The organism is Photobacterium piscicola, from assembly GCF_900166965.1.
GTDB lineage: Bacteria > Pseudomonadota > Gammaproteobacteria > Enterobacterales > Vibrionaceae > Photobacterium > Photobacterium piscicola.
In genome coordinates this window covers 288,358-346,028 of record NZ_FUZI01000003.1, presented here as the reverse complement: position 1 = coordinate 346,028, position 57,671 = coordinate 288,358, and the positions used below count along the sequence as shown (strand labels likewise).

58 protein-coding genes and 1 pseudogene (1 of these 59 running past the window's edge) are annotated in these 57,671 nt (G+C 37.5%); 32 read left to right on the top strand and 27 right to left on the bottom strand.

What is annotated here, in order from left to right; genetic code table 11:
- Positions 1-2: 2 nt before the first annotated feature.
- The gene (locus CZ809_RS10535; RefSeq protein ID WP_080157592.1) at positions 3-1,472 is read right to left on the bottom strand and encodes a C69 family dipeptidase; all 1,470 of its coding nucleotides are present in this window, start codon (positions 1,470-1,472) and stop codon (positions 3-5) included.
- Between the two features lie 392 nt (positions 1,473-1,864).
- Here CZ809_RS10535 and CZ809_RS10530 point away from each other — a divergent pair, with 392 nt between their 5' ends.
- Positions 1,865-3,439, top strand: coding sequence for a BCCT family transporter (locus CZ809_RS10530; RefSeq protein ID WP_080157591.1), 1,575 nt, complete (start codon positions 1,865-1,867; stop codon positions 3,437-3,439).
- A 155-nt stretch (positions 3,440-3,594) separates the two neighbouring features.
- On the opposite strand, the gene CZ809_RS10525 is transcribed toward CZ809_RS10530, so the two are convergent.
- On the bottom strand, positions 3,595-5,055 hold the full coding sequence (locus CZ809_RS10525; RefSeq protein ID WP_080157590.1) for an SDR family oxidoreductase: 1,461 nt from the start codon (positions 5,053-5,055) through the stop codon (positions 3,595-3,597).
- Between the two features lie 551 nt (positions 5,056-5,606).
- Between CZ809_RS10525 and CZ809_RS10520 the strand changes: the two genes are divergently transcribed.
- The 6 genes from CZ809_RS10520 to CZ809_RS10495 all read left to right on the top strand — a co-directional run bounded on the left by CZ809_RS10520 (position 5,607) and on the right by CZ809_RS10495 (position 13,401).
- Positions 5,607-6,278, top strand: coding sequence for an ABC transporter ATP-binding protein (locus tag CZ809_RS10520; RefSeq protein WP_080157589.1), 672 nt, complete (start codon positions 5,607-5,609; stop codon positions 6,276-6,278).
- Positions 6,259-8,718 carry an ABC transporter permease gene (locus CZ809_RS10515; RefSeq protein WP_080157588.1) on the top strand — a complete coding sequence of 820 codons (2,460 nt, stop codon included), beginning with the start codon at positions 6,259-6,261 and terminating at the stop codon, positions 8,716-8,718. Before CZ809_RS10520 ends, CZ809_RS10515 begins: the two co-directional genes overlap by 20 nt.
- Positions 8,718-9,827: a lipocalin-like domain-containing protein gene (locus CZ809_RS10510; RefSeq protein ID WP_080157587.1), complete on the top strand. Its 1,110-nt coding sequence runs from the start codon at positions 8,718-8,720 to the stop codon at positions 9,825-9,827. The genes CZ809_RS10515 and CZ809_RS10510 overlap by 1 nt, the downstream gene beginning before the upstream one ends.
- Before the next feature lie 13 nt (positions 9,828-9,840).
- A complete protein-coding gene (locus tag CZ809_RS10505) occupies positions 9,841-10,530 on the top strand; it encodes a potassium channel family protein (RefSeq protein WP_080157586.1) in 690 nt (229 codons plus the stop codon).
- A 160-nt stretch (positions 10,531-10,690) separates the two neighbouring features.
- On the top strand, positions 10,691-11,863 hold the full coding sequence (locus tag CZ809_RS10500) for a YcjF family protein (RefSeq protein ID WP_080157585.1): 1,173 nt from the start codon (positions 10,691-10,693) through the stop codon (positions 11,861-11,863).
- Positions 11,860-13,401 (top strand): GTPase family protein, encoded by a 1,542-nt coding sequence (locus CZ809_RS10495; protein ID WP_080157584.1) that lies wholly within the window; start codon positions 11,860-11,862, stop codon positions 13,399-13,401. The genes CZ809_RS10500 and CZ809_RS10495 overlap by 4 nt, the downstream gene beginning before the upstream one ends.
- Positions 13,402-13,523: 122 nt before the next feature.
- On the opposite strand, the gene CZ809_RS10490 is transcribed toward CZ809_RS10495, so the two are convergent.
- The 4 genes from CZ809_RS10490 to CZ809_RS10475 all read right to left on the bottom strand — a co-directional run bounded on the left by CZ809_RS10490 (position 13,524) and on the right by CZ809_RS10475 (position 17,898).
- Positions 13,524-15,182 (bottom strand): chitinase, encoded by a 1,659-nt coding sequence (locus CZ809_RS10490; RefSeq protein WP_080157583.1) that lies wholly within the window; start codon positions 15,180-15,182, stop codon positions 13,524-13,526.
- 272 nt (positions 15,183-15,454) lie between these two features.
- Entirely contained in the window at positions 15,455-16,477 is a 1,023-nt protein-coding gene (locus CZ809_RS10485) for an acyltransferase (RefSeq protein WP_080157582.1), read from the bottom strand.
- A 202-nt stretch (positions 16,478-16,679) separates the two neighbouring features.
- Positions 16,680-17,372, bottom strand: coding sequence for a DUF3334 family protein (locus CZ809_RS10480; protein WP_080157581.1), 693 nt, complete (start codon positions 17,370-17,372; stop codon positions 16,680-16,682).
- A gap of 169 nt (positions 17,373-17,541) precedes the next feature.
- The gene (locus CZ809_RS10475) at positions 17,542-17,898 is read right to left on the bottom strand and encodes a glutaredoxin family protein (RefSeq protein WP_080157580.1); all 357 of its coding nucleotides are present in this window, start codon (positions 17,896-17,898) and stop codon (positions 17,542-17,544) included.
- A gap of 309 nt (positions 17,899-18,207) precedes the next feature.
- On the opposite strand from CZ809_RS10475, the gene CZ809_RS10470 reads away from it, so the two are divergent.
- The 6 genes from CZ809_RS10470 (at position 18,208) to CZ809_RS10445 (ending at position 25,068) form a co-directional block, all read left to right on the top strand.
- Positions 18,208-19,188, top strand: a complete 981-nt coding sequence (locus CZ809_RS10470) for a response regulator (RefSeq protein ID WP_080157579.1) — start codon at positions 18,208-18,210, stop codon at positions 19,186-19,188.
- Positions 19,185-20,210: a GGDEF domain-containing protein gene (locus CZ809_RS10465; RefSeq protein ID WP_080157578.1), complete on the top strand. Its 1,026-nt coding sequence runs from the start codon at positions 19,185-19,187 to the stop codon at positions 20,208-20,210. The genes CZ809_RS10470 and CZ809_RS10465 overlap by 4 nt, the downstream gene beginning before the upstream one ends.
- A 100-nt stretch (positions 20,211-20,310) precedes the next feature.
- The gene (locus tag CZ809_RS10460) at positions 20,311-21,039 is read left to right on the top strand and encodes a tRNA-uridine aminocarboxypropyltransferase (protein ID WP_080157577.1); all 729 of its coding nucleotides are present in this window, start codon (positions 20,311-20,313) and stop codon (positions 21,037-21,039) included.
- A 162-nt stretch (positions 21,040-21,201) separates the two neighbouring features.
- The gene (gene nagK, locus CZ809_RS10455; RefSeq protein ID WP_080157576.1) at positions 21,202-22,110 is read left to right on the top strand and encodes an N-acetylglucosamine kinase; all 909 of its coding nucleotides are present in this window, start codon (positions 21,202-21,204) and stop codon (positions 22,108-22,110) included.
- Positions 22,111-22,250: 140 nt separating this feature from the next.
- Entirely contained in the window at positions 22,251-23,531 is a 1,281-nt protein-coding gene (locus tag CZ809_RS10450; RefSeq protein WP_080157575.1) for a DEAD/DEAH box helicase, read from the top strand.
- Positions 23,532-23,742: 211 nt separating this feature from the next.
- The gene (locus CZ809_RS10445) at positions 23,743-25,068 is read left to right on the top strand and encodes a GGDEF domain-containing protein (RefSeq protein ID WP_080157574.1); all 1,326 of its coding nucleotides are present in this window, start codon (positions 23,743-23,745) and stop codon (positions 25,066-25,068) included.
- A gap of 90 nt (positions 25,069-25,158) precedes the next feature.
- On the opposite strand, the gene CZ809_RS10440 is transcribed toward CZ809_RS10445, so the two are convergent.
- Positions 25,159-26,577 carry a basic amino acid/polyamine antiporter gene (locus CZ809_RS10440; RefSeq protein ID WP_080157573.1) on the bottom strand — a complete coding sequence of 473 codons (1,419 nt, stop codon included), beginning with the start codon at positions 26,575-26,577 and terminating at the stop codon, positions 25,159-25,161.
- A gap of 200 nt (positions 26,578-26,777) precedes the next feature.
- Positions 26,778-27,248: a cell division inhibitor SulA gene (locus CZ809_RS10435; protein WP_235865899.1), complete on the bottom strand. Its 471-nt coding sequence runs from the start codon at positions 27,246-27,248 to the stop codon at positions 26,778-26,780.
- A gap of 411 nt (positions 27,249-27,659) precedes the next feature.
- Between CZ809_RS10435 and CZ809_RS10430 the strand changes: the two are divergent.
- Positions 27,660-27,806, top strand: a pseudogene (locus tag CZ809_RS10430) (alpha/beta hydrolase); the annotation flags it as partial.
- Between the two features lie 161 nt (positions 27,807-27,967).
- Positions 27,968-28,318, top strand: a complete 351-nt coding sequence (locus CZ809_RS10425; RefSeq protein ID WP_080157572.1) for a hypothetical protein — start codon at positions 27,968-27,970, stop codon at positions 28,316-28,318.
- A 142-nt stretch (positions 28,319-28,460) separates the two neighbouring features.
- Here the strand turns inward: CZ809_RS10425 and CZ809_RS10420 are convergent, their stop codons facing one another.
- The 3 genes from CZ809_RS10420 to CZ809_RS10410 form a co-directional block, all read right to left on the bottom strand.
- A complete protein-coding gene (locus CZ809_RS10420) occupies positions 28,461-29,033 on the bottom strand; it encodes a DUF2913 family protein (protein WP_080157571.1) in 573 nt (190 codons plus the stop codon).
- A 217-nt stretch (positions 29,034-29,250) separates the two neighbouring features.
- Complete coding sequence (locus tag CZ809_RS10415) at positions 29,251-30,495, bottom strand: cysteine desulfurase-like protein (RefSeq protein WP_080157570.1); 1,245 nt, start codon at positions 30,493-30,495, stop codon at positions 29,251-29,253.
- Positions 30,485-31,135, bottom strand: a complete 651-nt coding sequence (locus tag CZ809_RS10410; RefSeq protein WP_080157568.1) for a 2OG-Fe dioxygenase family protein — start codon at positions 31,133-31,135, stop codon at positions 30,485-30,487. The genes CZ809_RS10415 and CZ809_RS10410 overlap by 11 nt, the downstream gene beginning before the upstream one ends.
- A gap of 484 nt (positions 31,136-31,619) precedes the next feature.
- Here CZ809_RS10410 and CZ809_RS10405 point away from each other — a divergent pair, with 484 nt between their 5' ends.
- Complete coding sequence (locus tag CZ809_RS10405; protein WP_080157566.1) at positions 31,620-32,999, top strand: lytic polysaccharide monooxygenase; 1,380 nt, start codon at positions 31,620-31,622, stop codon at positions 32,997-32,999.
- A 59-nt stretch (positions 33,000-33,058) separates the two neighbouring features.
- Here the strand turns inward: CZ809_RS10405 and CZ809_RS10400 are convergent, their stop codons facing one another.
- Both CZ809_RS10400 and CZ809_RS10395 read right to left on the bottom strand, forming a co-directional pair.
- On the bottom strand, positions 33,059-33,547 hold the full coding sequence (locus CZ809_RS10400) for a hypothetical protein (RefSeq protein WP_080157564.1): 489 nt from the start codon (positions 33,545-33,547) through the stop codon (positions 33,059-33,061).
- 10 nt (positions 33,548-33,557) lie between these two features.
- The gene (locus CZ809_RS10395) at positions 33,558-34,697 is read right to left on the bottom strand and encodes a cytochrome-c peroxidase (RefSeq protein WP_080157563.1); all 1,140 of its coding nucleotides are present in this window, start codon (positions 34,695-34,697) and stop codon (positions 33,558-33,560) included.
- 215 nt (positions 34,698-34,912) lie between these two features.
- On the opposite strand from CZ809_RS10395, the gene CZ809_RS10390 reads away from it, so the two are divergent.
- The gene (locus CZ809_RS10390; RefSeq protein WP_080157561.1) at positions 34,913-35,509 is read left to right on the top strand and encodes a sugar O-acetyltransferase; all 597 of its coding nucleotides are present in this window, start codon (positions 34,913-34,915) and stop codon (positions 35,507-35,509) included.
- A gap of 59 nt (positions 35,510-35,568) precedes the next feature.
- Here CZ809_RS10390 and CZ809_RS10385 read toward each other — a convergent pair whose 3' ends face one another.
- A complete protein-coding gene (locus CZ809_RS10385; RefSeq protein ID WP_080157559.1) occupies positions 35,569-35,796 on the bottom strand; it encodes a hypothetical protein in 228 nt (75 codons plus the stop codon).
- A 557-nt stretch (positions 35,797-36,353) separates the two neighbouring features.
- Here CZ809_RS10385 and CZ809_RS10380 point away from each other — a divergent pair.
- Entirely contained in the window at positions 36,354-36,875 is a 522-nt protein-coding gene (locus CZ809_RS10380; protein ID WP_080157558.1) for a hypothetical protein, read from the top strand.
- A gap of 112 nt (positions 36,876-36,987) precedes the next feature.
- On the top strand, positions 36,988-37,362 hold the full coding sequence (locus CZ809_RS10375) for a hypothetical protein (RefSeq protein WP_080157556.1): 375 nt from the start codon (positions 36,988-36,990) through the stop codon (positions 37,360-37,362).
- A gap of 50 nt (positions 37,363-37,412) precedes the next feature.
- Here the strand turns inward: CZ809_RS10375 and CZ809_RS10370 are convergent, their stop codons facing one another.
- Positions 37,413-38,774: a phosphatidylserine decarboxylase family protein gene (locus CZ809_RS10370; protein WP_080157555.1), complete on the bottom strand. Its 1,362-nt coding sequence runs from the start codon at positions 38,772-38,774 to the stop codon at positions 37,413-37,415.
- A gap of 487 nt (positions 38,775-39,261) precedes the next feature.
- On the opposite strand from CZ809_RS10370, the gene hpf reads away from it, so the two are divergent.
- Positions 39,262-39,651 (top strand): ribosome hibernation-promoting factor, HPF/YfiA family, encoded by a 390-nt coding sequence (gene hpf, locus CZ809_RS10365; RefSeq protein ID WP_045040496.1) that lies wholly within the window; start codon positions 39,262-39,264, stop codon positions 39,649-39,651.
- Between the two features lie 99 nt (positions 39,652-39,750).
- Here the strand turns inward: hpf and CZ809_RS10360 are convergent, their stop codons facing one another.
- Positions 39,751-40,524 (bottom strand): class I SAM-dependent DNA methyltransferase, encoded by a 774-nt coding sequence (locus CZ809_RS10360; RefSeq protein WP_080157553.1) that lies wholly within the window; start codon positions 40,522-40,524, stop codon positions 39,751-39,753.
- A 347-nt stretch (positions 40,525-40,871) separates the two neighbouring features.
- Between CZ809_RS10360 and CZ809_RS10355 the strand changes: the two genes are divergently transcribed.
- Positions 40,872-41,561, top strand: a complete 690-nt coding sequence (locus tag CZ809_RS10355; RefSeq protein WP_080157551.1) for a pseudouridine synthase — start codon at positions 40,872-40,874, stop codon at positions 41,559-41,561.
- Positions 41,562-41,640: 79 nt separating this feature from the next.
- Positions 41,641-42,009 carry a spore gernimation protein gene (locus CZ809_RS10350; RefSeq protein ID WP_080157549.1) on the top strand — a complete coding sequence of 123 codons (369 nt, stop codon included), beginning with the start codon at positions 41,641-41,643 and terminating at the stop codon, positions 42,007-42,009.
- A gap of 147 nt (positions 42,010-42,156) precedes the next feature.
- Here the strand turns inward: CZ809_RS10350 and CZ809_RS10345 are convergent, their stop codons facing one another.
- Positions 42,157-42,564, bottom strand: a complete 408-nt coding sequence (locus tag CZ809_RS10345; RefSeq protein WP_080157547.1) for a nitrous oxide-stimulated promoter family protein — start codon at positions 42,562-42,564, stop codon at positions 42,157-42,159.
- 238 nt (positions 42,565-42,802) lie between these two features.
- On the opposite strand from CZ809_RS10345, the gene CZ809_RS10340 reads away from it, so the two are divergent.
- Positions 42,803-43,096: a hypothetical protein gene (locus CZ809_RS10340; protein WP_005367981.1), complete on the top strand. Its 294-nt coding sequence runs from the start codon at positions 42,803-42,805 to the stop codon at positions 43,094-43,096.
- 82 nt (positions 43,097-43,178) lie between these two features.
- On the opposite strand, the gene CZ809_RS21315 is transcribed toward CZ809_RS10340, so the two are convergent.
- Entirely contained in the window at positions 43,179-43,472 is a 294-nt protein-coding gene (locus CZ809_RS21315) for a hypothetical protein (RefSeq protein ID WP_080157545.1), read from the bottom strand.
- A gap of 103 nt (positions 43,473-43,575) precedes the next feature.
- Between CZ809_RS21315 and CZ809_RS10330 the strand changes: the two genes are divergently transcribed.
- On the top strand, positions 43,576-44,214 hold the full coding sequence (locus CZ809_RS10330) for a thiopurine S-methyltransferase (RefSeq protein WP_080157543.1): 639 nt from the start codon (positions 43,576-43,578) through the stop codon (positions 44,212-44,214).
- A gap of 77 nt (positions 44,215-44,291) precedes the next feature.
- Here the strand turns inward: CZ809_RS10330 and purT are convergent, their stop codons facing one another.
- From purT to sbcB, 7 genes are all read right to left on the bottom strand, one after another.
- Positions 44,292-45,467 (bottom strand): formate-dependent phosphoribosylglycinamide formyltransferase, encoded by a 1,176-nt coding sequence (gene purT, locus CZ809_RS10325; RefSeq protein WP_080157541.1) that lies wholly within the window; start codon positions 45,465-45,467, stop codon positions 44,292-44,294.
- 162 nt (positions 45,468-45,629) lie between these two features.
- On the bottom strand, positions 45,630-46,505 hold the full coding sequence (locus CZ809_RS10320) for a DMT family transporter (RefSeq protein ID WP_080157539.1): 876 nt from the start codon (positions 46,503-46,505) through the stop codon (positions 45,630-45,632).
- Positions 46,506-46,637: 132 nt separating this feature from the next.
- Positions 46,638-47,525, bottom strand: coding sequence for a cytidine deaminase (cdd, locus tag CZ809_RS10315; RefSeq protein ID WP_080157537.1), 888 nt, complete (start codon positions 47,523-47,525; stop codon positions 46,638-46,640).
- A gap of 215 nt (positions 47,526-47,740) precedes the next feature.
- On the bottom strand, positions 47,741-48,427 hold the full coding sequence (locus CZ809_RS10310) for a CidB/LrgB family autolysis modulator (RefSeq protein ID WP_080157535.1): 687 nt from the start codon (positions 48,425-48,427) through the stop codon (positions 47,741-47,743).
- A complete protein-coding gene (locus CZ809_RS10305) occupies positions 48,424-48,768 on the bottom strand; it encodes a CidA/LrgA family protein (RefSeq protein ID WP_080157533.1) in 345 nt (114 codons plus the stop codon). The genes CZ809_RS10310 and CZ809_RS10305 overlap by 4 nt, the downstream gene beginning before the upstream one ends.
- Before the next feature lie 118 nt (positions 48,769-48,886).
- Positions 48,887-49,411 carry a hypothetical protein gene (locus CZ809_RS10300; RefSeq protein WP_080157531.1) on the bottom strand — a complete coding sequence of 175 codons (525 nt, stop codon included), beginning with the start codon at positions 49,409-49,411 and terminating at the stop codon, positions 48,887-48,889.
- Between the two features lie 165 nt (positions 49,412-49,576).
- Positions 49,577-50,998 (bottom strand): exodeoxyribonuclease I, encoded by a 1,422-nt coding sequence (sbcB, locus tag CZ809_RS10295; protein ID WP_080157529.1) that lies wholly within the window; start codon positions 50,996-50,998, stop codon positions 49,577-49,579.
- A 335-nt stretch (positions 50,999-51,333) separates the two neighbouring features.
- On the opposite strand from sbcB, the gene CZ809_RS10290 reads away from it, so the two are divergent.
- The 4 genes from CZ809_RS10290 to CZ809_RS10275 all read left to right on the top strand — a co-directional run bounded on the left by CZ809_RS10290 (position 51,334) and on the right by CZ809_RS10275 (position 54,261).
- Positions 51,334-51,891 carry a site-specific integrase gene (locus CZ809_RS10290; RefSeq protein WP_235865897.1) on the top strand — a complete coding sequence of 186 codons (558 nt, stop codon included), beginning with the start codon at positions 51,334-51,336 and terminating at the stop codon, positions 51,889-51,891.
- A 213-nt stretch (positions 51,892-52,104) separates the two neighbouring features.
- On the top strand, positions 52,105-52,533 hold the full coding sequence (locus CZ809_RS10285; RefSeq protein ID WP_080157527.1) for a hypothetical protein: 429 nt from the start codon (positions 52,105-52,107) through the stop codon (positions 52,531-52,533).
- 100 nt (positions 52,534-52,633) lie between these two features.
- On the top strand, positions 52,634-53,269 hold the full coding sequence (locus CZ809_RS10280) for a uracil-DNA glycosylase family protein (protein WP_080157525.1): 636 nt from the start codon (positions 52,634-52,636) through the stop codon (positions 53,267-53,269).
- Between the two features lie 203 nt (positions 53,270-53,472).
- Entirely contained in the window at positions 53,473-54,261 is a 789-nt protein-coding gene (locus CZ809_RS10275) for a hypothetical protein (RefSeq protein ID WP_080157524.1), read from the top strand.
- A gap of 69 nt (positions 54,262-54,330) precedes the next feature.
- On the opposite strand, the gene CZ809_RS10270 is transcribed toward CZ809_RS10275, so the two are convergent.
- Both CZ809_RS10270 and CZ809_RS21180 read right to left on the bottom strand, forming a co-directional pair.
- Entirely contained in the window at positions 54,331-54,672 is a 342-nt protein-coding gene (locus tag CZ809_RS10270; RefSeq protein WP_080157521.1) for a helix-turn-helix transcriptional regulator, read from the bottom strand.
- 10 nt (positions 54,673-54,682) lie between these two features.
- On the bottom strand, positions 54,683-54,850 hold the full coding sequence (locus CZ809_RS21180; protein WP_159447948.1) for a hypothetical protein: 168 nt from the start codon (positions 54,848-54,850) through the stop codon (positions 54,683-54,685).
- 15 nt (positions 54,851-54,865) lie between these two features.
- On the opposite strand from CZ809_RS21180, the gene CZ809_RS10265 reads away from it, so the two are divergent.
- From CZ809_RS10265 to CZ809_RS10250, 4 genes are all read left to right on the top strand, one after another.
- Positions 54,866-55,231, top strand: coding sequence for an ATP-binding protein (locus tag CZ809_RS10265; RefSeq protein ID WP_268877590.1), 366 nt, complete (start codon positions 54,866-54,868; stop codon positions 55,229-55,231).
- Positions 55,228-55,821: a hypothetical protein gene (locus CZ809_RS10260; protein ID WP_080157520.1), complete on the top strand. Its 594-nt coding sequence runs from the start codon at positions 55,228-55,230 to the stop codon at positions 55,819-55,821. Before CZ809_RS10265 ends, CZ809_RS10260 begins: the two co-directional genes overlap by 4 nt.
- Positions 55,822-55,969: 148 nt before the next feature.
- Positions 55,970-57,502, top strand: a complete 1,533-nt coding sequence (locus CZ809_RS10255) for an AAA family ATPase (protein ID WP_159447947.1) — start codon at positions 55,970-55,972, stop codon at positions 57,500-57,502.
- A protein-coding gene (locus tag CZ809_RS10250) for an HNH endonuclease family protein (protein ID WP_144396186.1) crosses the window boundary here: on the top strand, positions 57,495-57,671 show its 5' portion. 486 nt of this gene lie beyond the right edge of the window; 177 of the gene's 663 nt are visible here — the first part of the coding sequence; its start codon is at positions 57,495-57,497; the stop codon falls past the right edge of the window. The genes CZ809_RS10255 and CZ809_RS10250 overlap by 8 nt, the downstream gene beginning before the upstream one ends.

Here is a 57,671-nt window from a genome sequence, read left to right as displayed (position 1 = left end):
AATTAAGCCCCCTTGAATGGGTAAATGGCATTGGTATCTGATGTCATCTTGGTAATAATTCTATTTTGAAGATTATTGGCTGTTGCCATTGCTTGATTAGTGACGGTTAATTCAAAATTATTTAACAGTGTTTGTGCTTTTTGAGGCTCAGTTTTATAGATTGCTAAATAATCTTTTTGTGTTTGTGCCATGAGTGCAGTTTGTTTCTTTTCAAATTCGGCATAGGCTTTTTTCACCATTGGTGCAAACTGATTATAGTCTGTCATTGCAAGGGTCTGTACCTTACGTAATTGCCAATAAGCTGACATATTATCAGCGATGGTGCCAACGCCTGTTTTGTAAATAGCCGGAATTTTTGCACCTTGATAAAATGCGATATAAGGGGTGAGATCGGTCATGCCCCAGCCAATGTAAGCCACTTCGCCGATCGCCTGAGGTAATGCTGGGTTAATTTGAAGAATATGGGATTGATAGGTTCTAAATACTGAGATAGGACGATAAGTTTCTTTAGGATTAACGTTAGCATAGGGATCATGTGAGGTACCTTGATAATGATTTCGTAGTCCTTGTTTAACATCCTCGACCGATAATTTATGTGCAGGCTCAGCAAAGACAGGAAAAGCCTGTGGATCGGCTAAGGTTGTTTTAATGCCGTTACTGTACATATGTTGTAAGGCGTGTACGCGTGGATAATTATAAAGACGATCGTTGTTGTTATCGATGGAATAGGCGCGATGAAAATTAAACTTACCCTCTTGTTTAGGCTTATATACACCTTGAGCAATCGCAAAACTGATCAACGTTGGGCTAGAAAGGTATTTATCGGTGTTGTCAGGATCAAAATGTTGTAATCGCCCTTGATTAGCAGAAACAAAATAATTGTTATTATCGAGTTTGGTTGCCATCCATTGGTGACCGCTGCCTGTTTCTAAATACCAGATCCCCGTTTTATCAACAAAAGCCACCCCAAAACCTTCTGCAGCACCTTGTTTTTCAATAATCTCACCTAAGAGTTGTACGCCTTCTTTGGCTGATTTTGCTCGCGGTAAAATAACATTAACAATCGAATCTTCATTGATACCGGCTTTTTCATTGTAAGGATCAACGGCAAGGACAGTGGGGTTGTTATAAATAGTTTCCGTGGCTGACATTCCAATTCCAAGCTCATTAAAGCCCGCAGAACCAAAAGAAGTGTCATGCGTTTTTGCTTTAGAAAAACTGCTATAAGCAAGACTGGTTGCAGGTAAAGGGTAAGTAAACGCATTGCTACTAGAGCGAAATTCACCCGTTTTATTCGTTTGATGAGGATGATTAAACCAGTGTGGATTGACTAATGGGCTATGGTCTGCGTTTCTCGCAATAATATAACTGCCATCAGTTGTGGCTTGATTACCGATAAGAATTGTTGTGCAAGCTAAAATTGACGGGGAAACTGTTGCCGCGACCACAGCGTAAAGTAATGTGTATTTCATAAGATACCTCTCCATTGCCGTTAAAAAAGTGCTTATTACTATAGGGCATAGAAATAGGGGTATTTGCGTGAAATATCACACTCATTACATCGTTTAAAAGCATTAATTGATAACTAAGTTTGCATCTATTAATTTGAAATTTGTTTGTTCAGTAACTATTTTATTGTTCTTATGCAAGTAAAGCTTAATGAGTTTTTTTGATGGTTTCGATTATTTTTATTTCTTAACGGGCAGGTTTATGTAACAAGTTATAAGTTTCTGTTTTCAAATTACAATCCTATTAAATGACGGCTTAAATCCTTTTTCCTTTGAAAATCATAGGGAAAATTTAACTAGCGTTACGGTTTGGATGCTGATAGTGTGTCTTCCCTCACACACAGCGTGAGACATTTATGCGACGCAATACAAGTCAAATTAGCAACAACGTAGCTCCAAATATTGTTATGGGACTAAAAGGTTTAGACAATAAACTCGTTCCTGCTCTAACGATTGGGTTTATCACCTTATTCGTTCTTTCTGCTTTAATTGATATGCCTGCTTTTACCTCAATGATTCAAACATCATTCAGTTCTGCTGCAAATAACTTCGGTTCAAGTTGGCAGTGGTTGATGTTGGTGAACTTTTTTCTAGCATTAATTGTAGCGATTAGTCCATTAGGTAAAAAAGTGATGGGCAGTGTTGCTAAACCAACCATTGGCACTTTCCGTTGGTTAGCAATGATCATGTGTACGCTACTTGCTGGTGGCGGCGTTTTTTGGTCTGCCGCAGAACCTATTTATCACTTCATGACCCCGTCTCCATCATTTCCTGGTGTAGAAGCGGGTACGCTTGCCGCAGTAACACCAGCACTAGATCAAGCCTTCTTACACTGGGGTTTTCTTGCTTGGGCTGTACTCGGTACACTTTCAACGATTGTTTTAATGTATGCTCACCATGAACATGGCATTAAACTTCGCCCACGCGCTTTATTATTTCCGCTTTTTGGTCATCGTTTAGAAAATCATTGGGTAGGCAGTGTTATTGACGCATGTTCAATTATAGCTGTGGCTGCAGGTACTATTGGACCTATAGGCTTTTTAGCCTCTCAATTAGGTTATAGCCTTGAGTTATTAACGGGCTTAGAAAACAATACCCAATCACAGCTGATTATTTTAGCTGTTGTTGTCGCTATTTATTCTGCTTCAGCGGCTTCTGGAATGGACAAAGGTTTACAGTGGTTATCACGCCTTAATGTTATCGGTGCATTTGTACTGTTAGCGGCAATGCTAATCTTAGGGCCAACAACTTTCTTATTGAAAGAGTTTGGTTCTGCGTTTGGTAGCTACTTACAAAACATGGGTTCAATGAGTTTGACGACCGTAAAGCCTGAATGGAATTTATGGTGGACATGGTTCTTCTGGGGGTGGTTCATTGGTTTTGCACCAATGATGGCGATCTTTATTGCCCGTATTTCTGAAGGCCGTAGTATTCGCAGTTTAATCTTATGTGTTGCTGTTGGTGCACCGATTGCGACTAACTTTTGGTTCGCTGTGCTTGGTGGTACAGGTATTTCATTAGAACTGAATAACCCAGGTATGATTTCAGGGCCATTGAATGATGGTGGTCTACCTTCAGTATTGTTAGCAACACTGTCTAATTTACCTCTGAGTTATATTCTATTACCTGCGTTTTTAGTGCTAACTACAACCTTTGTCGTCACAACAGGTGACTCAATGGCATACTCGATTGCGATGGTCGTTTCGGGTGATAATGAACCTAGTAGTAAGCACCGTTTGTTCTGGGCGATTACCATGGGTGTCGTGGCTGCAGTATTGTTATTAGCCGGGGATGGTGGTTTAAATGCACTACAATCCTTTATTGTTATTACCGCGGTACCTGTTTCATTGCTGATTGGATTAACACTATTAAGTGGTCCTGTTGCGGCATGGAAGATGACATGTGCATCTAAAGTAGCCAAGGCGGCTTAATGTGTGTGATGTGATTTTTACATTCAGTTAGTAATACAAAAAACCGAAAGTGTCATACTTTCGGTTTTTTTTATGTCTCTATTTTAATGACTATCTAATCATCACCACATTGATACTAGCGATAAGTAATGTGGTTGATAATTAGATAAGCCGTATTATTTTGTTTCGATATTGCCTTGTTGTATTTTTGCTTTACAGCGTTTCACTAAGGCATGGGTCATGCCTCGAAAAATAAACAAATGAGCTGGCATCATTGCAAACCAATAAAGTAGCCCCATAAAGCCTTTTGGGTGCCACCACGCACGAATGTCGATAGTGCGATGATCACCACAATCTTCAATGGTAAACTCTAATCGACCTAAGCCAGGGGCTTTCATACCAAATAATAACGATAGGAAATGATTTTTTTCAAGACTGATCACTTTCCACGAATCAATTTGATCGCCCAATTGTAATTGTTGAGGATCACGCCGATAACGCTTGAGGGCATCACCACCAATCATGGCATCCATCCATTCTCGTACTCGCCATAATCCATTGGCATAAAAGTAACCTTCTTCACCGCCAACCAGCTGTACTTGGCGCCATAAGTCTTCACAACTGGCATCTGTTTTAAGCGTGTAACCTGCTTGTTTCGGATAGTAGCCATAACCTGTTTGCCAGCGTAGTAGGGCATCAGGATCAAATCCCCAGATTTCGCTTTTAACGACTTCAGTATTCATTATCAGTGTTTCTTGAATGGCTTCTTCATAACTGATCAAATGTTGAGGTATTCGACGTTGAAGTTCACTGCCGTCAGCGGGAAGATCGCAACTTAGTCCTCCAATAAGTGCGCGGGCAATATTAGTTGGAACCGACGTTATAAAACGAAGCCAATAGGTCGCCATTTGAGGGCTTAACCATTTTAATGGAATAACTCGGATTGTTTTGCCATGAACTTTGCTTAAGCGAACCATTTGATCTTTGTAGGTCATTTGTTCGGGCCCCGCGACATCTAAGATTAGATTTTTGTCTTGAGGGCAATCAATAAGCTGAGTGAGATAATAGAGTAAGTTGCGTAGGGCAATAGGAGAGTTACGTGAAGTGACCCAACGCGGAGTTAACATTATGGGTAGGTGATAAACAAAGTCTTGCATGACTTCAAATGCGGCTGATCCTGGTCCGATAATAATACCCGCCCGTAATTCAGTAACACATTTTCCACTATCACGAAGAATATTACCGGTTTCTTTGCGTGCCATTAAATGTTTCGATTGGCTGGTAGGTGATTGTAAGGCGCCAAGATAGATAAGATGCTTAACGTTACTGAGGGCAAGATACTGACTAAAATGTTTAGCACAATCGAGTTCAAATTCAATAAAATCATGACCATGATTCATACCATGAACCAGAAAATAAACGGTATCGATATCTGCAAATAGATCCGTTAAGTCTTGGTCAATATCTAAATCTAATTCAACCAATGTTAGATTATCAATATTTCCCCAGCCACGTTTCTCTAAGAGCTTGAGGTTCCGTCCTGTTGCTGTTACGTGATGGCCTAACTTTAATAGTTGCGGCACAAGATGACTGCCAATATAACCTGAAGCGCCAACGACAAGAATATTTCTGCTCATTAAATAACCACTCTGAATTCCGTGTTGCGATATAGATAGGCAAAAAATTCTGTTATTAAATTTTTTAATATCGCCTTTAAAGATAATGGCTTTTTATTGATTAAAAGCAATAATAAACTGCAAAAGATGATAGTTTTTACAGGTTAATATGATTATTATCACCACAATTATTATGGGTTTTTATGCATATGGTTGTGATAATTCATTTAATAACAAAACCGAGATATATAATTTAGCTAAATCAGATGGATAATTAAACAATCCGTATGGTTGTTAGTTAATTTATATGTGTTTTTATATAATAGTTATTAAATTCAAATTAGAAATATAAAAATTGTATTTAATGACGGCTTTTTAACCCTAATGGTAGTCGATTGTTGTTAAAGAAGAATATTCAAATAAGAAAGCGTGATAAATGGTAATACTTATATAGCTAAGCTGTTCTGTGAGGAATAAAATAGGTAGTATTGAATAACTATTTATTTTAATTATTCGATTATTAAAATAAATAGTGGTTAATTTGTAATGCAAGCAAACGTTGGTGATTGAACATGTTACGACTATCTAAACTCTGCAAAGGGTATCTAGACGGTACCGAGTTTCATTCTGTGCTTCAGGGCGCTAATTTGGCTTTACATTCTGGAGAGCAATTAGCACTGATGGGAGAAAGCGGCTCAGGGAAAAGTACATTACTGAATTTAATTGCTGGGCTTGATAAACCTGAATCAGGTGAGATATGGCTTGGTGATACGGCAATACATGCAATTTCTGAACGTGAGCGAACAGCCTTTCGTCGTGAAAATATTGGCCTTGTTTTTCAACAATATAATTTATTACCAACCTTAACTGTGGCTGATAATATTCGTTTTTGTCGACAGCTAAAAGGATTACCTGACGACGATAAGTTATGGTTAAAGCTAATTTCCGCATTGGATTTAATGTCATTATTATCACGTTATCCTGAAGAGATTTCAGGGGGACAACAACAACGTGCGGCTATTGCACGTGCAATTTATATGGAACCGATATTGTTATTAGCAGATGAACCAACAGGGAGTTTAGATGAACGAAATGCAGATGCTGTTATTCGGTTACTTATTACATTAACAAAACACCTTAATTGCACTTTATTAGTTGTTACCCATAGTGAGAAAGTTGCAGCACATATGCAAGGCTGTATTCGCTTACAGGGAGGTCAGTTACATGTTACGCCCCGTAGCTAGTGCACTTTGGGGACACTATCGTCGCCACCCATTACAAATTGTTTTAGTGTGGCTTGGATTAACACTGGGTATTGCATTATTAGTCGGTGTAATGGGAGTTAATCAACAAGCAAAAGAAAGCTATCGTAAAGGCGAACAACTTTTTTCTAATCCTTTTCCATATCGTATACGCCATGCTCAAATAGGCATGAATGTACCGCAAGGTTTTTACATTCAAATGCGTCGAGCCGGGCTTAAGACATGTGCGCCATTAGTTGAACATCGCATCATTACAGAAAAACAACGTGACTTTCAGCTACTCGGTATTGACCCTGTGGCGATTTTTGGCGCGTTACAAAATAGCGCCATTGATGAAAGTAAAATTCAATTATTGCAACTAATGCGTCCTCCATATCCGATTATGTTAGGTGAAAATTTAGCTAATTATATTGGTATCAAAAATGGAGATATGTTGACACTTAATTCTGGGCGTCAAATAGGTCCGATGAAAGTGATCAATGACAGCCGTATGAATGATTCACGTATGATTGCTGACATTGCTTTGTTACGCGAATTACAACCTAGTTCTGGATTTAGCGCGATTGTTTGCGGTGAAATGAGCAGTAAGCAGTTAATGAAACTGACGCATATTTTACCACCAGGATTAACACTTGAACGTCAACAAAACGCCAAGCTAGAACCCTTAACCAATGCCTTTCATTTGAATTTGTTTGCGATGGGAATGCTGGCGTTTGTGGTGGGATTGTTCATTTTTTATCAAGCAATGTCGCTCTCGTTAGCACAACGACAGCCGTTAGTTGGTATTTTACGTCAATTAGGGGTTAATGGTACGCAACTCGCTGGAGCGCTTATTGGTGAACTGTGTTTGTGGGTGTTCGTTGGGCTAGTTGGTGGTAATCTTATTGGGCTATTATTAGCTCAACAATTACTGCCATCTGTTGCGGCATCATTGAATGATTTATATAACGCCAATGTTGGTTTACAAGTGCACTGGAATTGGCAATGGGGTGCTGCAAGTTTAGCAATTGCGATTTTTGGCTGTGCATTTGCCTGTACATGGCCGGTTGTGCGTTTAATTAAATCGCCACCCGCACGACTAGCGACACATTTATCTTTAGTTCGATTTAGTGGACGAGAATTTGCGTGGCAAGCCTTATTTTCTTGCATCTTTATTATTGGTGCGGTGATTGTTTATAAGCTTGCTCATGGACAGTTAACAGGTTTTGTTTTAATCGCCTTTATTCTTATAGCCTCTGGCTTGATGATGCCTTATTTACTGTGGTTGCTGTTCCATTTTCTCGGTAATATCAGCAGTAAAGCGCGCATGCGATGGTTTTTCTTTGATGCGGCTGCCAGTTTAAGTTATCGCGGTATAGCAGCAATGGCGTTTATGTTGGCGTTAGCTTCTAACATCGGTATGGAGACTATGGTTGGCAGTTTTCGTAATACAACGGAAAACTGGCTTGAACAGCGTTTAGCTGCGGATATTTATATTCGCCCATCAATGAACATGGCACCACGAATATCAAAATGGCTTCAACAACAACCCGAAGTGGATCAAGTGTGGTGGAGCAGACAAAAAGCCACTCGCTCAAATAATGGCACGATTCAAGTTATGAGTATTGGCCAAACATCCGGTGAGCAAAAAGCGCTGTCGGTAAAAGTGGGCCTTAATAATTATTGGCAGCAACTGCATCATGATCGTGCAGTAATGGTCAGTGAGTCTATGGCGCTGAAACACCATTGGCAGCCTGGAGATATTATTAATCTTCCCGCTCCCATGAATCAGAAATGGCGAGTGGTGGGTATTTATTATGATTATGGTAACCCTTACGGACAAGTATTAATCTCTCAGCAAAAATGGCAACGTTTTTGGCCGCATTCAGGGCAAGTCGGATTAGCTATTCATTTGAAAAAGGGTGCAAAATCCGAATTATTATTAGCAAAGTTAGGTGAGCGATTCCGCTTACAACCAGAACGTATACGCAATAATGCCGCGTTAATGAAACAAGCAATGACCGTATTTGATCGTACGTTTGTCGTGACATCAACGTTAGGTAATCTAACGTTATTCATTGCTATTTGTGGTTTGTTCTTTTCCACTATTGCTGGTGAAATTTCACGACAACGACAATATTCATTATTACGTTGTATGGGAATGACAAGCATTGAATTGTCGTTATTGGGCGGCGGTCAATTGTTAGTTATAGGGCTTATGACCGCACTGATAGCATTGCCTTTAGGTTTACTTTTAGCACAGCTTTTGATTGATGTTGTGTTGAAATATTCCTTTGGTTGGACGATGCAAGTCCAATATTTCCCTTATGATTATTTTATGACATTAGGCACGGCTTTATTAGCACTGCTTGTTGCTGGAGCATGGCCAGTATGGCGTTTAGTTCATCGATCTGCGATTTTATCTTTGCGAGAGTCATTTTAATGAAAGTTTCAACTCAGCAATCTCGTTGGCATGTGTTTTCTTTATCTATAATGTTAATGGGAATGATGTTGTTAAGTGGTTGTGATGAACAACCAACGAGAAGTAATTCAGTAAAGATATTAACGCAGTCTAAAGATTTTGTGTTTGAGCCAGTGATAAAAGGAGAGCCGATAACGTTTCCTCAAGATCATGGCGAACACCCTGAATATCTCGCTGAGTGGTGGTATTTAACCGCTAATCTTAAAACAGAAACAGGAAAAGAAATTGCGGTGCAGTGGACGTTATTTCGCATGGCGACCAATGATGAAGATTTGAGTGGTTGGAAGACCCCACAAATGTATATGGCACATGCTGTTATAAATACGAAAGAGAAAACTTGGGCAACAGAAAGGTTTGCGCGTGGTGGCATTGGTCAAGCAGGGGTTGATCTTAAACCGTTTCGTGCGTGGTTAGATAATTGGTCATGGCGTGCTGCGACCAGTGATCCATTTCCTGGACGACTGAAGTTTTCAGATGATGACATGTCTGCACGATTAAATATCAAGCAAAAAGGTGCCATTATTTTACAGGGCGATAAAGGATATAGCCAAAAACATCCATTATTGGGTATCGCTTCTTATTATTATAGTGTTCCCTTCTTAGACCTTGATGGGACGATCACACTGGACGGTAAACCATATAAAGTGAGTGGCCGTGGTTGGTTTGATCGTGAATGGAGCAGTAGTATGCTTAGTGCCAAACAACAAGGTTGGGATTGGTTTGCGATCCACCTTGACGATGGCAGTGCTCTGATGGTGTCGCAATTGCGTGAAGAAGGCCAAAGACCCTATTTTATTGGCTCGCGATCGTGGCCTGATGGTCGAGTGGTAGAGCTAGATAATAATCAAATTCGAATGAAACCGATGCATTTTTACAAGGTGAGTGGTATTTCATTTCCACTTAACTGGTTAATTGAAGTGCCATCACAAGGACTAAAACTCCAAACCAGTGTTGTACGCCAAGATCAATGGTTACCTTTTATATTTCCTTATTGGGAAGGCCCGATTAATGTCACAGGCACACAAGGTGGTAAAGGATTTATGGAACTCACTGGTTATGAAAATAAATAAGGAATATGGATAAATGTTGAGTAAAAAAGCCCAACGGATAAATAATCAAAATAATTTTTTCTACTTAACCTTAGCATTGGTTTTTTTATTGATTAGTGCATCTTTAGATAAGGTTATTACGTCCGGTTTTTTGCAATATATACTAGAAGTTTTTACGTTTATCACTTTTGGCATTTGCTTATTAAGCTTACGCTTTGATAAAAATTGGTTCCGTTTTTTATCGTCATTAGTGGTTGCATGGTTGATTGCTGTGATCACTCGAACGGTATTAGGCATTGAAGAAATTGAAATTATCATGCTGTTATTGATGTTTATTTTCTTTTATGGGACTTTTCGTTCAATTATGCGTCAAATACTCTTTACCGGTTCAATTAATAGCAACAAAATCATTGGCTCAATGGCATTGTTTTTATTGCTTGGTTTAATGTGGGCCATAGGGTATTTAATTCTTATCCATTTCTTACCGGGATCATTTCAAGGCCTCAATAAAGGAGCATGGCATGAGAATTTTGCTGATGCTGCCTACTTTAGTTTTGTTACCTTAACCACCTTGGGATATGGTGATATTTTGCCAATAATGCCAATTGCTAAGGTCTTCGCCTACCTTGAAGCGATTGTTGGCGTATTTTATATGGCGATTGTAGTATCAAGCTTAGTCAGCTCAAGTCGTGAGCAATATTTTATTGATCATCTCGATGACTAATCTGTAGCCAGAGATAGCGAACATTGCATTATAAATAAGAGAATAATCATTAAGGTTATTCTCTTTTTTCATTTAGTGCTATTTTGCTAAGACTGACTAAATAGTGATATATACAAATTTACTATGTCACTGGTTTATTATTTTGTGGTGTGAAGGTGATATGAATCGCTTCTTTAAGAAAGTTTACCAATATATAAATCCCTCAGTTAATCCTGATTTGGCTCCTGCGTTTGATGAATGGCAGAAACATATTCCTACATTGTGGTTATTGGGTAAAACTGGGGCGGGAAAATCAACTCTTATTCAAACGCTCACAGGTAGTAGTTTGGTTGAGATTGGTAATGGTTTTCAACCTTGTACACGTACTGCTCACCATTATCTCTATCCAGCAGAAAATCCATTAGTGTGTTTTTTAGATACACGAGGATTAGGTGAAGCGGATTACGATCCCACTGAAGACATTGCAATGTGTAGTGGTAAAAGCCATGCATTAATGGTGGTGATGAAAGCGGAAGAGCCTGAACAATCAGGTTTATTGGCGGCATTAAAACACATTAAACGCAGTGGTATGATCAAACATTTATTGGTTATTCATACTGCGGTGAACAGTATTGTTGATACTCAAGAACGCCAGCGTGCGATTGAATATAATCATCAGCGGGTAATGGACGTGTGGGGCATTAAACCTGCACAATGGCAATCAGAAACGGCAACTATCTATCAGCCGATTGTGGTTGATCTCATTCCAGATGAAGCACAGTTTATTGGTATTGATATATTACATCATGCCTTAACGGATGCACTTCCGATGTTGAGTTTATTATCAAATCAACAAGCGCATACTAACCGTGAAGAACAAAATTTTTATCAATTACGTCAAGAAGTTTTGTGGTATGCAGGAGTTGCGGGAGCCAGTGATGCTATTCCTGCTGTTGGGTTATTCAGTGTGCCAGCTATTCAAGGCAAGATGTTGCATAGTCTTGCGAATCAATATGGTGTCAGTTGGAATAAAAAAGATTACGCAGAATTTGTGGGCATGCTGGGATCGGGTTTTTTGTTGCAATATTTATCTAAATTGGGGCTTAACCAGTTAGTTAAATTTATTCCTGCGTACGGTCAAACGGTGGGCAGTGCAACCGCTGCTGCGATGAGTTTTTCATCGACTTATGCGATTGGCCGTGCGGCTTGTATGTATTTATATCATCGCAGTAAAGGTGAGTCGATTTCAAAAGACCAAATTAAATTGGCTTATCAACAAGCATTTACGACCGTCAAGCAGGTTGCTGATCGACAACAATTGAGTAAATCATCACCGAAAAAGGATCATGCATGAAACGGGTGAGCAAAAGTTATCAGTTAATTAATCAACTCTCTGAAGGTTTGTTTCCGTTACTGATGTTAGCGGTGTGTTTGCCCATCATGGTATTGGCGGGGTTTGGTGTTGTTGATCTGATTCAACAAGGACAATGGCTGTTATTTTTTGCCATTATTGCTGGTGGTTGTTTAGTGGCTTTTCTTCCTTATTGGTGGTTGCGCCGTAAACGGGTGGTTGCAAATGCTGTTATGGATGATATTGCACCATTACATGTCGCTGCCAATCCACAATGGAGTGAGCACGATCAGCAAGTGTGGCAACAAATGACACTAGTTATTGATAAGCAGCTAGCAGATGACTCTGCATGGGAAAGCCTACAAGCCCATGCTTATGTTTTGGTGGCTGATGTTGCTGCGCAGTATCATCAACAATCGAGCTCGCAAAAGTTGGCTTTTACGGCGCCTGAATTTTTAATGATGGTTGAAGAGGTAAGTCGTCGTTATCGTCACTTTCTACAACAACATGTTCCTTTTTCAGAGAAGATCACCTTAACGAGCCTTAAACAAGGTTACGCGATTAAAGATAAAATGGGGTATGCAAAAAGTGCTTATGATGTTTATCGATTATTCCGTATAGCAACGCCAACAGGCTGGTTAGCCGAAGTACGCGGTTTGGTTGTTGGTAAGTTGTTTGATGATGTTAGTGCTGAGGTACAAAGCAAACTAAAAGCGACGTTATTACAAGAAGTCGCTTCAGTTGCTATTGATTTATACAGTGGTCGTTTTAAGCTTGATGATGCAGCGGTGCCACATAGTCAACTACAAGACCACGATCAGCAAGCAACCGCCATTGCCGTAGAACCATTGCGGGTAGCTGTTGTTGGTCAAGTGAGTGCGGGTAAGTCATCGGTTATTAATGGGTTATTGGGTGAGATTGCGGCTGAAGTAAGCGCGTTACCATCAACAGATAAAGCCACAACCTATAAATGTGAAGTTGACGGGCTCGATTTAATCAATCTGATTGATTTACCCGGCATTGATGGCAGTGCTGAAATTGAGAAGAAATTACTAAAACAAATGACCGAAAGTGATGTGGTTATTTGGGTATTGAAAGCTAATCAATCATCACGTCAATTAGATGTTACCCTAAAAAGTGCTTTTGATTCGTTTTATAAGCAACCTCAAAATCAGCAAAGAAAAGCGCCTAAATTGATCATGTTGGTTAACCAAGTCGATAAACTTAAACCTGTTGATGAATGGTTGCCACCGTATGATCTTGAGTCACCACAAACGGACAAAGGGCAAATTATTAGTGATGCAGTGAAGTATAACCGAGAGGTCATGCACGCTGAGTATATTTTGCCGTTTTCCGTGAGTAGCGATCGTATTCCTTATAATCTTGATAGCTTACAATCACAGTTACAGCAGGTGTATCAAGATGGGATCAATACTCAGTTAAACCGTCGTCGCGCTCAAGGTGAAACTATTGATTATACCGAGCAAGCAAAACGGTTATATCGTTTAGGTAAACTAGTATTTGATGCAGCAACTAAGTAGTTATTGTTATCCTTGTTTGTGATAAAAAATGGCCTTGATAGGGTTTAATTTCCCCGTCAAAGCCATTTTTATTGAGCAATAATAATCAGTGGCTTAACTTAATAATATTGTTAAGGCACGTGTTAAGGTAGCAATGTCCACGGATCACCTGCTGTTGGTGTATTGCCTTGGCTCCACCATTTTGCTTGATAAGTTTTGTTTTGGAAGCTGACTTTATCATTACCACCATAAACGGCAGTAGTACTCCACGTTGTTACATCTGTTGGTAAAGAGATTGATGGCTTATCATCTGTTGGTGGTGTTATTGCATCATCTGTAGATGTTGCAGCTTTGATTAACTTCCATGGGCCGCCTAAATCAGGCTGGTTACTTTGTGTCCACCATTGCGCTTCATAAATAGCGCCTTTATATGTGACTTGCTCACCGCCACTGTAGACTTTGTTTTCGTCCCAATTCGCCACGCCATCAATCGGTGGGTCTGTTGGATCTGTGGTGCCGCCACCCGTGTCAGGGTCTAATTTATCAACCACACGCACCGCGGGCCAGTTCGCATGTGAACCATAGAAATTGGTTACACATTTTTCATAATCGCCTGCAACTAAAGCAGAATAAGCGGTTTGGAAACCAACTAGCTCACATTCAAACGAAACACCACCTGGACGATCAGGATAGTATTTCCAATTTGCATCCCAGTTTGTATAAAGCACATCGGTTGCACCATTTAGATTCAAACTACCATAAGGTGTTTGTTGCCAGCAGGTGTTAGTTTCATCACTCTTTACAGGAATTTGGTAGTTTTCAACTAAACCTTCCCAGTAACGAATACGGTTAACGGGTTGACCTTTATCTTTGTTTTGTTCACCACATTCAATACCACCATTAATAACATTAATAGTGGTGCCAAAACCATAACCGATGCCTGCATCTGTTTCACGTTGGGAAGGGACCCATGTGCGGTCAATCACATGTAACATGGCAGGTTTAGGGGCTTGTGGCGTTAAGAAGAACCAGATAGCAGATGCTAAATTTAACCAAGAATCAGCAACTAACCCTGGATTATTCAATAGTACTGTTGCATCACCATTAAACATCACCTCAGAAAAAGCACCATAGTTAAAGTGGTATGAGAGTTGTTTTGCGCCACGACCAAAGTAACCTTGTCCTTCCGCACAAGGCCAGCGTTTATTTTGCCAATCATCTTGACCACAGCCTGTGGTATAACCCGGTTGACCTTCAGACCAGCCCATTTCACGTACATGAACTAATGCTTGTTGCCATTCTTCAAGTCCTAACGGGTTATCAGAGACGTTTTCAATGCTAATATGGCCGCCCGTTTCCTGGGCAAAATGAGCAAAAGCAGTGACGATAGATTTCTTACAGATAGCATCAGCATCGCGGCCATCAGTATAATCGCCACAGAACGCAGGAAATTTTCCTATCGCACGTAAAAAGCGGGTATAGGTATATTCAGGGGCAGCCATTTGAGTAAGGTAATTCCATTCAGTTTCAGGAAAAACACGCTCAACCCGTTTTACATTATCAGGGTTAGTGCTTAGCCCTGGAAGAATAGCTTCAACAACGGTATTTGAAGCCGTTGCTAAGGCTTGTGCCCAAACATCGTACATTGGGTCCATTGTTTTAGCATTTTCAGCTGCAATAATTTCCGCACGTTCAATGACATAACCACCTGTAGTATCAGGGTCGGGTTGAGGCGTCATAGCATAACTGTTTGCGGCAAATAGGCTGCCAATTAGGATGGAGAGAGGGTGTAGTTTAGCCATTCATTCATACCTTTATTATTATAGTGCACGATAGTTGATAATAAGGTTATCGGCATGTGGCAATATTATGCAATCACTGACTTTTAAAAGCGTGTTGGCGTGTGGAATTTAAGTGTGGCCCTAAACATTTTTTGCATTGAAAATGATGTTTATGGCGATCTTTATCAATACTATCAGTTGAGAATAGGCAAGGAGTGCGGTGATGATGAAGATAAAAAAGTCCTTATAATTAGATGATAATAAGGACTTTTAATTAGAATATTAAGTATTGGCTAGCGTACTAGACATCTTGTCATTGGAATTTTACGCAGGCATCGAACAATGATGATTGACACAGTTAACACTACAGGTACTGCAAACACACTGGCAATGATCGGGTTAATATTCAAAATACTGATGATATTGAGGTAATAAATCACAATAAGTAAATGGCAGAGGTATATACCCAGAACATCTTTGCTTAATGAGTGAATGATTTTATAGTCACCTAAGTTAGGTTTGGCTAATAAAATAAAGAAAATACCTAATGCCCATAATGGGGTACCAAAGAGAAAGTCATGGAAAAAAGAACCATTTTCTTGCAGTGAAAGGTAGTTTGCTTCACCGATAAATAGACAAAATCCAACGATCATCATAATAATGCTGTATTTGAGACTAATACTGATATTACGATGGCGAATTTCAAATCCAAGCATGATCATGAAAGTGCTAAAAAATGGACCATTACGCGTAAATATCGGTGAACTTAATTCTGTTATTTGAGCATAGCTACCAGCCATTAAGCCAAAAATAAATAACAGAGTAGCAACGGGAATAATCAACCGAGATAACTTCAAACGCAGTAAAACGGTAATGGTAGTTAAGCCACTGAGTAGCCCTGGAATATACCAAAGATGCACTAATCCACCTTCAAACAAGGTATTTAAAGGGGTGGTGAGCAGTTTTTGCCAATAGAAGGTACGCTCAGCAACATATCCCTCAGAGGTCACAAGGTGAAAGTTAAACGGCAAAATAAGGTAAATAATACTCCATAAGACCCACATGATGAGTAATGGACGCGCATAGCGCCAGAGATAAGGGACACGCTCGGCGGTTAAACGTGGTTGAATAAAATAACCCGCCATAATAAAAAATAACGGTACAGCAAACCGACTAATTTGATTGAGCCCCATGCCTAACAAGGGTTGACCATCAAATAAAGGTGCCTGCATGAATATTTGGCTATGCAAAGCAATAATGGCAATTGTGGCAATAATTCGACCAAATTCAAAGCTGGCTATGCGGTGTTGAGGCATGACGATAAACTCACAAACGAAAGTGGGTCGAAATTATATGGAATTAAGGATTTTGTAAATTGTATTATGATAGTGAATTACGTTATTGATCACAGAATTAAATTTATGATCAATAAAAGTAAATATTTTAATCATGTAAGGAAGATTAAAGAGGTAACAATACGGGGGTAGAGTTACCTAACTATTTAAATTAAAGCTGTTTTTATAGCCCAAGTTGATCCAGCAAATCTTGATTGTCATAGGGGCTTACTGCATTTTTGTTGACAGAAGTGATGGTTTTTTGTTGTTGTTGAGCATCATAAGCCGTTTCAAAAATAGTATCTGGATCTTGCTCATCAATCTCAAAGTCTTCTAATTGAATAAATTCAGTTTTATCCATCGCGAGCTCAAGATAGAAAATATTATTCTTTTCTGTTGTAAAACTAACACGACGTACTTGAGGACGATCAAGATTAGTATCAACAGAGAGGATGATTTGTTTATGCAGAGCGAGCATTTTTGGCTGGTTTTGGGTAATTGATATTTTTAATTCTCTGCCAATCTTACCTGTAAAATCACCAACAACTTGATTCATTAACTCACCTAAAATATTAGCAACATCATCAGCGGTATGATGAATAGCAATATCTGTGTCAGGAAAGCCCATTCGAATCATGTAGTTTTGATAAAGTTCCATTGCTGCTGCGGCGGAGAAATTAGTTACGACTAACCCTGTGAAGCCACCATCAAATAAAACAAAGCAACCAATATCCGGTTTTAAGCTTGTTTTATTGATCTTTTGTACCATCGGCGAATATTTTATGTGGCTTTCTGTTGCTCGTGATAATACATCAGCCAGAGAGTGGCATAATTTAATTAAAATATCGTCGGTAGTTATCGTATGATTCTTGCGCATATGCAGCCCTGTAAAACGTATTTGTAACCAATAAATAAAAATTCAGTAGTTAAAAGCCGATAGTGATACCTCTTTTATACTACAACTTTAAAGTGCAATAAGAGCTATCGGCTTATACGTTAAGGACTTAAATGGTTATTTGATTTTATTGTGTGGATTATTGGTAATATTAAGCAAAGCGCTTATCTAAATACGCCATAATGTCATTTGATTCATACATCCAAGTTACTTGCCCATCTTCTTCAATACGTAGACAAGGAACTTTACGTTTGCCTCCTTGTTCTAATAATTCTTGGCCCCAAGGTGACGTTTTTGCATCACGGGTTGCAAGCGGTATATTAAGGCGTTTTGCATGACGACGTACTTTTACGCAAAAAGGGCATGTTTCAAATTGATATAGCTGCATATTAGCGACAGCAGCATCAACTTCCTGTTGAGCAGTGGCTGAGCGTTGCATACCGCGTGGTGAAAAAAGGGAATTGAGTATGAGAATAATTTTACCGACGAACCAACGAAGCGCTTTCATATTATTTTCCAATGGCTGATATTATAAAGTTATGCTGAGATTCTATTATAAAATCGTCAGTGGGTAACTATCTTGTCCGCCATATATTTGATTTATTATTGAGTAGTAATTAAATATGAAACAGTACATATCGATAAATCATCAATGTTGACGATTAAAAAAGACAATTACCTTTTTCTTTTAGTGGTTATTGATTGGAACTAAGATCAATATTTAGATGTATGTCACTGAATGCATAATTTTACATTACTGCATAATGTTGCTTTGCTTTATACTAATGTGAAGTTCAATGGGTAAGTGATTAGTCTGATGATTAACAAAATAAATATTCTCATTTGTGACGATTCAGTCTTAGTACATAAATCTATTACACGATTGCTACAGTCATGCAGTAATGCCACTTTCTTCTATGCTGAAAATGGAAAAGAGGGGCTTGATTGTTTAAAAAGCACTGATATTGATATTATGTTTTTAGATTTAACCATGCCAGTAATGGATGGTTTTAGTGTCATGAAGTCCTTACCTGTCCGTGACTATAACACCACGATTATTGTTTTATCTGCTGACGTACAATTAACTGCCGTGGAAAGAAGTTTAGCGTTAGGTGCGGATTATTTTTTATCTAAGCCATTTAATCATGATGAGTTAATAGAACTGTCGCAACGATTAGGGCTAGTTTTTGATAATGCTCCGTCTATTGTTGTTGATACTCATTTAGAAAATAATTCAATTGAGATCATGCGCGAGCTTGCCAATATTGCATTAGGTCGAGGGGCTGCAATTATTTCTGATCACCTTGGTGATTTTATAAGAATGCCATTGCCAAGTGTTGCATTTATGAAAAGCAGCGATCTATCCATGGCGATTGCAGATATTCGTAATGATCATGAATTAATTGCCATTACACAACGTTTTGTGGGCGGTGGCATTCACGGTGAGGCGTTGGTTGAATTACACGGTAAAGATGTACATTTATTTGGACAGAAGCTGGGATTTAGCCAAACGGATGAATATAAAAATGAAGTCGTGATTGATATTGCCAATTTAATGGTCTGTTCTTTTTTAGTCGCGTTATCAGAACAAATTTCGATTCCATTTTCTGTTCGGCAGCCGATCGTGTTAGAAGAGTACATGAACTTGCATCATACACATTGCGATACTCAGACCTTTTTCACAATTGAATATACTTATAAAGCAGAAATACTAGATGTTGAGTGTGAAGTCTTATTTATTATGGATAATCATTCTCTAGCAATTATTAATAATAAAGTGATGGAATCATTACATTGAACGAAATATCTTTAGCTGATTTTCATTTAACAATGCAAGTATTAGATAATTTTGATGCTGGCGTTGTGATATTAGATGAAAACTATAATGTTTGTGCATGGAATACCTTTATGCAAGCTTATAGTGGTATTTCCAGTGTTCAAATAATGGGGAAATCCTTGTTTGAGGTTGTACCTGATTTACCCGAGTCGTGGTTACAGAGCAAAATACAATCGACGTTTAAATTACGAATGCGATCATTTTCAGCATGGGAAGATCGACCATGGGTATTTCGTTTTTTGAATTTTTGTCCTATTTCGGGCAGTTCAGATATCATGTTTCAAAATATGACGTTAACACCGTTACGTTCTCTTTCTGGAGAATATAACCATATTTGTTTAACAATCACTGATGTTACTGATATAGCCAAAAATAAAAACCATCTCCATGAGTCAAATAAACAACTAACACATTTAAGCATTACAGATCGACTAACTCAGCTTTACAATCGCGGCCATTGGGAAAATTGTTTAGCGGATGCTTTTGATTATTGTCATCAGACACAAATACCAGCCACGTTGATTATGTTTGATATTGACCATTTTAAACGAGTTAATGATACTTATGGCCATGTTGCGGGTGATGGTGTTATTAAAGTTATCGCTGATGTGTTACGCCGTACTAAACGCCAAACCGATATCGCAGGCCGTTATGGCGGTGAAGAATTTGGTATTATTCTACCAGGAACACCTGCTGAACTCGCTGGGTATTTTACCGAACGATTGCGCAATCGTATTGAACGAGAAACGGTATTTGATGATCAGCGTGGCGTTGTTAAAGTCACGATCAGCTTAGGTGTCTGTGAGTGGGATTCGACGCTAACTGATTATAAATCATGGTTAGAAAAATCTGACTTAGCATTATATGAGTCAAAGAAAAGAGGCCGTAATACCACCACCATTATTAATAGCGATAATTGTTATAAAAACAGCAAAGGCGAGTTTATTTTATCGGATTGCCATGAGCATATGCCGATAAAATAAACAAAAGCGAGTTGGCAATCTTATAATACGGATAATGACTGTATGTTTCGTGGGGGTTTCGGTAACATGCACGCGTTTTCCTGTTTTTAGGTTAGTCGCTATGCGCATTCATGCTATACATACTCTTTATGAGGAACGTCTTGCACGTTCAACTCGTCCTTTTCTTGCTCGTGGCTGTAAAGTCCAACGCTGCCGTCAATGCATGTTACGTACGCATTTGTGTATTTGTGAACATCGTCCATTAGCGACATCAAATGCCGCGTTTTTATTGGTCATGTTTGATGATGAGATTTTAAAACCAAGTAATACTGGCCGTTTAATTGCTGATGTATTTGAAGATACTTTTGCTTATATTTGGTCGCGTACTGAGCCTAACGCTGAAATGCTGGTATTACTTGATGATCCTCAATGGCAACCTTATGTCGTTTTTCCTGCTGAATATGCGCCAGAAAGAGAAGTGACAGCAGTAACGCTTGAAGCGGGTAAACGTCCATTATTTATTATGCTTGATGGTAGTTGGGCAGAAGCGAAAAAAATGTTCCGTAAGAGCCCGTATCTTGATCGCTTCCCATTATTATCCATTAATCCAGATAAGCCATCTCGATATAAAATGCGTGAAGCATCAAAGGAAAATCAATTAGGTACGGCTGAAGTTGCAGCACGTATTATCGATTTATTTGGCGAGCATTATAATGCCGAGCTATTAGATTTATGGTTTGATGTTTTTCGTGAAAATTACATCGCGGGTAAAATGAATCGCACATTACCAGAGCAATCATCGTTATCGCTATTGGAAAAATTCATGTCAACTGATGAAAACACACTATAAAAGATGTGATGTCAGTTAGATAATATTAAACCTCATTTAAACAATAATTGATGAATTGGTCGTAGATCACAGTCATTTTTGGCATAAATGTGGATAATTTTCAGTATATTTAAAGAGTTATGAACTCACGGTGTGGTTAAACATTATTTGTAGGAGAATAGGATGTACTACGGCTTTGATGTAGGCGGAACTAAAATTGAATTTGGTGCATTTAATGAAAAACTAGAGCGCGTAGCAACAGAACGTGTGCCGACACCGAGTGGCGATTACGATACACTTATTAATACTATTGTTTCTATTATTACCGCAGCTGATGTGAAATTTGGCTGTGAAGGTTCAGTCGGTATTGGTATTCCTGGTATTGAAGATGCACGCGACGGTACTGTATTGACATCAAATATACCTGCCGCTAAAGGCCGAACACTGCGTAAAGATTTGGAAGCCAAACTGGGTCGTAGTGTTAGCTTAGATAATGATGCTAACTGCTTCGCTCTTTCTGAAGCATGGGATGATGAGCATCAACATTCACCATCAGTGCTTGGCCTTATTTTAGGTACTGGCTTTGGTGGTGGAATGGTTTTTGATGGTAAAGTTTTTTCTGGTTTGAATCATGTTGGTGGTGAGTTTGGGCATATGCGCTTACCGTTAGATGCATGGTTACATATGGGAGAGAACGCACCATTATTTGATTGTGGTTGCGGTCAAAAAGGGTGTATAGATAATTATCTATCAGGCCGTGGATTTGAACAAATCTATGCACATTATTATGGCGAGAAACTAAAAGCGATTGAAATTATCGAACGTAATGCTGCGGGTGATGAAAAAGCACAACAGCACGTTGATCGTTTCATGGAAGTACTTGCAATGTGCTTTGCAAACTTATTTAGTGGTGTTGATCCTCATGTGGTGGTGTTAGGTGGTGGTTTATCTAATTTTGATTTGATTTATGAAGAATTGCCAAAGCGTTTACCTAAATACTTATTGTCTGTTTCACAAGCACCTAAAATTGTGAAAGCAAAACATGGTGATGCTGGTGGCGTACGTGGTGCTGCTTTCCTTAACATTAAATAGCCATTATTGATCTGTAACGAATATTTATTGCGTAACTAAAAGTACTTCATAGTGAAGTACTTTTTTTTTGTGTTAAAATCCGCGCTTGTTTTCTTATGCCGCTATATTGGTATAAGCGTATTTATTGCAAGGAATACACTATGTCGTTTGAAACCCTTGGCCTTCACCCTAAATTACTGCAAGTTGTCGCAGAATTAGGTTATGAAAAACCAACGGATGTGCAATTACAAGCCATTCCATTAGCGCTAGCAGGGGATGATGTAATGGCTGGGGCTCAAACGGGTACCGGTAAAACAGCCGCATTTGCACTTCCTATTTTACAGCGTTTAATGACATTGCCGTCATTGACTGAAATGGGCGCTGAAGAAATAAAGCCTCAACAAGGTGCAAAAATTCGTGCGTTGGTGATTACACCGACACGTGAATTAGCACAACAAGTTTACGATAGCTTTATTGCGTACAGTAAGTACAGTGATTTGAAAGTCGCGGTTGCTTATGGCGGCACTAGTATGAATGTGCAAATTAAAGCATTAAGAGCAGGTGTTGATATTCTTATCGCGACACCTGGACGTTTACTTGACCATGTTTTTGTTGGCAATGTATCACTTGCGAATGTAGAAACATTTGTACTTGATGAAGCTGATCGCATGCTTGATATGGGTTTTATTATTGATATTAACCGTATCATGAAGCGTATGCCGGCTGAGCGTCAGACTTTATTCTTCTCTGCAACCTTTTCAAAGCAAGTTAAAAAATTAGCTTTTAGTATTTTAACTGACCCTAAGATGGTGGAAGTGACACCGGATAATATTGCAGCAGATACTGTGCAGCAAATGGTGTATCCCGTTGACAAAAAGAGAAAATCAGAATTATTAGCATATCTGATTGGTTCACGTAATTGGCAACAAGTATTAGTCTTTACTAAAACGAAGCAAGGCTCAGATCAATTAGCTAAAAGTTTAGGTTTAGATGGTATTAAAGCGGTGTCTATTAATGGTGATAAAAGTCAAGGCGCTCGTCAACGTGCGCTTGATGATTTTAAAGCCGGTAAGGTACGTGTGCTTGTTGCAACAGATGTTGCTGCTCGTGGATTAGACATTCAGCAGTTAGAATATGTTGTTAACTTTGATTTACCGTTTAATGCTGAAGATTATGTACACCGCATTGGTCGTACAGGGCGTGCTGGTAATACTGGCCACGCGATCACGCTAATGAGTTTAGATGAAGAGTGGGCATTAAAAGCGATTGAAGAGCTATTAAATACCCGTTTACCACAACAATGGCTTGAAGGTTATGAACCTGATCCTAGCTTAATTGAAACAGTCTCTGTTCATCGCGGAGCATCTGCTGAAAAACGTCGGGCCAAAGCAAAAAGTAAGGTACATCAAAACCGTGGGAAAAACACCCAACGCCGTCGTTAAATAAAAAGTTATTACGAACTCAAAATATACTAAAACACCGCCTCTAAAGCGGTGTTTTTTATTATTATGCAATCAATTTAAAAAATGTTTGATTATAAGCATAAATCAGTAATTAAATTAGTTGTTTAAGCTAAAATTGTCTGTTAATTTGTCGTTTTTAGTCGTAATGTTTTGCTTTTATTTTTATAAGCTCTGGTGTTTTGAGGGATTTATGACGGGGTTAAATAAGTGGCTTCGATTAATCATCTTGTTTTTAGTTTGTTTTACTATTGCTAGCTATAGCTGGTTTCTTCTTGGTGGCGCAAAAAAGGAATATATAGTTACGCCTAAAAATAGCACCTATAGAATTATTGACGATTCAAGTCAAAATGGAGCATCGATCACAAAGTTAAATATTAATAATCACAATGTGTTATTAGAGTGTAATTTGGTTAATAAAGCTAAATGGCCATTTTGTGAAATTGCGGTTGCATTAACAGACTCTATTGATGCTGGTTTTGATTTAAGTTCTTATGATTCCGTTGGGCTTGATATTGATTATGCAAGTCCACTTGAAGGGGAACGCATTCGTATTTATTTACGCAATTTTGATCCTATGTATTCTAATATTAATGATCCATTATCATTAAAATTTAATGCGATTGAATATACGCCTGGTGTTAATGAAGGTTTGAAAATTTTCCCATTAAATTCATTCCAAGTTTTATCGTGGTGGATCGCGGAGAATAATATTCCTGTTGATAAGTCGAGTCGACAATTTGATAATATTTCAATCATTGAAATTGCGACGGGAAGTTATGTCAAAGAGTCATACTATGCAATTAAATTAAACCGCTTAGTCTTTTATGGTACTTGGATCTGCGAATCATCGTTAGTGAAGTTACTATTATTATTATGGGTAGCAACCGCCACCATTGTTATTTTGGTTGATCGTTTTGTTCTTAGCCAGAAGATTAAAACATCAGAAGAACGTAGCCAACGTTTACGAGATGCAAATCGCGTACTTTATAATAAAAGTTTAAAATTTGAACATTTGGCTTGTACTGATTCATTAACTCGTATTAGAAATAGGCACACAGTTATTGAATGGCTAGAAGGTATTGTTCTTCAGACACAATTAAATAAGATCCCTTTCTCAATGATTTTTATCGATCTTGATCATTTTAAAGAGGTTAATGATAGATATGGTCATAGCTTTGGTGATGAGGTTTTAATTAAGTTTGCAGCGACAGTTGAGGGCTTAACTCGCCGTTCTGATGTATTTGTGCGTTGGGGAGGGGAAGAGTTTGTTATTTTCTGTCCTGAAACGAATATGAGTGTTGCAGTTGAAATAGCAGAGCAGATTCGAGAAACAATCATGACAAAAGCGTGGGGGTTTGATCAGGAATTTAGCTTAACATGCAGTTTAGGTGTAGCTGAGTTAGTTGATGAGTCCTGCGAAGATTTGATCAAACGGGCTGATTTTGCGTTACTAAAAGCGAAAAAAATGGGACGGAACCGAATTGAAATTAGTTGGGAACATCAACAACTTAAATAATTAAATATCCAAATGAAAAGCCGTGTATGTTATATGCTTTTAATTATAAAAAGCATATAACATACACGGCTTTTTAGGCTCTATCAGAAATTAGCTTTCTAGTACGATATGCCCAGTAGCAACCATATAAATAGCAAATATAGCTAATATTACTAATAGCACTACAAAAATACGCTCTTTACCTACAAAGTAAGGTTGGTTGAGCTCTTTCTTTGCTTTAATAAAGAAATACAGCCCAGGCAAATACAATAAAGATGCTAATAATAAGTGACTTAAACCCGATGCATAAAGTAACCAAATACCGTAAATCGTTGCACCTAAGCCAATAAACAACAGCATGCCGCGATTTTTGTTTTTGATCGCCAGTTTTAGGGTATATGCAGCAACAAGGAAATAAGGCACTAAGATCATTTCAGATGCAATAATCAGTAGTGAATTATAAGTACCACCAGCGTAAATCACTGCAAACAATGAAATTTGAATACAAATAATGGTCAGGTTAAGCGCTTTAATCGATGTACCTGCACTATTTTCTTTCGCATAAGACTTTGGAAACATATTATTTTGTGCGGCAAGTAAAGGTGCTTCTGTTGCTAAAACCGTCCAACTTAAAAACGCACCACTTACGGAAACAAGTAAACCACAACCAATAATAATTGAGCCCCATGGACCAATAACATGTTCTAGTACAATTGCCATTGATGGGTTTTGAAATTTCGCGAGTTCAGGAGTAGAAATAACACCCATAGAAAGTAGGGTAACGAACACATAAATAACAAGTGCCGTTAGTAGGCCTAGAATCGTTGCTCGACCAATGTCACGACGATTACGTGCACGAGAGGATACGATAACCGCACCTTCTACACCAATAAACACCCATACAGTGATTAGCATGGTACCTTTAACTTGGCTTAGTAGGTCATGCTGAGGGCCAAATTCTAAGCCTGTAAAATCAAATGTAAATGTGTGCCATTTAAAGGCAATTAAGGTAACGAAGATAAATAGTACAAGTGGAATTAATTTAGCAACTGTTGTTATAGTGTTAATGGTCGCGGCAGTTTGTACCCCACGTCTTACCGAAGCATATACAAGCCATAATAAAACCGAAGCTCCAACAATAGATTGCCATGTATTACCCATGCCAAAAATAATATGACCGGGTTTATCAAAAAACATACCTAGGGTACTAAATACAATCACTAAGTAAGAAACGTTAGCGAGCATCGCACTTAGCCAGTAACCCCATGCAGAACAAAAACCAACGAAGTCACCAAAGCCTGCTTGTGCATAGCCAAACACGCCACTATTAATATTGGGTTTTAATAATGATAAAATTTGAAAAGACATTGCAAGGAAAATCATGCCAACACCCGTAATGGTCCAGCCAATCATGACGGCTGCAGGACTTGCAACAGCAGCCATATTTTGTGGCAAACTGAACACTCCCGCGCCTATCATTGAGCCGATTACAAATGCAGTTAATGCACCAAATCCGAGCTTATTATCCATTCTGAAACCTAGTATTTAAATTTGAATTTCCTTGATTATATGTATTTTTATTATGCGTAAAAGCTATTTTTACTATTTTTAATAATTAATTAAATATAACTTTAAATAAAAATACTTTTTTTGTTTGTATATCATTATTAACTTTATGTAATATTGAAGTTATTGCAACTTAATAATAACATTATCGTTTACTAATTAACTCAATGGAATGTTAATTGTGCTTTAACGTTTTGATTTAGCACAAAAGCTAAAGTTTTACTTTGTTCAGCTGCCATTGTAATTAATGGGGTGTTAAATGTTTCAATTTCACCGGAAACAATAACGGCAGAACAATTTCCCATCTCTAATGCTTTAACCATTAGTAAATGTTTACTTTGGTTTTTCATATTTTTAAGTAATAGCACTTTATTAATATCGATGCCTGCATTTATTAATAAACGTTTATCTAATAATGCATCTTGTCCAATAAACATTATCCAGCGATTTTCTTGATTTGCTTGTTTTAGCAAGCGTAAGAAATAAGCTAATTGTGCTTGTTGTTGCTCGCTATAACTTACTTCAATTGGAACGATCCTTGGCGGAGATTGGCAAATACCTACATGAGAAGTCAATGTTGCTTTATAAACATCAGAAGCTGTAGTAGATCCTTGAGTATGCATTAGTGATTTCATGGTGCCATCTCCGACAGTGGTTATATATACATGCTGTATGTACATACAGTAGTTTTAAATGAATTCGGATGCAAGCATTATTTATCGATATTTGGTTGTTGAATATAAGTCTTAGAATAGATTTTCGTTGAGGGTGCATTGTCTTAAGTTACTGTTTTTAATTGTTATATCTCTATGTCAGTATGTTTTTAATCTACACTTATTAAATGGGTTTTAGAAAATAATAAAGTTACATTACAAAAATATGCACTATCTCACGTTCAAGCTATACAGTGGTTTTAGTAAGTATTTGATGATTTATACAGTACTTAAAGTTGGATTTTTATCAGCGTGGCTTATTCTATTTAAGACGGTACTAATAAAATAGGAGAAGTGTATGTCTTGTTATAGCTGTCAAAGTTTCATGATAGAAAGCTATTTAAGTTACTGTTATCTCAAGGGGTAGAGGCATATTGCGAGCGTTATTTAGGCGTAATACATGGGTTTTCTCAATTGGCTGGTGTGAGTCAGTCTGCTAAACGTTGTATATTGAATTTAGCTAACGAAATTAAAAGATAATAGTGATGTTGCCGTATCTAAAGGCGGTATTAAAAATTTGATACACGAAAAGATATCCGTAAATTACCGTTAGTTTATGGAAAATAATAATTATGTTTTAGAGTGCATCGTATTATTTTTAAATAGATATAATAAAAAAAACAATTAAATAAGGTAATACAATGTTAAATAATCCAATGATTTCATTAATGGTTAATTTCGTTGATTTACAATCAGATCAAAATATTCTACCAGTAAGAAAGTATATTACAGGTGATAGCTTATCTTATTTACCAAAAGTTGGTGATGTTCTATCTGTGGAAATTGATATTGATAGTCAGTTAGCAGTTTCTTTATCTATCAATGATTTACGTTTCTTTAATGATACCCATGAACAAGCTCAAGTGCCTGCTAAATGTTATGTTGTAAAACAAATAACAACCAAGTTAATGGTTAATGATGCTTGTGATAACGTTGATTATTTATTAGAAGAAGTATCTTTTGTTGCAGCAAGAGAAATGCTACTAAAATAAGTTTCCAATAAAGGATATGGTTCTTATCAAGAAGGGATCATACTTTTTGAATGGTGATCAACTTAAGCTATTTATTAACCAATGAGTAAATTATCAAAATTTACTCATTGGTATTTTTATAACACAACAATGTGATGTGATTTTATAGTCTAAACAATTCAACGCGAAGGTGACTTTCATCTTCATATGCAATTACAGATTGGAAATAACCACTTTGGTCAATTGCAGCAGAAAATATATCTTTATGTTCATTACTGCCAATAAATAAAATCTGAGTTGATTTGATCATTAGCCCATCATCATCAAAACTAGATGTTAAGTCTTCATCAACCACACACACTAATACTTTACCAAAGCGTGCTTTAAGGTTGATATTGTGTGCTAATGAATATTGCACTTGTGTATGCAATTGAGCTTCAATGTCTTCAATAAGATCAACAAAACGATAAAGGTCTGTTGAGCTAGTTTGTAATATCCGCTCACGATCATTATTAAGTATAGATTCTAGACATGCGCCAGTTTTTCTTCCGCGCAATAACCAACTTTTGGTTGATTTCTTAACCGTACGATATCTATCATTCTTGATAATTTTCTTTAGGTACTGAACAAGTAGGTTGTTTTGCTCAGTCTGTGTTAGCCGCTTATCAAGTTTTTTGAATTCTAGATGCAGTAAGGCATTCGTACTAATATCGAGTAGCTGTTGAGACTGGTTCATTGGTGTACCGAGTTGGAGCGGGTTTGATAATAATATCATACTATTACTGATGTAAGATAATAGATAAATGCGTTAATTGTAAATTATAGAAATTAGCGCAATCATTTGTTTCATTGCGTGATATTACACCTTTTAATCTAATTAGGCATACTTTGTTTCGCTAATAGACCTAGATGACATGTTGTGTGTTTATGGGCTTTTATATCTGGTGGCTAGTTTATTTGAGGGTTAAGTCACAATCAAGAGCCTTAAATAAGGTGTCAATTTCGTCAAAGGTATTGTAATGCATGCACCCAATACGGATAACACCACCATTATCGATAAGGTTTAATTGTTCACATAAACCTTGAGCATAAAAATGACCATGCCAGACGCAGATATTTTGTTTTCCTAATGCGATTGCAACGTCTGCTGGTTGGATGCCGTTAATACGAATAGCAAAGGTGGGCGTGCGATGTTGCTCATGCGGTAGGCCAAACAGTTGTACATTATTATAACGATGTAATTTATTAATAAAGTAGTGGCTTAGTGTTTGTTCATAGGTTTGATAAGCGTCAAAACTTCGACGTAGATGCTGGCGTAATGACAATGCTTGTGTGTCTAAAGTTCGACTATAAGCAGCTAAATAATCAACGGCAGCAATAAAACCCGCTAAACTTTCAAAATTTTGCGTACCTGTTTCAAAACGTGCAGGCCCATCATTAGGCGCGGGTTCTACTTTATAAGGGCGTAATGATTGTACCCATTGTGGTGCGATATAAGCAATACCGAGGTGAGGGCCAAAGAATTTATAGGCTGAACAGACTAAAAAGTCACAACCTAAAGCTTGTACATCAATTAGTCGGTGTGGTGCATAATGCACAGCATCCACATATACCTTGGCACCGACGGCATGAGCTGCTGTAATAATGCGTTGCACATCAATAAGTGATCCTGTCACGTTTGAAGCGTACGTTACTGCGACTAACTTAGTTCGAGGTGTGAGTAGGGCATCGAAATGCTCATAATCTACATCACAGTTAGTTTTGTTGATTCGTACTTGATGTACAGTCGCTCCTTTATCTTCAGCTGCTTGTTGCCAACTTGAAACATTGGAATAATGATCGAGTGCGGTAACAATCACTTCATCGCCTTTTTGCCAATCACGACTGATTGCACGGCTTAATTGAAACGTCAGTGTGGTCATATTTGCGCCAAATATCATGTTGCTTGCTGATGGTGCATTAACAAATGTTTGTGCAGTATGACGCGCGGTTGCCATTAACGCCGATGTTTCAACACTAGAGAAAAAAGCCCCGCCTAAGTTTGAATTGTAATGACCTAAATAGTGACTCATTGCATCTAGAACAGATTGAGTAACCTGTGATCCGCCTGGACCGTCAAAAAATAATACCGGCTGCTGATTAATATGCTGATTGAGAGCGGGAAAGAGAGGTCGCACCATCATGGGATCAAATGTCATGTTTGATCTCCTTAGTGGTGAGTACGAATACATCCCAATAACCTTGTTGGTGTTTTTTTATCGCCTTAATTGGGTGAGCGTTATGCCATAAAATATCATCAGCTAAAATTGCCATTTCGCCATGTTGCAAGGTAGTACAGAGAAAAGGTGATGCTGTTTTATCTTTATAAACTAAGAATTCACCTCCTTTAATATTGTGGCGATCAATACCGATCACGGCAATATGCTCAAATCCATCTTGATGAATACCTTCAGGAGAAGTCGGCGTTTCACCGTTGAGTGCGGCAATGCGCATTTGGTGGATTTCAATCGGTTGATCATCTGGTAAGGCATTAGCACTCTGAAATAACTCGCACATTTCTAACATACCATCACAATGAATGAGTTCATCATCTAACGCTTCAAAGTGGCGTACAACGTTGCCTTGAAAATGATTTATATCGTTAGATTGTACAAAATCTGTAGGGGGTAAATGTTCGATTTTCCCGTTATGCATTTGAACAATGGAATAGCGACGTAAACGGTATTCTCCATCAGCATGTGAAGTGTGAGGTAAATATTGAAATGAGGGAGCAAGTTCAGTCACGGCATGATCACTCAGTTGTGTTAGTTGTAGGTTACACATTAATGGCGTGTTCATCATACTTCTCCTGTTACTTTGCTACTTATAATTAAGGTTGTCTATAAAACTGAATATTACAAATTTAATCGACTATATAAGCATGTAAAAAGATAACTATGGAATTTACATCTACAAAAAAGTTAATTAATAAACTTTAATGTTGTAGCAAAGTAACGTGTTTGTGGTGTGTAAATTGATAAATGAGAGTGAGTAGACGAGCATCTTCTGAAGTAAATAGGACACGAAGGGTAAATTAGATGCATGTAAAAATTCGCATGTGTAACAATGTGTGTCTTTTATTAAAAAGGTTGTTTTTTATTTATTATATATCATATGGTTATAATATATATAAGTTTTTATTATTAATTGTGTGGTGAAAATAATTTCTTATCAATAGGATAGGTTGGGTATATTCCCGCACATAAATATGAAAACGATAGCATCGTTATTTTCTATATGCTCAATAGATAGACGCTGCTTATTATTAATAAAAGAGATCAATATGCCTTTAAAATTAAACAAAATATCAATCGCCGTCGCGCTTATTGCAACAAATTTAGCTGTTATTGGTAGCGTTAGTGCGCATGGTTGGGCTGAGTTCCCACCATCACGTACTGAAGTTTGTGATCGCGATGGTGGTTATTGGCAAAATAAAATTCCTAATGCTGCTTGTCAGGCACTATGGGATAAATCAAACGCATTTCCTTTTACACAAAAGAATGAAAACGCAGCATTAACCGCAGATTACAACAATATTGAAGCGGTAAAAAAACAAGTTATCGATGGTCTGTTGTGTGCTGGTGGCGATCAGAAAAAAGCGGGGCTAGATATTCCGCATAACGAATGGCAACAAACAGAAGTGATTGTTGATGCTAACGGTGAGTTTGATTTCAAATGGGTTGCTACGGCGACTCATAATCCATCATTTTGGCAGTTCTACATTACTAAACCTAATTATGATAAATCACAGCCATTAACATGGGATGATTTAGAGCTTGTTGATGAAGTAGGTAATGTTGAACCAACAGAAGCAACACCTTATGATACTTATAACTTTAAAGTGAAATTACCGACAGATCGTATGGGTGAAAAGGTCGTTTTATTCTCTCGCTGGCAGCGAATTGATCCTGCAGGTGAAGGCTTCTATAACTGTAGTGATATTACGATTAAACAAGGTAATGGTGAGATAACACCGCCACCACCTGTTGTGGAAGGTGACTTATTCCCTATATCAGGTTTCTTTATTAAGCCTGGTTTTGCACCAGTCATTGGTGATACGATGCGTTTCCGATTAATGGCTCCGGTTACAGGTGCTGAAGTGGTTGATCAGCGTTTAGTGATCACTGCTGCGAATCAAGCGACATGGGCTCAAACATTAGCAGAGCAAGTCAACGCGTTAGCATCAGATAAATTATTTATTGGTGTTTGGAACCAAGCTGCCGCTAAATATGAATTTAATACTAAAAATATTCATGCCAACCAAGTATGGGTAGAAGCTGAAAAGTACGGTTTTGCGTTAAGTATTTTCAAAGATCTTGAGCCATTACCGCCGATTGTGGATCCTGAATTACCAGATCCTGAGTTACCTGAAGGTAGCTGGAGTAAGTCTGCAACCTATATTGCAGGTGATAGCGTAATACATAATAATAAAAATTGGAAAGCGGGCTGGTGGACACAAGGTGAAGAACCGGGTATCGCAAGTGTATGGACACAAATACTAACGGAAGGTGAAATCCCTGATATTTCAGCTTGGTCGGTTGCTAAAACATATAATGAAAATGATGTTGCTATTCATAATGGTATTCAGTGGAAAGCACATTGGAATACCGTTGGTGAAGAGCCAGGAACAACCGGCGAGTGGGGTGTATGGCGTAAGCTATAGTCGTCCCGCGTAACAATGTTTATAAAGGCCTGCCACTGTGCAGGCCTTGTTCGTTTTTATTACTCTTGTTCTTTTACGATGCGAAAAGTAATAGCTTGATGCGGTTTACCTTGTAGTTTTACGATATAACTTCCCCATTCATGGGTATTAACATGATGTAAAACGAGATTTTTCTCAAGACAATAGTTATTAGTAATATATTGACCTTTTATGTCGGCATCCCTAATGGTGAATGTAATATTAGGATCTGTCGCAAAAACCATCTTTTCATTCCATTCTTTAATGGCTAATTGAACATAAGCTTGGCCTTTTGCATTAAGGGTTAATGCATAACCTAATGATGTCTCAAAAATTTGTTCTAGTTGGATTGCTTCTTCTGCTGTATTTGCTGTTTCTTGATATTGAAGATCAATATTACAGATCGCTTTATAAGGTGTAATAAAATAGGTATTTCGTCCTTGAATTTCAGCCTCTGAGGGACGTTGTGGTGTTGCAATTGCAGATGAACTAGCGATGAGAGAGAGCAACACTGACAGTGTTTTTTTCATTATATTATGCTTATTTTTGGAGTGGAAAAGGGGCAATACAATTAGGTAAGTCTTGCTTAGTTTTTAGTGGAACAATTTGGCAAAAAGGGTTTTGATGCGCAAAGTCATGACTCATATCTCGCGTATTTAAACTTGAAAAAAAAGCCAATAATGCCTGTTTTTCTGTTGTTGTTAATGTGAAGCCTTGCAAATGAGGATCTTTATTTGGATGTTGACGCCCGTCGCCTTTATTTGGGCCAATAGTGATCACTCGACCGCCTGCCGCATAACTATCGAGAACGGCTCCAAGGTGATGAAAACTGCCATCATGTCCCCATGGACCTGTATTAGTGACATTGATCAATGATGGAATACGGAATTTACCATCATCAAATGTTTGTTGAGTAAAGTAACGTAATCCCATTTCATGCTGAGGATAACCATATTCACCAGCATTATTTTTAATACCATAAAGACCGGTGTTGTAATAGAGTGAACTATGGCTAAGAGGCTGATTTAATAGTGATCCGCTATGGCATTGAAAGCAGTTAAGTCGTTGACTTGTAAATAATGCTAACCCTTGTTGTTGCTGATCATTAAGGGCTGTATTGTCACCATCAAGAAATGCCTGATAAGCCGTATTAGTATCACTAATCGTGGCGACATAATGACTAAGGGCGGTGAGCACCCTGGTTGTGGTTATGCGGCTATCTCCAAAACTGGCCTTAAAAAGAGGTTGATATAAAGCTGGTGCTTGTTGTAATCGTGTCAGTAATAATGCATCGGTCATTCCCATTTCAGGTGGATGTAGTGAAAATAATGGTAATGTAATCGCATCTTCTAACGTTGTTAAATATGGTTGACGTTGCATGAATGTCGTTAGCATGACGCTATTTAGGAGTGACGGCGTATTTAATGTGGTTGGGTTACCGTGAATATCTGGAACTTTAGCAAAGCGGTTTGTCCAGCCTAAATCGGGAGCATGACATAAGGCGCAGCTGCGATTTCCTGTTTTAGAGAGTCGATTATCATTAAATAGATAACGCCCTAGTGTCTGTGTTGCGGTAAGTCGAGTGTCATCGATGGTTTTTTGAGCCGCGTATAAAGGTGATGATAAAACGAAGAGCAGACTTAACAATAACATTGGAACAGTATGGAAGATAACACCCATAATCTATATTAAATTTTACGGAAAGAAGTGCTGATTGTAATTGAGATGGGTGGGGTTCGCATGTGATTTTATGTATCAAGTTGCAACAAAAAATGCGGAAAAAGAATTGAGTGATCTTTCTCTATTTTTGATACTAATTACACCAGTATTATTAGAGCAATCAAGCTCGGCTGTGTTAGTTTTAATTTAACAATATCAAGGTGATAAATTAAATAATGATAGTTAATCCTGAAGATAAATTACATAGCCAACAAGTTTATGCTTGTGATGATGCTCTTGCAGAACGACAATTAGCATGTTTAGAAGTGCTTTATGATTTTAATCATACTCGACCTTCTGAAATAGAAAAACGTACTCAACTGATGCAGCAATTGTTTGCTGAAGTAGGTGAGGGATGTTATATCGAGCCGCCTTTGCATGCAAATTGGGGTAAACATACCCATTTGGGTCGAAATGTGTACGTGAATTTCAATTTAACCTTGGTTGATGATACTCATATTTATATTGGTAATGATGTCATGATTGGTCCGAATGTGACTATAGCAACAGCAGGGCATCCTATTGATCCCCTGCGACGTCAGCAGGTAACACAATTTAATATTCCGGTGACAATTGGAAATAATGTTTGGATCGGTGCTCAGTGTGTAATTTTACCCGGTATCTCAATTGGTGATAATACCGTCATTGGTGCAGGTAGTATTGTGACAAGGGATATTCCAAGCAATGTGGTTGCGATGGGAAACCCGTGTAATGTTAGTCGTGAAATTAATGAGCATGATAAAATTTATTTTTATAAAGAGAAAAGGTATTAAACAAATTAATGGTAGTTATAAATATAAATAAGATCTGCATAATATAAAAATACGATCTGTTATTGAATCGAGAATATTATTTCTTGAATTTTTTTATAAATATCAGAAGAGTCACCGGTTAATATTGGTTCTATTTGACTATTTTTATCGAGCATTTTTACTTTTTCTAATGTGATATGTCGCTGATCTTTTCTAATTTGAAATCGATCTTGTAGTAATGACTGGCTCATTACTATATTTGCTTTAAAAACAGCACGATAAACACCATTAAGAGGCATGTTACTCATGAAATTAATCCTTTGATATCTATATTTTTAAGGTAATGCTTATGGGTGTTAACAATCACCTAGTGTGACTCGGCGAATTGTAGACAACTACAGTCTATATTTAAAGGTTTATAATCACAAAAATAGTATTTAAATATTTTTCTTATATATCATTTAAAATAATACATAAGGAATAGGAATATATTAAAATATTTCATTCTAATAAATTATCAATCAGGCCTGAAATGAAAATATAATTAATTTAGTCTGCTTAATTGTATTTTAAATTGTTTTTGTGTGATCAAACTAGTGGAAAATTTATATTGTAGTTTAATTTAGATATCATAAATAAAAAACATATATCGTACTTATATTATAAAAACAATATTCAGTAGTTTTTAAATTCTATTCTGAAATACTTAAATTACAAATTATCTAGTTATAATTCCCTCTATATGGTCATTTATTGATAGATGTCAATTAACAATTATATTGCGTTTTTGAGTGACTCCTTAATGGATAAACAAGACTATTATATTATTAGTTTTTTGTATGGTAAGTCTAACTAAGGATAAATAATGAAGATTTTAGCGATACCGGGAAAAATGCCAATTACTGAATCGTGGTTATTTAAAATATTATCAGCAACGCAGTGGCGTCAAGAGCAAGTCGAAATGCATCGTTTTGCAGCATGGGACAATGAACAAGCTTTTAGCGTTGATAAAGAACTAACTTATTTACCATCAGGGCATTTTGATGTAGTGATTACTAAATCGATAGGGACATTAATTACCCTTAAAGCACAAAATACCATTAGCTGGGATCGGTTAGTCTTGATTGGTGTGGCATGGAGTCTATTTTCTGAATCCGAACATGATTTATTGCCAGCACTGGATGAAAAAGGTCAGCCGGTATTGATTATTCAAGAAAACCACGATCCTTTTGGATCATACGCTGAAATCGCAGCAGCCGTTGCGGGTAAGCATAATATAAGTTGTGTCGAGATCATGGGTGATAGGCACCAATACGCAAATACAGAAGCTATCGGTAAATTGATAAACCATTGGGTAAAAGAAACCCGTCGTGTTGCTGCATTATAAATGGTGTCTGTAACACAGAAAATGAGTATAACGCTGTTTTTCCTTTGTCATTATAGATAACGTCACTTAATATGATATCTGTTTCTTATTGTTAATGACAAAGGATGTTGGTATGAACAAACATATAGGTATAGCGATGATTCCTTTTCTCGCTGGGTGTACAGAAATACCTAATGACACCATATTAGAACACGCCTTTTATTCCGCAGCACAGTCCTCAAAAGCGAGTTCAATCTTAACTGTTGATAATTTCGTTAAAGTTAGTGGTTATAAAAAATATGATCAATATGTCGCTGAAGTGAGTTACGACATTCGATTTATTCAAAATCAAGAAAACCATGTGATCAGTAAAGATACTCAAGACTCAGGTTTAGGCTTGCATGCATTGTCTATGGAATATGGACGATATAAAGCAGGGGATATCAGTAGCAACCAACAGCAAGTCATCTTTATTAAAACGCGTTCGGGTTGGCAAGTTAAAGCATAAAAAAAGCAGCCTGAAATGAGGCTGCCTTAGTATTTGTCTTATCAGCAGTACTATTTATTCTTTACTGTCGCAATACGAGAACATACTGGAATGTTGCTTGCATCAAGACCTGGTGCTGTATTGTGGAAATCAAACTCTAGCTCTACTTCTGGTTTGAAGATTAGGCAGTGTGTAGAACCACCAAAGTGGAACATACCAAGTTCATCACCTTTATTAATATGTTGGCCTTCTTCAACAGTCACAGCACAAGAAGACACTTCAGCCATACCAATAGCAATAAAGCACATCAAGCCAATGTTAGGGTTATCTGATTCAATAAAGATAACAGCACGTGTCGCAACCGCAGTTAAGAATGGTTGTGAATTGTTAGGCGCACTATCGTCGGCACCGTCTGGGTTATTAAAGCCTTGGTAACGGTTACCTAAGTAATATGAGCCGTTAACCATGTAAGTCTTTTTAACAGTACCCGTTACTGGACTGTTCCAGCGGTGGTAGCTTAATGCACTAAGGAATGCTTGATAAACTGTACCGCCAACAAATTGTTCAGCTAGTGGATCAAAATCCATCATGTTTTCTAATGAATAGGGTTGACCTTTAAGCCAGAAATTTGAAGATTTAGCGACGTTGGTAACAACCTGTAATGGTGCTGACTCACAGGCGTTAGCAATAACATCATCACCTTCAGCAATAGGTCTTACGCCGTCTTTAAATGTACGAGTAAAGAAGTCATCCCATGATTTAAAACCATAGTGTTGATCTGTTGGATCACAGTTAAAGAAATGCTCAAACGGCTTATCATGATTTTCTGAATCACTGGCTTCTGCCTGACAAGCGACAGTGACCATTTCTTTTTGGGCGTTATCACTTAACCAACCAAAGACTTTTGGTGTGCGATCTGGATGGTTTTCAATTAATACTGAGCGTGATGCTGGAGATGAAAGGTATAAACTCCAGTAAGTCAGAATTTTCTTAAATTGTTGGTTAACAAGTTCGTTTGCAAAGAACGCATAACCTGAATCTGTTGCCATTGGCCAATCAAGTAGCGCATTAATAGGGAAACCAATTAAACCACATGGTTCAAGTGCGCCTGTTTTAGGATCTAAAAACTCAGTGCACTCTGGTGCTTGCGTCATTATATGATTCAGTAAAACTAAAAATTCATCAAAGTCATTCACCTCTGGTGTTTCTAAAGGCGTTAATTCTTTGTGGCTTTTAGCTTCACTAAACATATCTTGTGAAAGGCGTAGTAGCGTAGGGTCATTCTCTACCAATTCTTTAAAATCGATAATAGGCTGAGCAATAGTATTAGATGTTAAATGCGTACGAGTTTTTAAATCTTTAATCCAAGCTGCAACATGGGCTTTATTTTTAGGAAGCCAATTGCCTTTTAATAGAGGGTATGTCTGATTCATAATTCTATACCAATGATAATTTAAATTTAAAAACGCTAAAGCATAAATCACATATTAAATATATATGATGCAATCACATTAGCCGTACTATCTATTTAAGTCATTATCTAAAACCTCAAGGTTAAAACTCAAATTTATGTAATCAATTATTATAAATAGGTAATTAAATAAGATTTAAACATTAGTGAGATAAAACATAGACCAGATCAATCATTTAGATCTAATTTTATTTAAATATTTTTTTTCAGAAAAACCAAGGAGATAGAAAGATAGATAAATGGTATTTTTAATGAACAGTTATTTTTGTTTGTGATTGTTTTTTGCACTATTTGTGATTGTTTGTAGTTGATTTAACAGGTTTTATTAAATATATGTTCAATAGCTATGATTTGAAAGCGTGATCTATGTCACGTTTTGTTTTTTAATTTAGGTTCATCTTAATAGCACAAACAATAAATAACTTAATAAATTATTGGTGGATAAAAAAATGACTTTAAAAGTAACTGCTAAAGGTTTTGAATTACCTGACTACATGGAAGCTCATATTGAATCTGAGTTTGCTAAATTTGATAAATTCCAAGTGGCTTTCCATAGCCGTAATGTATTTATGAAGCTAGAACCAGGCCGTCAATTTATTGTCGAGATTGCGGTTAAGACTAGCGTAGGTGATATTGAAGCATCTGCTGATGAAAAAGAATTAAGTGAAGCACTAAGCGCTGCATTTGCTCGTTTAGAACGCCAAATCATCAAGAAAAAAGAGAAGCCACTTGCTCACCGTTCTGAATTAAATGAACGTGACAAAGAAAACTTCCTTAAAGAAGAAGAAGCGTCAGCAGAAGCTGCTGCCGATGTAGTTATTGCTGAAAACGAAAAATAATAGCGCTTTAACGTGTTGTGTTATAACAATACGGCACAGTAATATTATTATTAGTTAAGCAAATGAAGCCTCGATCAAGTTATATTGATCGAGGTTTTTTTATGCGGCTTGTTGATTGATGATGACGTTTTCTTTTTTAACACACACAAAAATAGCATTACCAGAACGGCCATTCCAAGGCACTATTTTGTCGTAGCTATGTTCAAACATGGTCACATCAAAAAAGGGTGCTAATAACTGCTGTAATTGAGCATAGTTGATTGCCACCATTGGGTGATTATCACGCCAAGATTGCGTTACATTGTCACTTGTTTTTTCAATGTGAAGTTGTAATTGTTGATGCTCTCCTTCACCACAGTAATTCCAGCCTGATTGAAACATAAAATGGCTGTCTTCAAATTCAGTTGTATGGCGAACAAAAGAGTTGTTATCGATTTTATCTTTATCAACGGCATTGAAACAAAAAACACCATCTTGAGCTAAGGCATTATATGCACTTTCAATACATTGCATCAGCTTTTCAATATTGGCGTTGTAATGCAGCGAATATAAGAAACAAGTAATTAAGTCTAATGGAGCATCAACAGTAAAGTTACACATATCGTGCTGAACAAATGTTGCTTGAGGGCAACGCTGTTGAGCAATGTTCAGCATTGGTTGATTAATATCTAAGCCACTTGCTTGATAACCATAACCAATAAAATGTTCAACATGAGGACCAGTACCACAAGCAAGATCAAGGTAACGTGTGCCTTGATTGCCAAATAGCTGGTGGAGTCTACGGACACAATTACTTTGTTCTTGGTAATCAATATCAGCACACATTAAATCATAGTAGCCAGACAAATCAGTGTATAAAGCGTTATAAGACATTATTAACCTAATGATTATAAAGAGATTATCTTGGTTATGGTAATTGCAGTATTACCAAAGTTGCGCGATATTAGCCTAGCTTTATTATTGCGACAAACAATATTTTGTAAATTAATAAAATTATTGAGATAGATCGCATTTTATTCTGTGTGGGTATATTTAGATGGGCGGAAAATTAAGTGTTCGAGATTAATGCAGCAGGGTACTGTTTAAGTGCTGTGTGATGTAAGTAAATATGAATAATCGTTATCATAAAGGTTTCATAGTGAGAGATTAAATATCCGTCTAACAGTTGCTTATTGCTGACGGACAAGGATAATAATCGCTTTATAAATAGCGATGTTTTTATGCGTCTTGATAAATTTATTTGTAAAAGTACAGCATTGACGAAAGCACAAGCTATTGCTCATATTGAAGAGGGTGATATTAAGGTTAACGGCAACGTGATCTCTGATATTTCAGCTCAAGTTCATGAAAATAATGAAGTAATATTTTTAGGTAAGCAACTTTTCCCTCGCCCATTTCGTTATCTATTAATGAATAAACCTGCGCAAACAATTTGTTCTAATATTGACGAAGTTTACCCATCACTTTTCAATTATATTGATATAGAACGACCACAAGAACTGCATATTGTGGGGCGATTAGATGCAGATACCACAGGATTAGTCTTGATTACTGATGATGGTCGATGGTCATTTAATATTACTTCGCCTAATAAATTATGCCCAAAAGTGTATCGCGTACACCTTCGGAAATCGATAGATATAAGTGCCAAGATATTGTTTGCTAAAGGAATTAAGTTGCAAGGTGAACCGCAGTTAACTGCGCCAGCAATATTAACTATCGTTGATGATAAACAAGTGCTATTAACGATCACTGAAGGTAAATTTCATCAAGTGAAACGCATGTTTGCCAGTATTGGTAACAAAGTGGTAGGTTTGCATCGTGAGAGCATTGGTTGCGTAACGTTAGATGTTGATGAAGGTCAATGGCGTTATTTAACGGTTGATGAAATTAACGATCTCAACCCATAATGAATACATTCAATATATGTTGTGAAGCGCTTACGTTAGATAGGTATGACGACATATATAATTAAATGAGGATTAATCTGTGAAAAAAAGTCAATTAGGTTTTATTGTGGTGGCAGCAACAATGTTATTAGCAGGGTGTAGTGAACCGACGGTTACAGCAACGCCTGTTAAAAATGTTGATACTGTATCGGTCACATCACCTGATGATATTGATGTATTCTGTCCAACTGGTATTTGTACTTTTGAACTATCAACGACAGCGCCGACTAAAGTAACGGTAACTATGCATTATGATTACACTAAGCTTTACACCAAAATTGAAGGGGTGAGCGTTGTGGGTGAAGGCGCTAAAGATGCTAAAGTGGTCGATGAAGATCAATTTACAGTTGAACTAACGAAAAAGAATACCCCAGTAAAAATTGAAGTCATTGATTTTTACCGTAACTAAATAGCTTTCCTCGCGCTATTTCTGAAGCAGTCTTTAGACACATAAGGACTGCCTCTGTCTTATCTCCACACTTATCATAAAATATCTTGGCTTTTAAATATCATCATCAATGACAAAGAAATTATTATTAGCGGGCGTTTGTCTCTTTTATTTCTTGTTTAGTAACGCTTTTCTTTTTTGATGGTTAGAGAGCATTTCTTTGTTACGTTCAGGTATCGTTTTTTTATCATGAATTAAGTGCTTAATGGCCATTATTGGATGCTTAACGATCATTTTAGGGCCTGAATAGCGCATAATCGTTTGTGACATAATTTTTTGTTGTGGCTTATAACAATGGATAGGGCATTGCTTACAACTGGGTTTATTTTCTCCATAAGGACAGCGATCAAGTCGCTGTTTTACGTAAGCTCTAAATTGGTCACAATTATTACATCGTTGAAATTTTAGAGTATTGATTTGATGATGTTTTGCACAATAAATATCAATCATTGCGGTTATCGTCTTAAATTCACTGTCAAGCCGACCTAATAGACGAAAGTCAGTTTCTTTATTCATGTTTTATGACCACTATGAGTAAAAGGAATTATTCTAACTCGTATAAAGATGTATTTTAAATAAAACTTTATCAAAATGACAAAAAATGAAGATAAAGACGAATTTTTTTAGTGATAAGTATTAATAATGTTATTAAAGTGAAAAATTTAATGATGAAACACAAGAAACATGCTGAGATGGCTTGATTTAACGGGAGTTGAGCAGTAGTATCCACGCCTCGATTTTTATGGTGGTGTATATGAGCAGATTTGAGTGCCTTGAAAGAATTGTCGACGAATATCGTAAGAAAGTTCGTGACGCAGAGTTTAACCGTCAGAACGATAGCGAAGTTGCTAAAGTTCTAGTTTTATTAGTCGGTAACTCAATGTTCAGTCTGGCTGATGAATTTGCTGATTGGGTTAATCGTGGCGGTGATCGTAGCTATGGCGGTAAGTTTTTTGTTTCTAAGCAACTAATGACGTTGTTAGAGCCAGTAACTTTCCGTGGCGTAACGGTTCGTCGTGATTCGATTAAACTATTCAGAATTTCATAACCTGAGTGGCTTCCAATCGTTATTCAATGACTCTCCGATAGAAAAATTGAAAAACAGATTTTTGATCTAGCTATCAGCGTGGTCAATAAAAAGGGGATGCTATGGCATCCCTTTTTTGTTGATTATTATAAGCAACATATTTACCTGAATTAGCTTGTTTGCCTTGTTTGCCTTGTTTGCCTTGTTTGCCTTGTTTGCCTTGTTTGCCTTGTTTGCCTTGTTTGCCTTGTTTGCCTTGTTTGCCTTGTTTGCCTTGTTTGCCTTGTTTGTCTTGTTTCGCTTGTCTATCCTGCACTTCCTGCACTTCCTGCACTTCCTGCACTTCCTGCACTTCCTGCACTTCCTGCACTTCCTGTACTTCCTGCACTTCCTGCACTTCCTGTTTTTCCTACTTCATCTACACTTAACCCTTGAGTCTCAATAGCGACTTATGGTCAACTAATGCCAAATAAAAAATATATAAAGAAAGAAGGTAATACATGGACGCTGAATTTTGGCATAGCCGTTGGGCTGAAGATCGAATTGGTTTTCACTTAACCGACGTTAATCCATTATTAATAAAATACTGGTCACAGGTGAATGCTCAACGTGATGATCGCGTGTTAGTACCAATGTGTGGCAAATCAGAAGACTTAGTTTGGCTTGCGGCGCGTCATAACGATGTGGTTGGGATTGAACTGAGTGATATTGCTGTAAAAGCTTTTTTTGCTGAGAATCTTTACACGCCATTAGTCACCGGGATCGGCTGTGAGCACGTGTATTCATTTGATGAGATCACAATCTACCAAGGGGACTATTTTACCGTTCCTGTTGCACCGGTTGATGTGGTATATGATCGTGCGGCATTGGTTGCGATGCCACAATCAATGCGTGAACGTTATGTTGAGCGTTTATTGCAGTTGGTTAAACCTGGTGGGCGTATTTTATTAGTAACCTTAGATTATCCACAACCACAAATGGATGGACCTCCATTCTCAGTGCCTAGAACTGAAATAGAAGCGTTATTCAGTGGTTGTAAAATAACCCACTTAGAGCGTGATGAAGCGGATGCCACCCATCCTCGTCGTCAGCGTGGTGTTGAGCGTTTTGCTGAAGAAGTATGGCTAATTGACGTTTAATAAACGAGTAATAGCGTAGTTGGAAAAACAAAGGCGTCTATGTGACGCCTTTATTGTCTTTAATTGCGCCGCTAAGGCTACAGAATGATGTTAACGTCTGCTGCTGTAGCAATGGCATCAGTGATAGCTGTATCAATGTTATCACGGCGTGTAAGCGCAACTCCAAGACGGCGGCGACCATTGATTTCAGGTTTGCCAAACAGTCTTATTTGCGTTTGTGGGCGAGATAACGCGGCGGTTAAATTATCAAATCGAATATTGGTAGAAATACCCTCAGCAAGAATAACCGCAGAAGCTGATGCCCCATACTGTGTAATCGTGGTAATTGGCATGCCTAAAAAGGCACGGACATGCAATGCAAATTCAGATAACTCTTGAGAGATCAGGGTTACCATTCCAGTATCATGTGGGCGAGGGGATACTTCGCTAAACAGCACTGTATCGCCTTTAACGAACAATTCCACGCCAAAGAGGCCATAACCGCCTAATTCATTCACAACCTTCTGAGCAACATCCTCAGCCGCTGTTAAGGCTGCCTTTGACATTTGCTGTGGTTGCCACGACTCGCGGTAGTCGCCATCCTCTTGACGATGACCAATTGGCGCACAGAAATGCACTCCATCAACCGCGCGTACTGTGAGAAGTGTGATTTCATAATCAAAATCGACAAAGCCTTCAACAATCACTCGGCCTGCACCTGCACGTCCACCTTCTTGTGCGTATTGCCATGCTGATTCAATGTCTGCGGCAGTTTTAATCACGCTTTGACCTTTGCCTGATGAACTCATGATCGGTTTTACAACACACGGCATGCCAATACGATGCACTGAGGCTTCAAAATCGGCATATTGATCAGAAAATTCATAAGGCGAGGTTGGAATGGCTAAGGTTTCAGCGGCAAGACGACGAATACCTTCACGATTCATGGTCAGTTTAGTCGCGTTAGCGGTGGGTACGACATTGACACCTTGGCTTTCAAGTTCAACTAAAGTATCTGTCGCAATTGCTTCAATTTCAGGCACAACAAAATGGGGCTTTTCAAGGGCAATAATACCTTTAAGTGCATCACCATCTAACATATCAATCACATGGCTACGGTGGGCTACTTGCATTGCTGGTGCATTCTCATAACGATCAACAGCAATCACTTCAAGACCAAGACGTTGACACTCAATAGCAACTTCTTTGCCTAACTCACCAGAGCCAAGCAGTAATACACGGGTTGCATCAGAACAAGTAGCTGTACCAAACATTGAAATTCCTTACGATTTGTCATTAAAGGTGAAATCTGCCGTTAATCATACCTTATTTTGATGTTTGCGCAATCGTTTGCTTTTAGTGGGTGTTTGATAGGAATCTCATAATTGAAGAACGGAAAGCGAAAAAAAACCGCTTATCATAAGCGGTTTAAATGATTATTTTTTGCGATTTTCCCAATGGGTAATAAAAGCAACTGAAAGAATAATAATTCCAGCGCCAAGCCATAATCGCCCTGGTGGTGTCCAACCAAAGACTAACCATCCACCTAATACGTTTAAAGGTAATTTTGCGTGATCAAAAGGTTGTACAAAAGAAGCATCAGCTACGGCATAGGCTTTAGCGATTGCCCATTGCGCTAAGCCTGTTAATAAGCCCGCAATAATTAATAACCACCAGCTAAAACTCACTGTTGGCATCGTAAAGTCAGGCGCAGCTAAAATAAGATTGAACGGTGTCATTAGAATGAGCAGGTACATCACAATCGTGGTTGGTGATTCATGGCTAGATTGCTTCTTCACCATCAATGAATAAGCCGCCCAGAAAAAAGCCGCACCTACAGGCAATAATGTCGCGATGTTAAAATCTTCAGACCATGGCTCAAGAATAATCATGGCACCAACAAAACCGCCTAATGTTGCCAACCAACGCGCTTTACCGACAGTTTCTTTTAGAATGAGCCCTGAACCGATTGTTGCAAATAGTGGGGAAATCATTAGTAGCGCAATACCTTGCCAAATAGGGACAGGGTAGGCTAATGCCCATAGCCATAACTGGATACCGATAACCGCAAAAAACACCCGTAAGCAGTGTAACCAAAAGTGGTTGGTTTTAAGCGATTGACGAATACCTAATGTACGTAGCCAAGGAAACATAGCGATTAATGCAATAAAGTATTGGATCAACGCAACAGACGTGGAAGGAACATGCATTTTGATACTAAGGTATTGAGCTAAGCTGTTTACGATAGCAAACGCGAGCCCAGCCGTGAGCATCCATGCTGCTCCTTTCAAAGGATTGTGTGTTTGAGACATTGTCATTGGCTTCTAATAATAGGTGGCGAGATAATACGCTTTTGATGTTTGATAGCCAACATTGATCAAGTTTAGATAATAAAAAACCGCCAGTGAGGCGGTCTTTTTAGAATATTCAAATCAATTGCCGACTTAATAAGCAACATATGTTAGTTGAATATCAGGATTCAGTGCTTCTAATAATGCTTGTGTACGTGCTAATTGACTAATTTTACTTTCTGCACTTTCTACCAGTGCCGCTTCTGCAATTTCAGACAATGAATAGTTAGACATATTCATATTAATTAATGCAACTTGCAGTGGAGGTAAACTTGGGTTGAATGCTGCATTTTCTGCATACATACCTTCAAAGATACGGCCATCTTGTGCTTTTAATGCAACACCACTGAAGTTCTTTGAGTAAGGAGCATGAGAACGGTTAGCGGCATTACACGCACTGATCGCAAGCTCTGAACCTTCTTCAATGCAAATACCATTATTTAAATCACTTAATAGACCATCTTTAACCCCTAAATCTAGCGGGCCGAATGAATCAGGTAAATATTGTTGCAGTGTCATGGGTTCGCGTTGTGGCAGTTGAATCATCATGTCGTTCGCTGATGTTAATTCATTCATAAACTGACGACAGTGACCACAAGGACTGTAGTTAATAGTGACATCTTTAATGCCCACTTCGCCCTTGATCCATGCATGGCTAATGGCAGATTGTTCAGCATGAATAGTACAAGCCATGCTTGCGTTTTCAAATTCCATATTAGCACCAAAATATAAGCGGCCAGATGTGCCACGTACAATTGCACCAACATAGAAATTAGAAATAGGGACTACAGCATAGGAAGCAGCAAGAGGAAGGAGGGCCAAGCGAAGTTCAGTATCAGTCATGTGCGTTGTTGATAATAAACATTCGAATTGCTCAGGACTGATCGTTGAGTCGAAATTTGAATCTTCGATAATAGGCTTTAAAGCTGACGCCAATTCAGCAGGTAATAAGCTTAATGCTTTTATAACACGTGCGTACATTGGGTGTTACTCCTTCATTGTTTATGGCAAAACATTCTATGTGAATCACAATGAGTTAGAAGTGATCTTGATCACACTGTTGGTTTTGCCATTACACCTATTACATTACTGAGAGTGGCGTCACACTTGTTTCTGTAACAAAGCATACAATATTTCAATGACTTAGTAAAAATTGACCGTTTTGTATGCTTTGTGCTCAACTGTGCTATTGCTGATCAAGCATGTCCAAAAATACGTAATAGTAGAGGAAACATCAGTGGGGCTAATAAGGTGGTCATAATGCCGCAAATAACCAAAGCTAAAGAACTAAATGCACCTTCTTGATAGTTTTCTTCTACGGCTTTTGCTGTACCTAATGCATGTGACACCGTACCAATTGACAAGCCTTTTGCTAGTGGATGTTTCACGCGGAATAATTTCATGATCGGATAACCTAATACCGCACCAAATAACCCCACAATAATCACCATTGCAGAGGTAATCGCAGGAATCCCTCCAATTTGCTGAGAAGCCGCCATTGCAAGAGGGGTAGTGATAGATTTAGGTAAAATACTTGCTGCAAGTTGAGCATCCGCACCCATTGAAAAAGCAATCGCAGTACCAAAGGTCATTGATAACACGCTACCGACAAAACAAGAGGTTAAAATGGTTTTCCACTTACTGCGAATAAGCCCAATTTGTTGATATAGCGGGAAAGCTAATGCAACAACCGCAGGACCTAATAAATAGTTAATCACTTCATTTTGTGCAAAATAGGTCTGATAAGGCACTTCCAACCATTTTAAGGCCAAAATCATAACAATAAGCGTGATTAAAAGAGGGTTGAAAAAAGGATTTTTAATTTTCATTGCTAAATAACGTGCAACATAAAAGCAGACTAAGGTTGCCACTAACCAAATCATGACTGTTTCTCCTTATGGTGTACCGCTAGGCCAATAACAATTAACACAATAACGGTGCTGCCAAGGGTACTTGCAAAAATGATCGCTGCGTTATTTTCAATGACACCTAAATAATTCATTAAACCAACACCAACAGGTACAAATAACAATGCCATGTGTTTAATTAATAAATTACAGGTACTTTCAACCCACTCTGCACGACAAATGCCAGTGACAAGAGCAATAAAAAGAATAAATAAGCCGATGATACTGCCAGGAACCGGTAATCCAGACCAGTGCTGAATGCCTTGTCCTAAAAAGAAACAGATCATGACGATAGCAAATGAGCGTATATAATTCATGGATGGTATGACTCTTAAATATTTCCAATCATCATACAAATAAACATGATAATTGTCACACTAATTAATGGCGGTTAATGAACTATATTGGTTTCTGTTGATAAAACAAGCATTAATGTTACTGGATTGTCAAAATGTACCCACCAAGCAGTAGTGTAAATGTAATGATTATTAAGGTGCAAATAGTTGCGTAATTAGTCTTTATTCCCAAAGGGAACGGTTTTCTGGTGTGCTTTTTTGCGATGTTTGACCATGACGGTGCTTTTTTTAATGCAGGTGTTTCATTACGCACTGCTGCGGTATTGGGTAATGACACGCGAAAGCCATAACTAGGGATAATATAGATAGGTATCGCCATTTTGCCATTGCGAAGTAATTTTTTAGACAGTGATAATAATAGAATATTGAGATCATAATGATGATCTCCGCTATCTTCGTATGCATTGGGGTAGGTGAAGGTATAACGATAGACCGACTCAATACTGACAACTTCTCCCGCAAGATGGCAAAGAGAGGCTAAAAAACGGGATTCGTCATTAGTTAACAAAGTTTGTTGATTATCATGCCATCGAAGTAGCCTATCTTCAGGAATAAAATCAATACCTTCAAAGCGATAGCATTTTATTGCCGTTTTCGTTGTCATTATCCACCTACTTGTAAGCCCTTCGAACACAACCTCACTCGATAGCATTAAGTGTTGACGGAATTACGATAATCATCAAATAACAGATCTCATTAATAATAAAAAAGCCCATCACAAGATTCCTGTGATGAGCTTATTGTATTTTTAAATATGTAACATTATGAATTACATCAATTTACTAATATAGTCATATAGTGATTTCATGATCTTCATTTTGTGCTCATTTGACTGACAATCGAGCGCCGCTGCTTCAAAGTTCTCCATGTATTTGGTCATGTTCTCTTCAAAGAAATCTTGGCAATGATGCTTCCAACGCTGTTGTTCTTGATAGGTGAGTGTTAATGGGTAATTTCGCGCACGATAGCGGAACAACAGCGGTTTAATACGCTCATCTTCAACATTGATTTCCAATGTAGCCAGCGAATCAACCTCAGTTTCACGAATAATATCCATCGTAGAACGATCAGCGGTTGAGAAGAAACCATCGTAAAGCATGGTATCAACGTTATCACTATTGGCGTATTCACGTTTAACACTGAACATTTCCAGCAATTTAGCCCGTATTTCAGGGTGCTGCTTTAATAACGCCAAATTTTTAAGGCATAACTCACGATCAATACCGAGTCGCGCTGCATCTTCTGCTTTTAATGTTTTGGCAGGGGCAAGCACAGGACACTTGTTTAAATGCACTTCTTTAATCGGGACGGGTAACTCATCAGGACCAAGATCGATACGCTTAGTGTATAAACGCTCACGCAGTTGATCAGCATCAAGTTCAATTAATGGGGTCGGATCTTGGGCTAAATTAACGCAGATCACCGCATTTTTATTATCGGGATGCCACGCCATCGGCACGATCCAACTGGTATTGCCACATTCAGTGCCAAACATACCCGATACATGCACAATCGGGGTGAGATCTACAATATCAATCAGATCTTGTAATTTACGCTTATGACGCAACTCAAACAGGTAATCAAACAGCTTAGGTTGGTTTTGCTTTAAAATCTTCGCCAGTTCAATCGTGGCGTATACATCAGCCATAGCATCATGGGCATTCGCGTGTTCAATGCCATTGGCGATAGAGAGCTTCTCAAGCTTAAAGCTCGGACGACCTTCATCATCTGTTGGCCAGTTAATGCCATCAGGACGCAATGCATAACAAGTACGCATGATATCGAGTAAATCCCAACGAGAGTTACCGTTTTGCCACGCCCAGCCATAAGGGTCATAAAAGTTACGGTATAACGTATAACGGGTAACTTCATCATCAAAGCGAACATTGTTATAACCAATAACACAGGTATTTGGCTTTGATAACTCTGTATGAATTTGCGCAATAAACTCAGGCTCTGATAAGCCTTTCTCCATTGCTTCTTGTGGCGTAATCCCCGTAATCAAACATGCTTCAGGTGAAGGTAGGTAATCGGCTGGTGGCTTACAATAGATCACCAAAGGCTCACCGATGATGTTCATTTCCATATCGGTACGCACCCCTGCAAACTGGCAAGGGCGATCATTCGCTGGACTGGCACCAAAGGTTTCGTAATCAATCCAGTATAAGCTTGGTTCGTTGGTTTTTTTCATAGTTTTCCCAAAAGCCGTTGGCTCAATATTAAGTTACCGCAATCCATGACACGCTGCATATCAACTTAATATTTTCTTAAAGCAATACGTTATAAAGCTAAGTATCCCGTAACTAACCTAACAGAGGCAAGTTTTTAGGGAAAATAAAGCGTCCCCCTCGTCATTATCTACAGTGAATGCCCGCGAGGGCGATAGGGAATCTACTATCCTCGTGTTGTAGAGGTTATTAGTAGTGGTATCGTTATTGCTGTAAGAGCAAGTTCATTATTGAAAAAATCGACTTAGACCGTATTAAACGACAACACGTAGGTAAAGCACCTGAAGTCGGTACTCGAGTGCCAACGTTTTCAGAACTCAGCATGATTTGGTTGGCCATCGAACGCAGTCGCGCCAGCTCATCCAATAAAGCGTTGCATCAACTAACTATGTTGTGGGGCAATCGTCTTTCAGAGTTGCGGCTTTCGCGTCGTAGCCACTTTGATATGGAAGCGGGTATATGGACGGTACCGAAAGAACTAAGTAAAACCAATACGCCAATAAGACGCCCAATCCCAACTAAAGCAAAAGCGATATTAGAGCGAGTAATGGCAACTTATGATGATGTGCTTTTCCCTGGTGGCGATCTTGATAAGCCGATTGCTATTTCAGCAGCTAACCGTTATATCCGCAGAATTAGAGATGGTTTACCCATTGAAGATTGGCGTACTCATGATTTTAGACGTTCGCTATCCACCGGTGCATCAGAACTCGGTGTAATGCCACATGTAGTTGAGAAGATGCTTGGTCATGAGCTAGGTGGGGTATTAGCGGTTTATAACAAACATGATTGGTTGAAAGACCAGTTAGAAGGGTATGAGCTGTATGCTGAGAAGCTAGATAGTTATTTGAAGTAGGTGGATTGATTTTTTATTCTAATGGTTGGTTTGGCGTTAACACAGAATACCTATTATCATTTTAAAAAAAATACTCATTCATATAGAGTTACGTGATTTAGCATTTGTTCAGGTATAATTAAATATTCTTAATAAAAATGAAATCAATTTTTTATTTTCACTAAAAGATGGATGTTTTATTTTTCTATTTGTTGTTATTTCTTTGGGGCATTTATGATCAATCTATCAAAATGTATTCGAATTTTTTGTGAAACCTATAAAGATGAAATTGATATGCAAGGATTTCGTTCTTTTCCTAAAAACAGTTGTCAAGGTGCATCAATTTTATTAGGGATGATGTTGAAAGAGAAATATCCTTCGTCACAGGTTATTTATGTCAAAGGTGAAGATACTAATAACTATTGTCACTATTGGCTTGAGGTCGATGGTTTTATATTTGATATAACTGCAGATCAATTTGATGAAGTTGAGTTACCAATATATGGTGAAATATCCCAGCCTCTTCTAACTAAATTCCCTATATTATCCAAAACCTCAATTTCAAAAGAACTATTAATTTCTGACGTAACAAATGAAACATATAACCAGTTTATGAAAATGAATTTGAATGATTATTTGGAAAAAAATTGTCAAAGTATTTAAACAGACTAAAACAGTTGGCTAGGCTCCTCTTAGCTACACATTATAGCTAACTATTTTAGTTTGCTTAATGCGGCGTTAGTTACTTTCGTGGGAAATTAAAATGAGTCGATTTTTTGAAGTAGAAGTACATACAGAAGGGGGACTTCCTCCCATTAATACTAATTTTCCAAATGATGGTGAAGTTCCAATTAAAATAGTTATTATTTGTGAATCTCCCTCATATGATGAAGTGCTTTTCGGGTTTCCATCTGTCTCAAATACAGGTACTAAAATCTTTAACAACCTAGTCCGTAGCGGAATGTTAGGCTCAAATATTGGTGATTATTCTTATGAAACCAATTATTCAAAGTTTGCTCAGGCTGGTATTTACTTGACTAACCTTGTTAGATATCAAGCGGACTTAGGCCTGAAAGGCCATAGAGCTAAGAAGGACAAAAAAGTCCTTGAGCTGTGGGAGAATTATAAATATCAGTTGTTTGAGGAACTTGAGAAAATTCATTCTAAGTACCCCAACTCTCCGGTGCTTATAGCATGTGGTAGTGCTTTTAAAACCCAGATTATTGAAGTTATCAAAAAAGTTGATAATTTAGGTATGCCTTGGTTTGTTACAAGTCATCCTTCGTACTCCAAAAAGGAGTATTTATCAAACTATAATCCTAATAAGTGGAATGATTTGAATATTCCTAAAACTGTTCTAATGCATAGTATTGAGAATAAATTATTACGTAGCAGCTAAAGTATTTTAGAGTGATTAGCAACGCGTGGTATTTCAGTTCAAGGTTTGGTTTCGTATTTGTTTTATTTCGGTGATAACATTGTTCACATTTTAATGCAGCTTTGCTATTCAAGTTTTGATTTGTATTTTATTTTTATTTGTAAGTGATTGATTTATAATGTCAGTATTATTCAGATATATTGATATTTTAGAGGTTAGATTTCGTGCAAGAGTGGTTACTGTCAAATCGAGAGTGGGTGTTTTCTGGTGCTGGTATATTCGCTATTACTGTTATATTTAGTATTTTAAGTGCAATGATTACTTTGTATCTAAAGCGTCGATATCAAAGCAAATTGAGGAAAAAGCTTCAAGTGGTAACTAACATTGTCCAGTTTGATCTATCAGCGGATGAAAGTGGCATAGATAACGAGTCCCTTTTAGTTTCATATAAATCTAAAGAATATAGAAATTTATGTTATTACTCAGTAAAGGTGACTAATATTGGCGCTTCAGCTATCAATAACCAGTCACTATTATTTACAATTCCCAAAATAGCACAGGTCATTGAGTCATCAGTTCAACCAAGCAATTCTTCTATTTCTGTCATGCGTAAAATTAATGATGATACTCAGGATGAAGTACATTCAATAGATAGGTTGGAGAATTCAGAGTCCGTATCTATTACTTATTTGGTTAACTTAGAAAAAGTTGATGAAATGAAATGTATTCCAAGAGGCATTGATAATATTGATTATAGTTATGATAATAAGCAATCAACTACAAACGATACTGAACTTCTCGTGATGTTCATTGCTGTATTTATATTTGTTGATATAGTTCCTGTTATCGGAAGCGCATTACAGGGTTTAATTGTATTTGTAAGCGCTCCTTTAATAGTGAGAATTGTTAGAACTCTTTTAGTTAATCGCGGTAGTATCAGGAATTCAGTCAATATTACTGGTGGTATAAGCATGAAGGAAAGAGCGAATTTGATAATAGACCAGAAGAACTAACTCATTTTTGTATAATTATAAGTCAACCTAATACAAACAAAGCGATCTCTCTCCAAGATCGCTTTGCTTCTAAAACCGCTTTCCAAACCGACTGGTATTATCTTTCCATTCTTCAACGGCCGAACGTAACCAACGCAAAGGCATTAGTGTAATTGGTTCAGGGAACCCGCGTGTTTGTCGCCACTTATAAATTGTTGCTCGGCTTGTGATTTGAAACATCTCTAAAACTTCAATGTGACTAATTAAAAGATGTGTTGATTGCTCATTAAGTTCAGCATAAGTTTTTGCTGGTGGCGGTGAATCTGGTAGTTGCTTTTCCTGTTTACTTTTATAGTGTGACGGTGTCACGTTTAAGCTATTTTCTGTGGTATATGAGACGTTTACAGTAGGGTAGCTGTTGTAATCGAACATGTTTGATTCCTTATTCGCATGTTGTACTAACAAAATTAGAAATACGAACCCGATTCATGGTGTGCCAGCAACGGGCATCACCTTTAAATAAGCCTCCTGCCTTTAATTTTGCACATCCTTCCTGTAATGACTCACCACAATGTTGGCAAGTACCTAGTGATTGTTTGATTTGTTCCATCTCACCATGAATACGATGGATCACCGATCAGCAGTGGTGATCACCGTTGCCGAGTTGATGCTTAAATTTCGTGATACTTACCGTCAAGATTCAGCAACCAGTGAAACAGCACTTATTCGTTTTCTGAGTAATGTCGATTTGCTGGTGATAGATGAATTGGGCGTTCAGCACAACAGCAATAACGAGCGAGTAATGATAAACCGCATCATTGATGAACGTTATACCCTAGAAAAACCAACAGGGGTGATTACCAACCTTCAGAGTGATGAACTTATAACAACCTTAGGCCGCGCAGCTGTCGACCGCATTATGGAAGACGTTAAGTGGGTAACGTTTAATTGGTCCAGTTTTAGAATTAACAAAGGAACACAACCAGCATGAGAATCGAAACCCTGTTGAGTAAATTTGCGATTAAAGGGATTAACTACGATCCTCAGTCTGGTGGTGGTAAAGCGTTATTGTCTGCAGAAGAACAATTGGCGGTAGTCGGGTTATGTTGGCATGAATCGCCAGTAGGGTGGTTGGTACTGTTTGTTGAAGGGCTAAGAGATGTTCATGCACTTAAACAGCTACAAATAGCGACCAGGGGTGAAATATTACGGTTAATGGAAGATTGGCGCGGTGTTTATCCTGAAAAGGCATTAACAGCGTTATGTGCGACTGCGATTGCTGAAGCGACTCAACAGAATGGCCAAGTATGTCCAGAGTGTAATGGTAGTGCGATTGTGGTGGATAAGAACCGCAATCGTTGTAAGTGCCAATGCTGTAAAGCGGGTCGTATTGTATGGACTCAAGAAACTCGCTTTGCGTATTTTGCTCAAGTCCTTCCTGTTACTTATAGCCGATTTAAGCGTTATAACGTGGTGTTGAGTTTGTTGATACTTTGGTTGCTAGAGAATCGGACGGTGGCAGTTATGGCGATGGAAGAGCAAGTTGAAAGGGAAGGTATAGAGTCTAAATTTGTCGTTTGATTATTAAAATCAATATAATTGAATTGTAAGTATTGTATCAATGTGCACTGTATCATATTTTTAACTATATATTGGGTTTGATCTATTGCATGTTGGTATAATAGATAATTAAAACAATATGTTGTTACTTCATTTAAGGATAGTTAGAGTGTTAATCAATCAAATTGATTACGATGGAAAATTAGTCAACCTTTGTGAAGGCGATATTTATGATGAAGAGAATGTTTTTTCTATTATTATTGGAGTAAATGCATCAGGTAAAAGTCGACTGTTAGCAAAAATTTGTAATATTTTTTTATCTACAAAAGAACGAATTAAATATATATATCCTTTGAGTGATTTAAGTAAAAAGAAATTTTGTAGAGAGAAATATATTAGTAAGCAATATTGTGAAATAGGTTCTATAAAATATAAAAACAATTCTAATAATAATTATATTGAATATTCATATAGTAATACTGAAGTGGATTTATATGAATATTCAAAACAAAACTCTAGTGATTTTGATGTTGTTTTTAAAGTTAATGATAATTATTGTTTAGTAGACGTCCCTGAAAAGATAATTACAGTCAGTAATAGTTTGTTTGATAAGTTTCCTGAAGTATTAAATAAGGAATTACGCGATTTTTATATAAATAAAGGTTCTTCATGTTTTAATGAGAGATATGATTCAAAATTGAATCTAAATATTATAAAAACAAGGCAAATAAGTAATTCAATATTAAATTTAGTAGTCTCAAAGTATGATTTTATTGAGGATGTTTTATATAGTTTAAATATTGAATGTAACTTGGAGTTTAAATTAAAATTAAAATTAAAAACATCTAATAGTATTAGAGGAGAAATGTATAACATTGATAATACAATCTTATCATTAATTAAATTTAAATATGATAGGAATAATGAATTGTTAATGATGAAAAAGATACGCAAGCACTTTCAATTGTTTTTAACTCTATGTTATGGACGTGGAGATATTCACAATTTAAAATTTGATTATAAGAAAGAGTTTGAAAATAAAGACATTACATTTAAGTATAATAAGAATGATAAAAATGGAGATCTATTGGAGGCTGTAAAAGAATTATTAAGTATAGGGTTGATATCTGTAAATGATGTTTTATTTTGTAGTGGAAGAAATAAAGTAAGTGTTTCAGAAAAAAGTTCTGGTGAATTGTGCTATCTTCATATGGTTACAGCTATTTCTAGTGAAATTAAAAATAATTCAATAATATTAATTGATGAGCCAGAATTAAGTTTACATCCACGATGGCAATCAGAATTTATACCATTTATTCAAAAATTATTTAAAAAATATAAAGGATGCCATTTTATTTGTGCAACACATTCACCACATATAGTATCCTCCTTATCTGGGAATAATACGTTTGTTACAAATATATCGTATAAACCATTAGTTCCAATAAAAGGTACAGATGTTCATCATAAGTCAATGGATTATCAAATATCTAGAGTGTTTGGGATGGATAATCCAAATAATGAATACCTAATAAGAATTGCACTTAATTTATTTACTTATATTAGTAAATATAAGATGTTAAATGATGAAAAAAGAGAAGAATATAAATTTCTTTTGGATATATCTGAACATATGGATAAAAGTTCACCATTGTATGATTTAATTCTTACTTTAAAAGAAATGAATGAAGTTTATGGCTGATATAAAAAATGGAATAATATTTGATTGTGAGCAAAAAAAGTTCATAACAGAAAGGTTAAATGATATTAATTTTACTTATCAAATGTGGGGGGATGATAGCTTACTTGAGATAAGATGTTATATAAGAAACTATTATAAAGACTTACAAAATGGGGAGTGCTCTTTTTGT

Bases quoted from the DNA above. Each gene is read 5' to 3' on its own strand.
- CZ809_RS10380 (WP_080157558.1), top strand. From the start codon at position 36,354: ATGAAGATTTTAGCGATACCGGGAAAAATGCCAATTACTGAATCGTGG.
- CZ809_RS10505 (WP_080157586.1), top strand. From the start codon at position 9,841: ATGTTGAGTAAAAAAGCCCAACGGATAAATAATCAAAATAATTTTTTC.
- CZ809_RS10460 (WP_080157577.1), top strand. From the start codon at position 20,311: ATGCGCATTCATGCTATACATACTCTTTATGAGGAACGTCTTGCACGT.
- CZ809_RS10415 (WP_080157570.1), bottom strand. From the start codon at position 30,495: ATGACATTTGATCCCATGATGGTGCGACCTCTCTTTCCCGCTCTCAAT.
- CZ809_RS10510 (WP_080157587.1), top strand. From the start codon at position 8,718: ATGAAAGTTTCAACTCAGCAATCTCGTTGGCATGTGTTTTCTTTATCT.
- CZ809_RS10345 (WP_080157547.1), bottom strand. From the start codon at position 42,564: ATGAATAAAGAAACTGACTTTCGTCTATTAGGTCGGCTTGACAGTGAA.
- CZ809_RS10330 (WP_080157543.1), top strand. From the start codon at position 43,576: ATGGACGCTGAATTTTGGCATAGCCGTTGGGCTGAAGATCGAATTGGT.
- CZ809_RS10530 (WP_080157591.1), top strand. From the start codon at position 1,865: ATGCGACGCAATACAAGTCAAATTAGCAACAACGTAGCTCCAAATATT.
- CZ809_RS10425 (WP_080157572.1), top strand. From the start codon at position 27,968: ATGTTAAATAATCCAATGATTTCATTAATGGTTAATTTCGTTGATTTA.
- CZ809_RS10300 (WP_080157531.1), bottom strand. From the start codon at position 49,411: ATGACAACGAAAACGGCAATAAAATGCTATCGCTTTGAAGGTATTGAT.
- CZ809_RS10375 (WP_080157556.1), top strand. From the start codon at position 36,988: ATGAACAAACATATAGGTATAGCGATGATTCCTTTTCTCGCTGGGTGT.
- CZ809_RS10405 (WP_080157566.1), top strand. From the start codon at position 31,620: ATGCCTTTAAAATTAAACAAAATATCAATCGCCGTCGCGCTTATTGCA.
- CZ809_RS10390 (WP_080157561.1), top strand. From the start codon at position 34,913: ATGATAGTTAATCCTGAAGATAAATTACATAGCCAACAAGTTTATGCT.
- CZ809_RS10535 (WP_080157592.1), bottom strand. From the start codon at position 1,472: ATGAAATACACATTACTTTACGCTGTGGTCGCGGCAACAGTTTCCCCG.
- CZ809_RS10410 (WP_080157568.1), bottom strand. From the start codon at position 31,135: ATGAACACGCCATTAATGTGTAACCTACAACTAACACAACTGAGTGAT.
- sbcB (WP_080157529.1), bottom strand. From the start codon at position 50,998: ATGAAAAAAACCAACGAACCAAGCTTATACTGGATTGATTACGAAACC.
- CZ809_RS10400 (WP_080157564.1), bottom strand. From the start codon at position 33,547: ATGAAAAAAACACTGTCAGTGTTGCTCTCTCTCATCGCTAGTTCATCT.
- CZ809_RS10490 (WP_080157583.1), bottom strand. From the start codon at position 15,182: ATGGCTAAACTACACCCTCTCTCCATCCTAATTGGCAGCCTATTTGCC.
- CZ809_RS10450 (WP_080157575.1), top strand. From the start codon at position 22,251: ATGTCGTTTGAAACCCTTGGCCTTCACCCTAAATTACTGCAAGTTGTC.
- CZ809_RS10280 (WP_080157525.1), top strand. From the start codon at position 52,634: ATGAGTCGATTTTTTGAAGTAGAAGTACATACAGAAGGGGGACTTCCT.
- CZ809_RS10475 (WP_080157580.1), bottom strand. From the start codon at position 17,898: ATGAAAGCGCTTCGTTGGTTCGTCGGTAAAATTATTCTCATACTCAAT.
- CZ809_RS10285 (WP_080157527.1), top strand. From the start codon at position 52,105: ATGATCAATCTATCAAAATGTATTCGAATTTTTTGTGAAACCTATAAA.
- CZ809_RS10360 (WP_080157553.1), bottom strand. From the start codon at position 40,524: ATGTCTTATAACGCTTTATACACTGATTTGTCTGGCTACTATGATTTA.
- CZ809_RS10445 (WP_080157574.1), top strand. From the start codon at position 23,743: ATGACGGGGTTAAATAAGTGGCTTCGATTAATCATCTTGTTTTTAGTT.
- CZ809_RS10355 (WP_080157551.1), top strand. From the start codon at position 40,872: ATGCGTCTTGATAAATTTATTTGTAAAAGTACAGCATTGACGAAAGCA.
- CZ809_RS10270 (WP_080157521.1), bottom strand. From the start codon at position 54,672: ATGTTCGATTACAACAGCTACCCTACTGTAAACGTCTCATATACCACA.
- hpf (WP_045040496.1), top strand. From the start codon at position 39,262: ATGACTTTAAAAGTAACTGCTAAAGGTTTTGAATTACCTGACTACATG.
- cdd (WP_080157537.1), bottom strand. From the start codon at position 47,525: ATGTACGCACGTGTTATAAAAGCATTAAGCTTATTACCTGCTGAATTG.
- CZ809_RS10515 (WP_080157588.1), top strand. From the start codon at position 6,259: ATGTTACGCCCCGTAGCTAGTGCACTTTGGGGACACTATCGTCGCCAC.
- CZ809_RS10520 (WP_080157589.1), top strand. From the start codon at position 5,607: ATGTTACGACTATCTAAACTCTGCAAAGGGTATCTAGACGGTACCGAG.
- CZ809_RS10500 (WP_080157585.1), top strand. From the start codon at position 10,691: ATGAATCGCTTCTTTAAGAAAGTTTACCAATATATAAATCCCTCAGTT.
- CZ809_RS10470 (WP_080157579.1), top strand. From the start codon at position 18,208: ATGATTAACAAAATAAATATTCTCATTTGTGACGATTCAGTCTTAGTA.
- CZ809_RS10420 (WP_080157571.1), bottom strand. From the start codon at position 29,033: ATGAACCAGTCTCAACAGCTACTCGATATTAGTACGAATGCCTTACTG.
- CZ809_RS10480 (WP_080157581.1), bottom strand. From the start codon at position 17,372: ATGCGCAAGAATCATACGATAACTACCGACGATATTTTAATTAAATTA.
- CZ809_RS10310 (WP_080157535.1), bottom strand. From the start codon at position 48,427: ATGATTTGGTTAGTGGCAACCTTAGTCTGCTTTTATGTTGCACGTTAT.
- CZ809_RS10440 (WP_080157573.1), bottom strand. From the start codon at position 26,577: ATGGATAATAAGCTCGGATTTGGTGCATTAACTGCATTTGTAATCGGC.
- purT (WP_080157541.1), bottom strand. From the start codon at position 45,467: ATGTTTGGTACAGCTACTTGTTCTGATGCAACCCGTGTATTACTGCTT.
- CZ809_RS10395 (WP_080157563.1), bottom strand. From the start codon at position 34,697: ATGGGTGTTATCTTCCATACTGTTCCAATGTTATTGTTAAGTCTGCTC.
- CZ809_RS10370 (WP_080157555.1), bottom strand. From the start codon at position 38,774: ATGAATCAGACATACCCTCTATTAAAAGGCAATTGGCTTCCTAAAAAT.
- CZ809_RS10340 (WP_005367981.1), top strand. From the start codon at position 42,803: ATGAGCAGATTTGAGTGCCTTGAAAGAATTGTCGACGAATATCGTAAG.
- CZ809_RS10305 (WP_080157533.1), bottom strand. From the start codon at position 48,768: ATGAATTATATACGCTCATTTGCTATCGTCATGATCTGTTTCTTTTTA.
- nagK (WP_080157576.1), top strand. From the start codon at position 21,202: ATGTACTACGGCTTTGATGTAGGCGGAACTAAAATTGAATTTGGTGCA.
- CZ809_RS10495 (WP_080157584.1), top strand. From the start codon at position 11,860: ATGAAACGGGTGAGCAAAAGTTATCAGTTAATTAATCAACTCTCTGAA.
- CZ809_RS10385 (WP_080157559.1), bottom strand. From the start codon at position 35,796: ATGAGTAACATGCCTCTTAATGGTGTTTATCGTGCTGTTTTTAAAGCA.
- CZ809_RS10525 (WP_080157590.1), bottom strand. From the start codon at position 5,055: ATGAGCAGAAATATTCTTGTCGTTGGCGCTTCAGGTTATATTGGCAGT.
- CZ809_RS21180 (WP_159447948.1), bottom strand. From the start codon at position 54,850: ATGGAACAAATCAAACAATCACTAGGTACTTGCCAACATTGTGGTGAG.
- CZ809_RS10435 (WP_235865899.1), bottom strand. From the start codon at position 27,248: ATGAAATCACTAATGCATACTCAAGGATCTACTACAGCTTCTGATGTT.
- CZ809_RS10260 (WP_080157520.1), top strand. From the start codon at position 55,228: ATGAGAATCGAAACCCTGTTGAGTAAATTTGCGATTAAAGGGATTAAC.
- CZ809_RS10320 (WP_080157539.1), bottom strand. From the start codon at position 46,505: ATGTCTCAAACACACAATCCTTTGAAAGGAGCAGCATGGATGCTCACG.
- CZ809_RS10485 (WP_080157582.1), bottom strand. From the start codon at position 16,477: ATGCCTCAACACCGCATAGCCAGCTTTGAATTTGGTCGAATTATTGCC.
- CZ809_RS10265 (WP_268877590.1), top strand. From the start codon at position 54,866: ATGGATCACCGATCAGCAGTGGTGATCACCGTTGCCGAGTTGATGCTT.